We start from the raw sequence: 57,671 nt of genomic DNA on the forward strand, positions 1-57,671 counted from the left end.
TCTCCTGCTTCACTTAAACGACGTTCACTTTGAGTCGCTATTTTACCTTTATAACCTGGTATTCCTACATCATAAAAATTAATAGGTGGATCCCCTTCTACATTAGCAATATCTTTAAGTAAATCTCCTGTTAAAACCTTACCTACTATAACCTCTTCAAGTTCATTTATTTGTTCCTCCAATTTTACTAGGATTGCTCTATTAGAAATATTTTCATTAGAAATAACAACTTCTTTTAATTTATGTTGAATAGATGAAAAGACCAACGAATCGTTTAAGGTAACTTTAATTTTAAACTCACCTTTTTCATTCGTTATGGTAAAAATTTGAGCTGTTTTATTAATGACGTGAATATTCTCAACTCCAGAATTACTTTGAACTTTCCCTAGTATTTCTATAGATTGAGAAATAATTGTTTGAAAAGAAAACAACATAAACACTATTACAATGTCCTTGGCTTTTACCATTTTAGCGTTTTAAAAACAATTCACTTTGCTTTACTAAAAACTCGATAAGATGTATTGTATTATCATTCTTAAAAAGTTTTGGATCAATACCCTTATCTTCTACAAAAGCAATAAAGTCTGCAATATCTTTTAATGGTATATTTAAAGTGTCGCTTAAATATTTATGATCATAAACGTCTAATATTCCTTTTGGCTCTCGTTCTGGTTTTTCTTTTACTTTTGTCTTGTATACGTTTTGTTTGAAAGGTAAATCTTTTTTAAATAATAATTTAAAAATTTTCTCAACGTCTGGAAGGTAATCACGTGCGTCTGGATTTATTATAGCTTTTAAATGATTACTTGCTACCTTATTGTCAAATGCTTTCACATCATTGTATTCAAAAGATCTGTTTATATTTCCCATATTCACACGTATAGGTTCAACGATTTTAACATCGTTTACATCTGCCAACATATTTCCTGTAAGTCCAGATGAAAGTGTAACTGCATCAAGTTGATTAATCCGTTCAACCAATTGTATTTTTAATTGTTTTCTCTTTATAACATCTTCATCAACTGTAATAGAAACTGTTTGAAATTGTAATGCAGAAATTTCAATAACATCAAATAATGCTACCTCAATAATAAATTCCCCCTTTTTATTCGTGATAGTTCCTTTATTTGAAGACGTATTAAAAATAGTAACCACTTCGACATCATTGGTAGCAGAAAGAAGAATACCTTTTATTTGTAATCTATTAATTGATTGACCACTTAAATTAAATGATAAAAAAAGAAGTGCAGATGATATTAATGTTCGCTTCAAGTTGATTAAATTAAAGTATAAAGAACGCTTATCAATTCTTAAATAAATTTAAAAACCGTTCTAAACTTTTGTTAAAACACAACTTAAAACTTATAGGAGTCTATTATTTTTTCTCATGTAAACTTAAAAACTCAAGGCTTTTTTTGTTCAACAATTCAAGAAATTCCATTTCTTTTCCATAGTTAAGCAAGGAAAAATCAAAACCTTTACGCTCAACAAATCTTATAAAGTCCTCAACTCGGTGACTTGGAATATTAAAGTTATCAACTAAAAACTCAGATCCGAAATAGTACTTTATTGATTCTACGGGAACATCGGGAATACCTAATTCCTTTTTATCTGCCACTTCAGACCTAAATAATGGTAACAATAGTTGGTCTACTACATTTACTATATTAAGACCATTTACCATGGCTAGATGCTCTGTCTTTACAATATTTGTGGATTCAGACCTATTATCAGCCCTAAAATCAAAATCATCACTATGCTTAATTCCAAAGTATAAAGCATCTAATTTGGGCTTAAAAACCTCGGTATTATCTATATCTGTATTTAAATTTCCTGATAGCCCCTTTGACGATACAACAATCTCTTCTAGCTTATAAATCTCTTCAATTAAAAAAAGTTTTATCTTTTTAGATTCAATAATTGCCTTATTAACCTTAAAATTAATATTTTGATATTGTAATGCACTTACTTCAATTAAATCATCTAATGCAACACGTAGTTTAAATTCTCCATTTTCATCAGTAATGACTCCCTTATTTGATGATACATTGTAAATAGTAATACCAGAAATATCACTGCTTTCAACTATTATTTTCCCACTAACCTTCACACGGTTAGCGTTTTGAGATATCATATGCATTGTAGAGAGTAATACTAAAAAGAAAATGGCTTTTTTCATGTTATTTTTTTTATTGAAATTAAGGATTTTATTAGACTTTTCAACACTACAACCTATAAAATTTTCTTATAGATCGCATAAATATTAGTTTTATAATATTAGTTTTACTGTGAAAAATATTTATTATGAAAAACATAATTATAGCAAGCACTTCAACAATTCACGGAAGTGATTATTTAGATTACATTTTAGATGATTTAACTATTTTCTTCAATGAGGTTAAAGATATTTTATTTATCCCTTATGCTAGACCTGGAGGTATATCTCACGATGAATATACTAAAATTGTTAATACTGCTTTTTCTAAAATAGACAAAAGAGTAGAAGGTATTCATACTTTCGAGGATCCCATTGATGCTATAAAAAAGGCTAAGGCTATTTTTATTGGAGGTGGTAATACATTTGTTTTAACAAATCAACTTTATAAAAACAATATAATAAATACCTTACAAACAGTTGTAAAAAATGGAACACCCTACTTAGGTACTAGTGCTGGTAGTAATATTTGTGGATTAACTATTAATACAACTAACGACATGCCAATTGTGTACCCGCCAAGTTTTAAAGCTCTAGGTTTTGTTCCTTTTAATATCAACCCACATTATTTAGACCCCGACAAAAACAGTAAGCATATGGGTGAAACCCGAGAAACCAGAGTAAAAGAATTTCATAACTTTAATACACAGCCAGTTATAGGTATAAGGGAAGGTAGCTGGCTACACGTAAAAGACGACTCTATTATCTTGAAAGGGCATTTAACAGCTCGTGTTTTTGAATATAGCAAAGTACCATATGAGGTAGAATCTGGAACAGAGCTAAAGCATTTAAAATAAAAAAGCTTCATATTTCTATGAAGCTTTTAAGAGCGGGAGACCAGGTTCGAACTGGCGACATTCAGCTTGGAAGGCTGACGCTCTACCAACTGAGCTACTCCCGCATTATTGAGCTGCAAATATATACAAACTCTTAAGTCATATGCAAGAAAAAATTATAACTTTTTTAAAAAATGATATCCCAAAATACTAAAGCCCTCATTATAATAAAACTTATGTGAAGCATAATTGCTTACATAGGTATTTAATTCTACAGCTTCATATCCTTTTTCTATAGCATAATTATAAATCCATTCAAAAAATTGTTTTCCTAAACCTTGACCTCTATAAGCTTTATCTATGTATACATGGTCTGGTTCTACGCTCTTTCCAGAATAATGTCGTGTACAAAACCATAAACCTGTAACACCTATTAGCTTATCATCATCGTATATTACTGCACATTCATAATTTTGAGTAATCATCTCAGCAAAACGTTGCTCTAAAATGGCATAAGAAACCTTATTTTCATTTAGTTCTTGTACCAAAGGAATAACAGCATTTATATTTTCTTTTTCTATAATTTTAAATATAAAGGACATCGATTTTTTTTTTTTATAAATGAATGCTTAAAATTAGTTTATATTTTCCATAATCCCTCTAGTGACTTATTATAAAATATAGTGTCTTATAAATAACTAATTTTTTATTTATACTAGTATTAATTTCAAATGAAATCACTTAATGCAGAAAATTTCATATTTTTAATTGCATTAAACTTCAAAAAATGAGAGGAAAAAACCTTAAAGTCCGTTTATTAATAGGTGCTGCTATTGCATTATTTTTTATTTTTAAAAGATGTAGTCAACAAGAAGTGAATCCTTATACAGGGAGAACACAAACCATATCTATGTCTCCGGATAAAGAAATTGCTATTGGATTACAAAGCGCTCCTCAAATGGCACAACAACATGGTGGTCTACATCCAAATAACGAATATCAAGCTTTAGTTGATAATATTGGAAACAAACTAGTAAATAATAGTATTGCTAAAGACACACCTTATCAATACGAGTTTCATTTGCTTGCAGATCCTAACACTATTAATGCTTTTGCGTTACCCGGAGGACAAATTTTTATAACCTATGCTTTATTTTCTAAATTAGACAATAAGGATCAGTTAGCAGGCGTATTAGGTCATGAGATAGGACATGTTCTAGGGCGTCATAGTGCAGAAAGAATAGCCGAAAGCGAATATTGGCAAGGCTTAACAACTGCAGGATCTGTTGGAGCAGATATGGGTGGACTTATTAATGGTATTGGACAAAACACACTACTTACCAATGGTAGAGATGATGAATTAGAAAGTGATGAACTTGGCGTCCTTTTTATGCTTAAAGCTGGTTATAACCCAGAAGAAATGATTGGTGTTATGGAAATTTTAAAAACTGCTGCCGGACCTAATCGGGTTCCTGAATTTCAAAGTACACATCCAGATCCAGATAATAGAATTGAAAAAATTCGAGAAGCTATAGAAAAATACAAAAATCAATAAAATAAAATAGCCTTGAAAATCAAGGCTATTTAAGAGTGACTAACTCAAAATAATTATTTAAGTTTTATAATTATTTTCTCTTTTTTGCTGCTTTAGCTTCCGCTATAGTAGCTTTTATAATTGCTGCTGCATCGGTTGCTCCATGCAATTCAGCATATTGTAATGCGGTCATTTTTTTAGTAGATTTTGCTTTTAAATTGGCTCCTTTTGCTATTAAAAGTTTTAAAATATCCGTTCTGTTAAATTTAGCGGCATACATGACTGGGGTCATTCCATTAGACATTTCATTTATATCTGCACCTCTTTCAATAAGTTTTTGTACAGTTTCTATATCTCCTTTAGCAATTGAAACACAAAATGAGTTCACTTTAAACACATACTCAACATTAGTAGTGTTAACATTTTCGGAAATAGGATTAGCATTAACTGTTACAATAGAAAAACATAATGCAATGGCGGTAATAATGACTGATTTTTTCATGATGAACGATTTAATTTGATTAATGATTGTTTTTTTGATATACTAAAGAGACGATATTATTTCTAATCTGTTACACAAAAAATAATAAATAACACATTTTTAACTTTTTTTTCACAAATAGTTAACTGAATGATTCTTTTTTTAAAAACCTCGAAAAAGCCTTGAAAACTCTAGTATTAAAAAGACTATTTACGTATTCTTTTGTTTAACTTTTTTATCTTTGTTTTTTATCAAAATTTAAAAAAGAATGAACAAAAAAGTTATCTTAATGATACTTGATGGCTGGGGTAATTCTCCAGATCCTAAAGTTTCCGCTATCGATCATGCAAATACATCTTTTATAGACTCTCTTTATAAAAAATACCCGTTTGCTACTTTAAGAACTGATGGATTACATGTTGGATTACCAGAAGGTCAAATGGGAAACAGCGAAGTTGGACACATGAATCTTGGCGCTGGACGTATTGTCTATCAAGACTTGGTGAAAGTCAATTTAGCTGTAAAAGATAAAACATTAAATAACGAAAAAGTATTGGTAGATGCATTCAACTATGCAAAAACTAATGATAAAGATGTTCATTTTTTAGGGTTGTTAAGTGATGGTGGTGTGCATTCACATATCAATCATTTATTTGGATTACTAGATGCTGCTAACGATTTTGGTTTAACCAAAACTTTTGTACATGCATTTACAGATGGCCGTGATGTAGATCCAAAATCTGGCTATGGTTTTCTTTCTGAGTTAGAAAGTCATTTAGAAAAAACAAATGGCAAATTGGCCAGTGTCACTGGTCGTTATTATGCTATGGATAGAGACAAACGTTGGGAACGTGTAAAATTTGCTTATGATGCTTTAGTTAATGGACAAGGTGAGAAATCTACTAATATTACGGAAACCATTCAAAAAAGTTATAAAAATGATATCACCGATGAATTTATTAAACCCATTATTATGGTTGATGAATCTGGGACCCCTCAAGCAAGCATAAAAGAAGGTGATGTTGTTATCTTTTTTAATTTTAGAACAGACCGTGGAAGAGAATTGACAGAAGCGTTATCTCAAAACGATTTCCATGAGCAAAACATGCATAAATTAGATTTGCATTATGTAACACTTACTAATTATGATGAAACTTATAAAAATGTAAATGTTATTTTCAATAAAGATAATTTAACTGAAACACTAGGTGAAGTTTTAGAAAAACACAATAAAAAACAAATACGTATCGCTGAAACAGAAAAATACCCACACGTTACTTTCTTTTTCTCAGGTGGACGCGAGGAGCCTTTTAATGGTGAATCTCGTATTTTAAGAAACTCTCCAAAAGTAGCCACATACGATTTAAAACCAGAAATGAGTGCTTACGAATTACGAGATGCTTTAATTCCTGAGCTTCAAAAAGGAGATGTTGATTTTGTATGTTTAAATTTTGCAAATGGTGATATGGTAGGTCACACAGGCGTTATGGAAGCTGCTATAAAGGCCTGCGAAGCAGTTGATACATGTGTAGAAGATGTTATATCTACTGCTCTAGAAAATGACTATACAACATTACTTATAGCTGATCATGGAAATTGTGAAACCATGATAAATCCTGATGGTACGCCTAATACAGCACACACAACAAACCCGGTTCCTGTTATTTTAATCGATAAGGAATTAAAAACTATTAAAGATGGTATTTTAGGAGATATGGCTCCTACTATTTTAAAGTTAATAGGTATTGAACAACCAGAGTCTATGACACAACATCCTTTAGTTTAAATTAGTGAAAAATAAATTATTGTACTTTTGTTATAAACCCAAGTTTATAACTTAAATGAATTTTAACAATCAACTTATTATAGCAATAGATTTTGATGGTACCATTGTTGAAGATGCGTATCCCAAAATAGGTAAGCCCATATTATTTGCTTTTGAAACTTTAAAAAAGTTACAAGATGATGGGCATAGGCTTATTTTATGGACTTATAGATCTGGAGAAAGGTTAAATGAAGCTGTTAAATTTTGTGAGGATAATGGGATCTCTTTTTATGCTATAAATAATAGTTTTCCTGAAGAAGAATATACCAATGATGTTAGCAGAAAGATTAATGCTGATTTATTTATTGATGATAGAAATATAGGAGGTTTTTTAGGCTGGGGTGAAATATATCAATTACTTACAAATACAAAACCTCCAGAAGTAGAAAAAAAGAAAGGATTGTTTGGTTTTCTAAAATAGTTTTTTCTTAAATTAACTCATAATAAGTCTTATCGATAGACTCTCTATGGTCCGGATGTGCAATCCCCACCAAGGCCTTAACTCTTTCTTGAATGGTCTTACCATATAAGTTAGCGATACCATATTCTGTAACAACATGATGCACATGTGCCCTGGTAGTAACTACGCCTGCTCCCGGTTTTAAAGACGGTACGATTCTACTAACACCTTTTTTTGTAATGGAAGGCAATGCTATGATAGCTTTTCCTCCATCACTTAAGGATGCACCTCTAATATAATCCATTTGACCACCTACTCCCGAATACATTTTAGCTCCAATTGAATCTGCACAAACTTGGCCTGTTAAATCGACCTCAATAGCAGAATTAATAGCGACCATCTTAGGGTTTTGTTTAATAACAGATACATCATTTACATAATCTGAAGCGCGCATTTCAACAAAAGGATTATCATCTACATAATCATACAACCGTTTAGAGCCTATTAAAAATGTAGACAATGTACGTCCTGGATTAACACCTTTAAAGTTTCCATTAATTACATTTTTCAAAATTAGATCAATAACACCATCCGAAAACATTTCAGTATGCAACCCCAAATCTTTATGATTCGTTAAACGTGATAATACAGCATTAGGAATGGCTCCTATCCCCATCTGTAGTGTACTTCTATCTTCTATTAAACTAGCTACATAATCGCCTATTTTATTTTCGATAACTGATGGATTTCCATATAAATGTGTAGGAATAGGTTCATTACATTCAACAAATAAATCTATCTCTGTAATATGAATAATACCATCTCCATGAGTTCTTGGCATTTGCTCATTTACTTGTGCAATGACAGTTTTTGCGTTATCTATGGCAGCCAAACAAGCTTCAACCGAAACACCCAATGAGCAATATCCGTGCTTATCCGGAACAGATACATGAATTAATGCCACATCTAGCGGTATAATATTCCTCTTAAACAATAATGGTAATTCACTTAAAAAAACGGGGGTATAAGATCCGTTTCCAGCAGTTAATGTGTGACGTACATTATTTCCTATAAAAAAAGAATTTACATGAAAACTATCTCTCAGTTCTGGATTGGCATAACCTGTATCTCCTTCTACATGTAAATGACATACTTCAACATTTCTTAATTCCTCATGCCTCTCTGTCATAGCGTTCATTAACAACTGCGGAGCTGCTGCAGCTGCTTGTACATAAACCCTATCATTGCTTTTAATGACTTTAACAGCATCCTCCGCGCTAACAATTTTATACATCTTGTTTAATTTAGTATATAAATTTATTCTTTTTGAACCTCATAAAAAATGTCAAAAGTCATGTTATCGTTAAAATATTAGTACTTAATTTTAAGTATCTTTGCCATTATTTTTTAGACATGATTGTAGTAAAAACAAAAGAAGAAATAGAGTTAATGCGCCAAAGCGCATTAATAGTTTCAAAAACACTTGGCATGCTTGCCAAAGAAGTAAAGGAAGGGGTTTCCACAATGCAACTTGATAAACTTGCTGAAGAATTTATAAGAGATCAAGGCGCTTTACCTGGTTTTTTAGGACTGTATGACTGCCCGTCAACGCTACTTTGTAGTGTAAACGAAGCCGTAGTACATGGCTTACCAACAAACACACCTTTAAAAAATGGAGACATTGTTTCTATTGATTGTGGAGCACTAATGAACGAGTTTTACGGAGATCATGCTTATACTTTTGAAATTGGTGATGTAGATCCTAAAACTAAAAAACTCATACAAGTAACTAAAGAATCTCTATATATTGGTATTAGGGAGTTTAAAGCAAATAATCGCGTTGGTGATGTTGGTTATGCCATACAAAAACATTGCGAAGATCATGGTTATGGCGTTGTTCGCGAATTAGTTGGTCATGGCTTAGGAAAAAAGATGCATGAAGATCCAGAAATGCCAAATTACGGTAAACGTGGTCGTGGTAAGAAATTCATTGAAGGTATGGTAGTTGCCATAGAACCTATGATAAATGGAGGCACTCATAAAGTGAGGCAATTAAAAGACGGTTGGACTATTGTTACTCAAGATGGTAAGCCTAGTGTTCATTTTGAGCATGATGTGGCACTTGTAGATGGAAAACCTGAAATATTATCAACGTTTGCTTACGTACATGAGGCTTTAGGAATTGTGAGCACTGAAGAAGATGAGTTTAGACAAAAGGCTTTAGTCCTTTAATTTTTTTGACACGAATTTCACGAATTTTCACTAATACTTACTCAACATCTTTTTTCTATTTGCCTAATACTATATGTCTGATTTAATTTATAAAGAAAAAGCCTATAAAATCATTGGTATTTGTATGGAAGTACATAATCAATTAGGAAAAGGTTTTAATGAAGTTGTTTATGCAGATGCTTTGGAAATAGAATTAATGGATAATGGAATACCGTATTCCAGAGAAAGGAAATTTGGCATTATTTACAAAGGAAATTTGCTCCCACATAAATATAAAGCTGATTTTATTATAAATGAGAAAATAATATTGGAACTAAAAGCAATTAACTGTTTAACGACTTCTCACATAAAACAGACATTAAACTATCTTGCAGTGTCAAAATTGAAACTTGGTTTATTAATTAACTTTGGAGAAGATAGCTTAAAATACAAACGAATTATATTATAATGATTCGTGAAAATTAGTGAAATTCGTGTCAAACAACTCAGCGAAACAACTTGAAAAAAATTTTTAAATTCATACTAAATTTTATCCCAAGAACTTTACTCATAAGGTTAAGTTACATTATTCGTCCTGTTTTAGGCTTCATTTTAAAAGGTAATACATATACCGACCCTATAGATAATAAGAGCTTTAAAACGTTCTTACCTTATGGTTATGGAAATCAAAGAAACAATGTGCTCTCCCCTTCTACGCTTTCATTAGAACGTCATAGACTGCTATGGTTATATTTAAAAAACGAAACCGATTTCTTTCAACCTGAACCTGTTTTAGGTTCTTCGACAAAAGAATCGAAAAGAATTATTTTAAGAGCTACCGAAACAAGTTCGGCATTAAAGGTATTGCATTTTGCTCCAGAACAAGCATTTTACAAACGCTTTAAAAAGATGAAAAACCTTGATTACATTACAACCGATTTGAATTCCCCTTTAGCTGACGTAAAAGCCGATATTTGTAACCTGCCGTTTGAAGATGATGCGTTCGACATTATTTTTTGCAATCACGTTTTAGAACATATTCCAGACGATACCAAAGCCATGCAAGAATTGTATCGCGTTTTAAAAGTTGGAGGCATGGGGATTTTTCAAATCCCGCAAGATTTAACTAGAGAAAAAACGTTTGAGGATAATACCATAACTGATAAGAAAGAACGCGCCAAAATATTTGGTCAATATGATCATGTTCGTGTTTACGGTCGTGATTTTTTTGATAAGCTTCGTAGTATTGGTTTTAAAGTCGATGAAGTAGATTACACAGCTAACCTTTCAAAAGAAGTTATTGAAAAGTACTGCTTAGCAAAAGGTGAAATTATTCCCGTAGTTTATAAATAAAAATGATTTATTAAATTTATTCTTTTTATGACACAACAAATTATAATTGCTACAGGTGCTTTTTTTGGTATGCTATCTGTGATTTTTGGAGCTTTTGGAGCTCATGCATTAAAGAAAATTTTATCTACCGAACAGCTACATAGTTTTGAAGTTGGTGTAAAATACCAAATGTATCATGCTATTGTTTTATTAGCTATAGGTTTTAATTTCAACAATATAACTCCTACAACCTATTGGTGCTTCACCTTAGGAATTATATTGTTCTCTTTTAGTATTTATGGGTTAGTATTGTCAGATGCTAAAGGGAAAAAGTTTCGGTTTTTAGAACCTATTACTCCAATAGGAGGTTTACTTCTAGTTATTGGCTGGTTACTTTTACTCATTAACGTTTTATAAACACGCTTACTTTATAAGTTACTGTTCTGTAAACCCATTCAAAAACAAAGTTTCCTACTCTTTTTTTATCATTATCAAAATTAACCAATTATAGACCTAAAATTCGTTTTAAAACAAAACTGAAACTAGGCAAAGACACCTAATTCACGTATTTACATTCCAGAATATTTTGTCCAGGTGTAATACCTTCTGTGAATACTTTTTGATAACCACTCCCATTGCATTGTTGTGCAAAAACAGCATAATGATAACTACATCTTCCATCTTTACGTTTCATAACTATAACACCAGAAATACGTCTTCCAAGTTGAGCCCCAGTTAATGAATTTCTATAAATAGACCAATCTGTGTCTGTAAAATAGACTTTAGTTATCGTTTCTTGCCAACCATATTGATTTGCCCAATTTTTTGAAGCCACTAAGGCTTGTGCTTCTAATGAGAGGTTCTGTAAGCCCTTTTTTGGTAAACGTTCATTTTTAATTTTTTCTGTCTGCTTATCGCTATATTTCTTATCGCCATAAACTTTAGCCTTTTTTGTCCAAACCAATAATTTAGTACCTATGTCTTCTTGCTTACTTTTATCTAAATCCAGCTTGCGAATAGTTTGTTGGTCTTTATGAAAATAGTTAAACACATCGTATTCACCCCATGTTTCCTGTCCTAATTCGCCGCTACCTCTAAATTTAGCCCAAATGAATGCTATATTATTTTCAGAAAATATGTATTCCCGTAAGTTACCTCTATCTCCATAAACATCAAATCCTAACAATTTACTGTACTCAGGTAAAAAATAATAGGTTCCAACAGAATACCCAGAAGACACTAACATTTTTATTTGTTTTTCTCCACTTTCAACAAATTCGACTTGAACACTTTTATAATATTCTCCAGCATGTTTTAATTTAGAAACTGCAAAAAACTCACCATTTCCACCTGCAACATTTATATCTTTTGTACCATTTATAATGTCTTCTGAAAATTTAATAGCATAGGCTTCAACTTTATCTTTGGTCATAGCTGTTACTTTATTTTTATCAGTACTAAAAAAATTGTAGTAAGCAAAGGTTCCCCAAACTCCTTCTCCCAAAGCAACCATAGGGCTTTTAGGCATTACCGATATATAACTATTAGCATCATAAGTAATCACATAAATCCCTGATTTTCCATATACAGGTTTACCAACATCATTACTAGCTTTGGCATTATACATATAAGTTGCTGGTATACATTGCTCGCAAGATGCCATTACTAAAATTTTAACACCATTATTTTCTCCTACTTGTAAAAATTGTTTTTTACTGCCATCTCTAGCTGGTACTAATAAATGATATGTTCCATTTATCGCTTTTGTTGGTATTTCTTTTTGTGCATGTATGTTGTTCCTAAAAAACAGTAAGCATAATACTATCAAAATTACTTTCTTCATTTTTTATTTTTATAAAGTAGCCTAAAATTATTTTATTAGAGAACCCTCAATAACTTTAGGCTACTTATATATTTACTGATTAATTAAGGAGTATCATCAACATCTGTAACATAAACAGTTACCTGACGGCTAATAGTAATGGTTCCATCAGAAACTCTTACCGGAAAATTATGGAAGGTATTAGTCTCATAATCTAAACTACTGCCTGCTTTTAAGCTTATTATTCCTAAGGAACTTATTTCAAAATCACGAGATGCAAAAGTATCTCCAAGGGAAAAGATTAAAGTGTCGCGATCTTCATCGCTTGTGGGAATACCTCCTATTGCAAAAGTATCATCTATGTCTTCTGCAACTGTAAATACTGTGGTTCCAATATTTGGAGCATCATTTACATCATTGATATTGATGATGATGTCTGTACTTGTTTGTAAATTGTTATCAGAAGTCACAATTTCTAGCGTATAGCTTGATTTCTGTTCAAAATTTAAGGTGCTATTTACTGCCAAACTAATTTCTCCTGAATTGTTAATTTCAAATGGGAAACTACTTCCTATAATACTAAACACTAAAGAATCTCCATCTGGGTCTGATGCTACTAACGTACCGATTAATACTCCTGAAGCGCTGTTTTCATCTATTGAAAAATTTTGAGGTGCAACCACTGGAGCTTCATTATCATTAATAACATTAATTGTGATAATGCTGTTTGCTTTTAAAGCACCATCAGACACCTCAACAGTTAATGTATGGCTTGTAGATACTTCATAATCTAGGGTTTTACCCAAGATAAGACTTAAATCTCCCGTTGTACTTATTTCAAATAAATTGTCACTATTGGTTGTTATGCTATAATTTAGTGTATCACCATCTGGATCTTGCGCCACAACTTTGCCTAACACATCTGTATCTAATACACCTTCATTAGCATTGAAAGATTGCGTACTCACAGTTGGTGCTACGTTAACTGGTCCATCATCGTTACTACAAGACAGTCCTAATATTGTCATTAATATGATGAAACTTCTTTTAATTGTTTTCATAATAAATAGGTTTTTGGTTTATTTAAGTAATTATTATTTTATGTTTTTAATTAATACAGTTTATGTTATAATTTGAATTAGGCGTTTTTTTCCAGCCACTAAAACCATTTACTGCGCCTTGATCTACTTTTATACAAGTCAAGTTTGCATTACCTTGTAATTGCATTCTCAACATATTACTATTGTTTCCGTTTGCTATATTTATGGTTCCAGTAAGATTATTTGAATGCGCTTTTAAATCTGTTAGTTTTATCAGTTTGCTAATATCTAAGGCTTGCAGATTATTATGTTCTAACAGTAATTGCTCTAATAATATGTTAGTAGAAACATCAATAGTTTGTATTTGATTGACAAACAACCCTAGTCTTTTAAGTTTTGTGTTTTTTTCAAGATTTATTGAAACTATACTATTCTCATTGGCAAAAAAACTTCTTAAATCTGTTAGTTGTTGCATAGCGGTTACCGGCAGGTTGTCTATATTTTTTTTGCCAATATTTACTGCTGAGACTCTGTTATTTTCAACAGTTATTCCATCCCAAGTCGATACATCTATTGTCGAAATATCCCAAGTGAGTGTGTTGTTTGTGTTTGCATTATAAATCTCGATTAAAGCATCCCTATCTTTTTTAAGTTCTGTTCCATTTGACTTGTTTCCGTCATCATCGTTACTACAACTTGTAAATAAAATAAGTGTAAAAATTAAGGTTAAGTGTTTTAAAATTTTCATTGGAGTATATATTAATTGGTTTATTGAATCGTTTTTTCTTGTCCGCAACTTTGATTTGCAGTACTTATTTGTGTGGATTTAGCTGCCGATGAGTTGCCACTAAAACTGTAATATTGATTTTTTTTACAGTTGTATGTACCTTTCCCATTAACAGAAATACGTGATCCGTTACTAGATCCTTCTTCATAAATATAGATGTCTTTTCCTGTTCTATTGGTAATTGTAACTTGACTTTGGGAGGCACTTTGTGCAAAACTTTGATTACGCTCTTTAATACGTCTATACGCATCAGAATTTCTCCAATCTGCCCTTTGTTTATTAATAGCATCGATCGTTAATTTTCGGATACTTTCGGTATTTTCAACAATGGCTGCATTTTTAGGGTTTTTCATCCATTGGGCATACACAGTTTGTTGTTTTTCATAGGCATTGTCTAAATACTTCTTAAGGGTTTCGTGTGGCTGCATCTCTTTCATTTTTTTGGGAGAGCGCATCACTTCTTTCATTTTTTTCAATCCACCCATTTTTTTTGTCTGATGCTCCATGACAGAGACCAGATTATAACTATCCTTACTTTCCCAGTCTTCTATAACGTAAATCCTTCCATCGAGAAAAACAAGACGGTTTCCATCTGTTAATCGGTTAATTCGAGGAGCAAACCCTAATTCGTCTTGCATTTCCTTATTCCCTTCAAAAACCTTTTCAACATAAGTGATAGGGAACGCTTCATTATCTGGTAAAAACATAGTTTCTTTATACTTATCAGGGCGATCTGGATTACCTCCAAAAATCATATAAACTTCCTTATGCGCTCCAGGTTGAATTCTGTAATCTTGAAAATTGGTTAGTTTATATGTCAACTCATCGAGCCCTCCTTCGTATTTACCAGAGCCATCTTGTTGTGTAAGATACCCTATATAATCACCTTTTTTAATCAAACTCAATTGTTCGGTTTGATGTTTAACTTCATTTTGAGCAATTGTCTTTAGCCCTAACAATACAATTAATAGTAATAATTTTGTTTTCATAATATAACGTGGTAATTTTTAGATTGATAAATTTTAAAGTCGGGCTCACAATAATGTACACCCGACTTGCTATTTAATCATTGGGATTTAATTCTTTATAAAGCGCTTTACACCTATTTTCCCTGAATTGGAGTATATTTTTAATAGGTATATGCCTGTAGAGAGCTGGGATACATCTACTTGTTTTTTATAACTCTCTATAATTTTTTGACCTTGTACAGTAAATATGTCTATTCTTTCCAGTCCTTCTTCTAATTGTACTATTAATGTATGTGTAACCGGGTTAGGATATATGGCAATATTTTCTAATGTAGAATCATTTACTCCTAGACTAGAACAATTGGTACTGAAACTTGTTTGAGAATCAATGCTTGACATCCAATTTGTATTGCTATAAGCTACATTATCTACTTGAATACATGTAAGATTAGGGTTATTACCCGCACTAAACCAACCCGATCCCATGTTAGTATTACCACCACTGGAAATATCTAATTGAACTAAATCATTATCATTGGCATTCATTTGATCCAATAAAGGATTTAATGTTAAATTTAGACTTGTTAATGAATTACCATTACAAAACAACTTGGTAATATTAGTAAAAGCCTCAATACCAGTTAAATCTGAAATATTTGTATTTGCAACCGAAATCCATCCTGTATATGCACTTGCCTCACCACACTGTATTTCAGTATCTCCATTGGTGTTTATGGTCATATCTCCTACTAAGTAGCTTTTAAAATTTGCATCTGGAATATTTACTGTACAATTTACAAGCTCCAATTTATGAGTAAAAGCGTCGCGAGAAGTCATAGAAGTTAAGTTTGCAACTCCTGTGTTTGGATCGAAATCTACTGTACCTTCATAATAACCTGTGGTATAAATATTACTATCCTTTACTTCAATAGCTAATGGTACATCATTTAAAACCTCTCCAATCCTTATCGCCCATTCGTAATCTCCTGCTGCATCTAACTTTTGGATAAAAATATCTAAACCTCCAGCTGGAGTCATATTTTCTGTACCTGCACCTGGATCAAAATCGCATGTATCACCAAAACTACCTGCTGTATAAACATTACCCGAATTATCCACAGAAATCCCTCTACCTACATCACTACCAGCTCTACCCATATGTTTTGCCCATACAAAATCTCCAGTAGTGTCCAATTTCACAATAAAAATATCATTTCCTCCTCCAAATGAAGACATATTGAATGTTCCTGTTCCTGGATCAAAATCTGCTGTGGATTTAAAGTAACCTGTGGTATAGACATTCTCTGATCCATCTACATCCATAGCGAAAGAATAGACCTGTCCAGACGAGCTTAAAAAAGCCTTTGCCCAGATAAAATTACCAGAGCTGTCTAATTTTTGAATAAATGCATTTCTACCACCACCAGTACTTAAATTATATACTCCTGTTGTTGGATCTGGATCTGGGTTAAAATCTACTGTTCCATCAAAATAGCCTGTAGTATATACATTACCAGATGTATCTGTTTTTATAGCTGTACCTTCATCATTATTTCCTGCCCCCATATTCACAGCCCAAACAAAATCTCCTGACGCATTTAATTTCTGAATAAAAATGTCTGATGTATTGGGATCTGTTCCATTAGCCGTTAAGTTTGTAGTACTAGTTCCTGGATCAAAATCTACTGTTCCTTTAAAAAATCCTGTGGTATAAACATTTCCTGCGCTATCTGAAGTTATCCCTTTCCCAAAATCTCCAGATGGCCCGCTTATTTGTCTTGCCCAAACAAAATCTCCATCTGTATCTAATTTTAAAATAAATACATTTTGATTTCTTGCGGATGCTGACATATTAAATACACTTGAACCTGGATCAAAATCTACTTGAAAATTGAAGTAACCTGTAACCAATACATTTGCATTATTATCTAACGCTAGAGCTAATGGTTGATCATCACCAGTACCATTTATGTATTTTATCCAAAGTTGAATACCATTAGAATCTTGCTTTCTTATAAAAATGCCTCTATCTGTTCCAGGTCCCGCTTGAGTTGTTCCAACAGTATATACATTATTTAATGCATCTATTTTTATAGACCTTCCTAAGTCTTCATCTAGTGTTGTTGCCCATACATGGTTTTGGGCGTTTGTAGTTCCAAATGTTATTAATACAACTATTAATAAGCCAAGTAATTTTGTTTTCATTATAGGTTAAATTTTTAAGATTATGGTGCAAATCTATATGTAATGAAACCTCTATTCGTGCCATAAATAATACCATTTAAGTCAGAGCAACAACCATTTGAATCAAAAACTGACGATTTGAGTCATTTTTGATTCTTTATATTTTTAAATATTTATTTTTGGCAAAATTTCATGGATATTCTAACCTTACTTTATTCACAAAATCATAGCTATTATTTTTAATTTACATGAAGAGAAATTACTTAGTGTTCGTTTTATTTATTATCTCAATAACAAGTTTAGCACAATCAACAAGCATTTCTGGAATCCTTTTAAACGAAACCAATACACCTATTAATAATGTAACTATTACACTTTTACCTATCGGTAAAACAGTAAGAACAAGCCATAAAGGCACTTTTATTTTTAATAATTTGGAAGAAGGTCATTATACCATTAATATTAATACACCAGATTATATAAGTAAAAACATTGAACTCCTTTTAAAAAACACCAAAAAAAACCTACAAATTAAATTAGAAAAAAAGGTTAACAAATTAAATGAGGTTTTGCTCATAGCCAATTCCAATTTAATAGATTATAAACCTCGTACTATAAGTTTACAGTCTGGTGAATTTTTAAAAGCTTATGATCTTATACAATACGACCAAATTTCTGCCTTTGTTCCCGGAGTACAATCACAAACTATAAGCCCAAACAATCCTAATATTGTTATTCGTGGTATTGGAAACGAAAGCACCGATTCTAGAATCGCTTCACGAGTTTCAATTTTTCAAGATCATGTTCCTATAAGTAGTTTCAGTGGTGCTTCAGTAGCATTATTTGATATTGAAAGTATAGGCGTTTTTAAAGGTCCCCAAGCATCATTATTTAATCGAGCAGTCCAGATAGGAGCAGTTAATATTACTTCGAATAAAGCAAAGAACGAACATTCAGGTACGTTAAAACTAGGCACTGGAAACTACAACTTAGTCACTTTAGATGGCTATGCTAATACCATACTACTTAAAGATAAGATATTTGCTCGTGTATCGGGAATATACAACAAAAGAGACGGGTATGTAGAAAATTTATCTGGTGGACAGCTTAATGGCACAGAAACATTGGCTTTACGAAGTTCGTTTCATTTCCCATTAAAAAAGGACAACTCGCACATAAACATTAGTATAAATTGGCAAAATGATACACCTTCTGGAATTGGGTATAAAAGTGGTGTTTTAGCTCCTAAAGGCGGAGATACACAACCTCATACATTTTCCGATTTGGATCGAGGCACCCACCTAGGTGTAAAAAGAACTATTTTTGGTATAACGGGATTAGCAAATTATGGCCTAAACTCCCATTGGGATGTGGAAATTGACCTCTCTTACCGCAAATTTAATGTTGACGAAGCTTCCGATATTGATGGAACGGTAGCACCAACATTATTTTTTAGAACTGAAGTAGAACAAGAACAAATAAATACAGGAATTAGATTCAATTATGTTAATCAAAAAATAAAGGCCTCGATAGGAGCAAATTATTTTTATGAAAATGGGCAGCAACAACTCACTTTGGAAACCAATGAAAAAAGTGCTGCTATTCTTTTTACAAATCCTAGCCAATTAACCATTAATGGGATTCCAACATTTATTACCCCAGATAACCCCTTGTTTTTTTTATTAGGTCCAGGGTCTTTTAATTTATTGAATGATTTTAATTCTGAAACGAGTTTTAATAGCGCACGTAATAATTCTGGAGACCTTTTTGGTGATTTATTTTATAAACTAGTTCCTAAACTCACATTGAACTTTGGATTACGAGCCATGTGGGAAAATTTTAATTCAGGAGTAGAAATTCAAAATGCTAAAAAAACTGCTATTTTGGGAAGTTTACTTCCCGATAACGCCAGTCCAAATAACTTATTTGTGCCAACTGATGGTTTTTTAAGCGCTTATAAAAATTATATTTCGGCAGTAGGGGAATTAGGTATAACTTATGAATTTAATAATAACACAACTATTTTTGGAACCCTATCACGAGGCCGTAGACCTCATGCTTTATTGATTACAGACAAAGGAATAAATGAGCTATCTGATGAGACCGTACAGTCGTATGAAATTGGAGTTAAAACACTTTGGTTTACCGATAAGCTTCAAGTAGATGCGAGTTTGTACTATTACAAATACAACAATTTTAGAACACCTGTAATACAGTTAAGTGATGATGGAAATTTAAAAACAACTCCCGAAGATAGTGGGCGTGCAACATCTTTAGGTTTTGAAACTTCGGTATCGTATCTGTGGGGTAAAAAATCCCGTATTTTTGCAAATTATGCCTACATAGATGCTTTTATTGACGATAACGATAAAAATGGTAATCCACAGCAATACGCTGGAAATGAGTTTATACTAACTCCCAAACATACATACACTTTAGGAATCAACTTCCAACAAACGCTTATTGATGATGTGGATTATTATATAAGACCAAATTATAGTTATCAATCAAAAGTATTTTTTGAACCTGATAATAAATCTGATATTTCACAAGATAGTTACGGACTATTAAATATAAAGGTAGGTTTTATTTTTTCTAAGAAATATGAGTTAAACTTTTTTGCAACAAACTTATTTAACGAAACATATATTATAGATGGTGGCAATACGGCTTCAGCTTTTCAAATACCTACTTTTGTTGCCGGATTACCTCGTTTCATAGGAACTCAGGTATCAGTAAAATTTTAATCTTTATGAAACCATTATTAATTTGAATTAAATTACCCTAAATAGTGATGCTAATACAATGAAAAAACTAAAAAGCTGGTATTCTTTTTTTACAGACATTGGCCTAACCAATTGTACTAATAAGAATGAACAAAAAAAAATACGCTTACTCAATATTTTTGTAATAATATGGTTTCATATTAGCTCGCTTTTTATAGCACTAGACTTTTGGATAGCCCCAGAAGGTAAAAATGTAGATATTTTAATTCACTGTATTTGTATTACTATACTCTCCTCTATTTTATTTCTAAATAAAAAAGGCTATTCTGCTGTGGGGAAGATTATTTTTATTCTTTTAGCTTACAGTACATTTTACACGCTTTCCTTTGTTGTTACTTTTAGCCAATATACGGTCTGCTATTTTTTACTCTTACCATTAATAGTAATGAGTTTATATAAAAGTAATATACCTTCATACATCATGTTAGCTATATGCATGGTTACTTTTAATTTGAATGATTTGATTAATGGTATTCAAAATGCCACTTCTGCAGTAGATATTCAAATGCTAAAAAGTATGGATATTATGTTTAATGGTAAAATACAGAAAATGAGTGTTTATAGGCTCTTATTAATGTTAAAAGACCCTGTAGTAACTTCTTTGTTTTTTGCGTCATTTTACCTATTCCATTACTTTAAACGTTTGAATGAAAAAAACGAAATGCTTCTTGAAATTGAAAAAGACAAGGTGCTAAATGATAAAATCATACTTGAAAAGCAACAAGAAGAGCTTAAAGAACTTAATGAATTTAAATCTCATTTTTTTGTCAATTTATCCCATGAAATTAGAACTCCATTAACTTTAATTAAAGCCTATGCCTCAAAAATCAATTTTAATCTGCCTAAAAAAGATAATACAGAAAAACTACACATTGTTAATGATCAATTGTTACAAATACAAGCCATAGTGGATAATATTATGGATTTAAGCAAATTGGACGCTAATAAACTAATAATCAATACGAAGCCTGTTTCTCTTCATACTTTTTTAAAAAAACACTACTCAAACTTTAAAGGTGCTTTCGAAAAAAAAGATATTCATTTTACACTAGAATTAAAATGCCCAGATTTGTTTATTGACATTGATTATAAGCTCATGTCTCGGGGCATTAATAATTTACTTAATAATGCCTTAAAATTTACCTCAACAAATGGTAGTGTACAATTATTTGCTAATAACGATATAAATGGCGTTACCATAAGAGTTCAAGACAATGGGATTGGCATTCCCGAAATCCATTTAAACAAAGTGTTTGATCGTTTTTACCAGCACAAAAATCATATCACTAAAAGCCAAGGAACTGGTGTTGGTTTAGCTTTTACAAAAAGTATTATTGAGGAACATGGTTTTAATATTGATGTAACCAGTACTCCAAACATAGCGACTGTTTTTAGTATTACAATTCCTAATGAAGCTACATCTGAGCTCTCAAATAATATTCCTAATAAGAATTATAAATCAATAACACCTCCAATAATAAACAACAAAAAACCTGTAATACTTATTGTAGATGATCATCCACAAATGCGAAAATATATTAAAAGCCTTTTACCCGACTACGAGCTTTTAGAAGCTGAACATGGTAAAGAAGCTATAAAAATTATTGAGGAACATCAAATAGACCTTATATTAACCGATTATATGATGCCCATAATGGATGGTTTGGAGTTGGTTAATCAATTAAAAAAAAGAGCTTCTAAAACTCCTGTTATTGTTATCACAGCACGATCGGACGATCAAGGTAAACTAAACATGTTACGCTTGGGTATTGATGGCTATTTAACTAAGCCTTTTTTAGAAGAAGAGTTGTTGTTTTCTGTAAAAAAATCCTTGAATTCTTACGAAATTATTAAAGAAACAGAGTTGTCACAAACTTATGAAGAAGAAGTCTTTCAGAAAAAATCGAATGTCTTTATAAAACAACTAACCGATATCGTTAATGAAAATTTACACGATAAAACTTTTGGAGTAGATTATTTAGCAGATTTGTTAAATACCTCTAAAAGTTCTTTAAACCGAAAAACAAAACTTGTATTTGGACAATCACCTAATCAAATTATAATGGAAGCCCGCTTACAAAAGGCAAAACAATTACTAGAAGACGATCCATTTATATTAAAAAATCAACTTACTCAAGCCGTAGGAATGTCTAATACTACCTATTTTTATAAGAAGTTTGAAGAACGATTTGGTGTTACTAATAATTAAATATATGAACTCATCTTGACTTTTTGTTTTTAACCGAAAATGAGATGAAATTTGTTCAGATGAGACAATTTTTGAAGTGCATAGCAGCGATACGGACAAGAAAATTAAAGAAATATGGACAAATTTCAATTATTTTTTAGGAAATAGAAAAAGTCAAGATGAGTTCTGTCTTCTAATTCTCTGCAAACCCATTCAAAGCCAACGTTTCCAGTTCTTTTTTATCATTTTCAAAAATCAAAAACACTTTAAGTTCTGGGTGTGATTTTAAAAAAACTTTCACTTTTTCAATCCCCATGGTTTTAAAAGCCGTTGCGTAGGCATCAGCAACCATACAATCCTTAGCAATTACAGAAATGCTTAGCAGATTAGTTTTACTCGGATATCCTGTTTTTGTATCGATAATATGAGCATACCGATTGCCGTCTTTATCTATTTTAAACTTTCTGTACGTTCCCGAAGTTGCCATCGCTTCATTAGTTAAAACAAGCGTTCTGGAAAGCGATTGAGTACCATCAAAGTTAGGATTCTCGACACCAACCGTCCATCCACTGTTTTTTTCAATATTAATCCCTTTAGCATGAAGCTCTCCTCCTATATTTACGATATAATTCTGAGCGCCTTTCTTATCCAAGAATTCTGCAATAATGTCCACGGCATACCCTTTTGCTATGGCATTAAAATCTAAAAAGGTTCCTTTTGGCTTTGTAATAGTATGATCCCTTATGAGAACCTTATTGAAACCAACAGTTAACATCAAACTATCAATTTTTAAACTATCTAAGTTCACTATTTTACCTTCAGGACCAAAATCCCAAGCATTTACAATGGCACCAATGGTAGGATCGAAAGCGCCTTCCGTTTCTTCATAAATTTGTTTTGAAACTTGGTATACTTTTTTAAAATGTGCATCAATTTCAACAACTTCATTTCTATTCAATTTAGAAATATCTGAGTTTGTTTGATACGTAGACATGGACTTATTAACCACATGGAACAAACTATCAAATTGTTTTTCATAATTTACATTAGAACTATATGTTACTTCATAAAATGTTCCAAAAATACTTCCAGAAAGCTTCGTATTTTTTAATTCTTTTTTACAAGAAGTTAATAATAAAAGAATCAATAGTATTGTGATCTGTTTCATTTAGTTAAAATTCGTTTCTAAAACCTGTATACCATTATATTCTAAAAGATATTCTTCATTTAAAAAAATAGGGCCTTTTTTTTCATCCAAATTACCCAATCCAACACCAGCATATAAAACTTTTGCATCTTTTTCACGAGCATGTTTTTTAAAGGATTCCATCCAAACAACATCGTAATTATTAGGATTATCCGGTAATATCACAGCTCTCACAATCACAAAATAATACTGTTTATTTTTATCGATACAAACAAATTGCGGATGCTTTTTTAGTTTACTATTCACGGCTATAAATTCGAAACCACGTTCTTCTAGATCTTCTCCAACATGGTTCATAGCCAAATTATGCAACTCTTGTTCTGTAAGTGGTTTACTCATAAGACAAAATTAATATTTAATATTCAACTAACACCAGATTTAAAAATGTTTAAATTTATAAATTATAAATTAGTATTCTTTATATAATATTCTAGATGAGTAAACACCCTGTCTCTAAAAAAATCGGATTAATACTAGGCCCTATTTTTTTCACTATTTTACAAGCTTTACCTTTTGAGATTGTTTCTGAAAAGGCAGATACAGTAATCGCTACTACTATATGGATGGTATGTTGGTGGATAACCGAAGCCGTTTCTATTTCTGTAACTTCACTTTTACCATTATTATTATTCCCACTATTTAAAGTGATGCCTATGGTAGAGGTAGGTTCTAATTACGGAAGCCCAATAGTCTTCTTGTTTTTTGGTGGTTTTGTGTTAGCCTTAGCTTTAGAGAAAGTAAACCTGCATAAAAGAATCGCTTTAAATATCATAAAAAAGACGGGAACTACACCCAATAAAGTTATTCTTGGTTTTATGATTGCTACTGCTTTTATGAGTATGTGGATAAGTAATACAGCCAGTACTGTAGTTATGTTACCAATAGCTATGTCTGTTATAAAACTATTAATTGATGACTCCGATGGTTTCTCTAAAAATGATCAGAATTTCTCTCTTAGTGTCATGCTAGGGATTGCTTTTTCAGCCAATGCAGGAGGTATCGCAACAGTTATTGGCACACCTCCTAATTCTGTTTTAATAGGCTTATTGGAAAATGAGTATCATATAGAAGTTTCCTTTTTTAAATGGATGCTTATTGGCTTACCTTTTTCAATTATTTTAATTACTATTATTTACTTTATATTGGTTAAATGGATGTTCCCAAATACAGGTCTTGTATTTAACGCTTCAAAAGAAGCTATAAATGTTGAACTGAAAAAACTAGGAAAAACATCACCTAAAGAGAAGCATGTGCTTGTTATTTTTGCAATTGTTGTCTTTCTTTGGATATTTAGAAGCCTTATTAATTCATTAATTCCAGGGCTTGGCATTTCAGATACCATGATTAGTGTTTTTGGAGCTGTAGCTCTTTTTACTATACCTTTTAATTTAAAAACTGGTGACTTTATTTTGGTTTGGAATGATACTCAAAAACTAGCTTGGGGCATTTTAGTCTTATTTGGTGGTGGTTTGGCTTTGGCAAAAGGTATGTCGTCTACTGGTATTGTTGATATGGTGGCTACAGCTATTTCGACCTGTGATATTAGTGTTTTACTCATGGCTTCCTTGTTAATTATACTCATGCTTTTTATGACAGAATTAATGAGTAATGTCGCATTAGTAGCCGTTCTAGCACCTGTAGTAGCAGGTATCGCTATTGGTTTAGAAATTCCATTACTATATTTATTAGTTCCAGTAACCATAGCCAGTAGCTGTGCTTTTATGCTTCCTATGGCTACTCCACCCAATGCGATTGTATTTGCCAGTGGTTTTATAAAAGTTAATCAAATGGCTCGGGTTGGCATAATAATTAATATAATTGCAGTCATGTTACTTATTGTATTATTCAAGCTTATTTTGCCATTAGTCTTTTAATAAAAAAACAATTAAATAGAAACTTTTAACCTATATAACCACAAATCAATCGTACTTTCCTCTCAAAAAATCAAAGCATTAAGTAATCCTAAACATACAGAATAAAAAAATAATAAGATTTTTCTACAAAAAATAAGCATTTTATCGATTATTTGTGCTTTTTATCTGCTTTATTCAAAAATAAATTTATATTTACCCCGTTATTAAAAAAAATGAATTAAGGGACAGTCATTTTGACTTAAATTTATCAACTTAATAACATGCTAACGAACCCAAAATAGAATAAATGTTGAGTTTATTCTTTTAATGAATTTAACCATGTAAAGCTTGAAACCACCAATTTTAAGTTTTACAACAATACTTTTAATTATGAATAAAACAATATTAAAAACCCTAATGCTTTTTTGTTTTATTGTTTCTTGTAAAACAAGTGTAAAAGAAAATGCCAATAATGATGGCTGCGAATTATTTAAAATTGGTAATTATAATTTTTATAATCCAAGAGTTTATGAGCGTCCTGTAATCTTTAAAAAAGGGAGTCATCAATTATTACATTCTGAATACACACCAAAATGGTACCCTGGATATTGTGCCGAAAACTTACCTTCTTACTTTAAAACAAAAGAAGAATTCTTAAAACATGTACATTCTAGTAAATTAGAACGTCTTAGTACTCCTTATTTTGAAAAAGTGTATAATGGAAGTAAAGACAATTTAAAAGGAAAACCAGGATTATACAACGATGACTACCATCTATTGTTTAGAGGTACCGTTGCGGTGAAAAATGTAAAATCAGGAAACGAATATCTTTTAGTAGCTGGAAAAAGTTATATTGATAATGAAGCTGATTACGATAAAAACACCGATTTTTATGAAAGTGATGTAAAAACTATGTTTGCTTTTATTTTAGAAGATGGTGCATATAAATTTGTTGATCCAAACCTTGTATTTGGAACTTTCACAAAAGAACAACATGATAAAGTGTATGACATCTTAAGTGTTAAATCATTAGTATATGCTTCTTGTTTTGAAAATGTAAACACAACAAGAAAGCCTAACTTTGATAGTTCTGCATTACCAGGTTGGGTTTATAACAAATCTGATTTAGAAGATTAATATTTTAATTAAACACTAAATAATAAAAAAAGCTTTACTCTGGTAAAGCTTTTTTTATACCCATAATTCACTGCCCCTAAAGTACAGTTATTTAAATTGAACAAATTTAGAATTCATAAATGTATAGTTTGATACGGGAATGACAGTATCTTTTTTAAGCCTGTACCAAGGTGAGAGCTCAGAATCTTCTAAATTCTTAACCAAATGAACACTTTGAGCTGGAGTATTTCCTTGAAACAATAAATATAGTTTCTCTCCTTTACTATTTATAACTTCATCACAGATCATAACAATATGTCCTGGTGAGCCTCCTTTAATAAGCATATCTCCAATTTTAAGATCTTTTGCATATTCAATTTTTGGCAGTTCATTATACAATGAAAGTGTACCTGAATACATGTAAATCAAATTTAAATATTTATAAAAATTATCTTTAGAATGATTTGCTGAAGCTAATTTGTGAAATGTTACTCGATTGCCATTAATTTTAGGTCTATATCCTTCTGCATATTTTATCCAAGAACAATAATGCCCACTGGTAAAATTAAACCCAATGTCATCTTTTTTATTAGTTACCCATAGATATTCACTTCTCACTCTTATTAAAGCATCCGCACATTGTTGTAATCCGTTTTTAGGCACAGGAATATCTAATATTCCAATGTGACCTTGTTGCCAATAATACTCAGAACCATCATAATTAATAACTTTAGCTCCAAACGATTTTAATTTATAATTACGTAAATAATCTTGAAAAGAACCTTTAGGATATGACACACGTTTATAACCATTAGGAGTATTTACTCTGGATTTAATTGTAAGGCTATCTTTATTTAATAAACCGGGGCTTATTTCCAATTTAGCCACAAAATTTTTAGTACTATTTTCAACAGGCTTTAGCTGAATGATTACAACACTAATCACAGCTAGAATTAAAACAAAAACAAGAAGTCTTTTCATGCTCATTTAACGCTTATCTTTAAGGCTTGGTATCTTACTATTAAAAGTTTATGACTAATTTTAACAGTTTAGTTTTATATTTTTTAGTAATTTAATGTAAAAATCATGCTTATGAAAACTTCAAAACGTTTAGAACAGGCCTTAAAAAAGTTATATACTGCGTTTCATAATAATGAATTAAATCCAGAATGTTGCAAGCAATGTGCCGTTGGAAATATTTTGGACAATACTGATAGCTGGAAATACATTTCGGATACACATGGTTCATTAGAATTGAATTATATCGGCAAAGTACATGAAACACTTGGCAGAAAATTTAATGGCTATAGACCATTGGAATTATTAAAAATTGAAACTATTTTTTTGAAAGCCTGTGGGTATACATTACCTCTCCATTATAAAAATGAAAAACCTAAAAACTCTACTGATAAGGATATTTTATTTAATGGTTTAAATGACGTTGTGACATTTTTATGCCATTTAGATAATATCTCTAATGTTATGGATTATACGAAACTATTTGAATTTGAAAATGAGAAACCGAAATATAAATTGGATTTTTCTAGTTAAATAAAGTTTTGATACAACAAATTATATTGTAAACGAAAAAACCCAACATTGCTGTCGGGTTTTACTTTATTTAAGCTCCGTATTATAAACACGGATTTACAATTCTTAATACATAATAACTTATCTAGCCTCCAAAGTCATCAAACCTGATATGTTCATCTGGAATACCAAAATCTTCTCCCATTTTTTGAACTGCATTGTTCATTAATGGAGGTCCACAGAAATATAATTCTATATCTTCTGGTGATTCGTGTAAACTTAAATAATTATCAATGACACAATTGTGAATAAATCCAACAAAACCATCACCTGGAGCATCAATGTTTTCTTTTACTTTCCAGTTATCTTCTTCCATTGGTTCAGATAAAGCTAAGTAAAATTTAAAATTAGGAAACTCTTTCTCTAACTCATAGAAATGCTCTAAATAGAACAACTCACGTTTAGATCGTCCACCGTACCAATATGTTACTTTTCTTCCAGTTCTTAATGTTTTGAATAAGTGATATAAATGCGAACGCATTGGCGCCATACCAGCACCACCACCAACATAAAGCATTTCACTTTCGGATTCATTAATAAAGAACTCACCGTAAGGTCCTGAAATAGTTACTTTATCACCTGGTTTTTGAGCAAAAATATAAGAAGATGCTACTCCTGGATTAACATCCATCCATCCGTTTTTAGCACGATCCCAAGGCGGTGTAGCAATACGAACATTCAACATAATCTCACGCCCTTCTGCTGGGAAAGAAGCCATAGAATAGGCTCTTTCTACTGTTTCAGAATTCTTCATTACTAGAGGCCAAAGACCAAATTTATCCCATTCAGCTTGAAATTTATCTGGGGTTTCATGCTCTTCTGGATGCGCAGTAATATCAATGTCTGAATATTTAATTTCACACTCAGGTATTTCAATTTGAATATACCCTCCTGCTTTATATCCCATATCTTCAGGAATTTCAACAACAAACTCTTTAATAAAAGATGCTACGTTATAATTACGTACAACTGTTGCTTCCCATTTTTTAATACCAAACACTTCTTCTGGTATGGTAATATTCATGTCTTGCTTTACTTTAACCTGACATGATAACCTAGCACCATCCTTTAACTCTTTACGTGTAAAGTGAGGTGTTTCTGTTGGAAGTGCTTCTCCTCCACCTTCTAATACATGACATTCACATTGAATACATGTACCACCACCACCACATGCAGATGGCAAAAATATTTTTTGAGCACCTAATGTCGATAATAAACTATCTCCAGAAGCTACTTCAATTTCTCTTTCACCGTTGATAGTGATTTTTACTGGACCAGATGGTGACAATTTTTGTTTTACAAATAGTAGTAAAGCTACTAACAACAACGTAATAATTAAAAATGCTGTTACCGTCGCTACTATAGTTCCTAATGTACCTGCTGCTAATATCATATTACTTATTTACTTTTATGTTGTTAGCTATCACTTTATCTTTTTCAGAATCTTCTTTAGACTCTTCAACTTTAACTATTTTATCTTCTTTTGGACTTTCATCGCCTCCAGTTAACATACCTCCAAAACTCATAAAACCAATCGCCATTAAACCTGTGATAATAAATGTAATTCCCAAACCTCTTAATGCTGGTGGTACATTTGAATATCTAATTTTTTCACGAATAGCTGCAATGGCTAAAATCGCTAAAAACCATCCAATACCAGAACCAATACCATAAGTTGTTGCTAATCCTAATGTTGGAATTTCACGAGATTGCATAAATAAAGAACCTCCTAAAATAGCACAGTTTACTGCTATAAGCGGTAAAAAGATTCCTAATGAATTATATAATGATGGTGAAAACTTCTCTACAACAATTTCTACTAATTGCACCATGGTTGCAATCGTTGCAATAAACATGATGAATGATAAGAAACTTAAATCGTAATCTGCATATTCAGCTCCTAACCATGCTAATGCTCCTGGTTGTAAAAGAAATTGATCTAATAACCAGTTTAAAGGCACTGTAATTGCTAATACGAATATTACTGCGGCTCCAAGCCCAACAGCCGTAGAAACCTTTTTAGATACAGCAAGGTAAGAACACATTCCTAAGAATGTGGCAAACACCATGTTGTCTATAAATATTGATTTGAAAAATAATTCTATATGTTCCATACTTTTTCAGTATTCAGTATTCAGTGTGTTCAGTGCTCAGTAACTGCTTACTGGAACTGCCAACTGCATACTAATTTAATCTTCTATTAATGCTTTATTTCTACTACGTTGTACCCAGATAATAATACCAACTACAATTAATGCCATTGGTGCTAATAACATAAATCCGTTATTTTCATAACCAAATGCGTATACACCAGTTTTCTCAATAGGATCTCCTAAAACTTTAATTCCTAATAAAGTTCCAGCTCCTAGTAATTCCCTAAAAAATGCGACTATAATTAAAATAACACCATATCCTAAAGAATTCCCTATTCCATCTAAGAATGAACGCCAAGGGCCATTTCCTAATGCAAATGCTTCAAAGCGTCCCATGATGATACAGTTTGTAATAATCAATCCTACAAAAACAGAAAGTGTTTTACTTAATTCGTATGCAAATGCTTTTAACACTTGATCAACTATAATTACTAAAGCAGCAACTACAATTAGTTGTACAATAATTCTAATTTTTGATGGAATAATATTTCTCATTAAAGAAATAACCACGTTTCCTATTCCTAATACAAACAACACAGAAATAGACATTACGATTGCTGCTTCTAATTCGGCGGTAATTGCTAAAGCTGAACATATTCCTAGTACTTGAATAGTAATAGGGTTATCATCTGCTAATGGATCTTTAATTAATGCTGCGTCTTTTTTTGATAAAAGTCCCATAATTATTTCAATGTTTTAAAATAAGATACATACTGTCTTAACTCAGACTTAATCATTGCCGAAACTCCGTCACCGGTAATAGTTGCGCCTGCTATTGCATCTACCTCGTTATCATTTTTTTCTATATTCTTTGGATCATTGTTTCCTTTAGCAACTGTAATACCTTTAAAACTTCCATTACTCATTAAGCTTTCACCAATGAAATCGTCCATAAAATAACGTTGCTTGATATTAGCACCTAAACCAGCTGTTTCTCCTTTATGATCAAAATAAGCGCCTTGAACAACCATGTTAGCATCCATGGCAACATAAGCCCAAATAGCATCCCAAAGCCCTTTACCTCTAATTGGTGCTATATAAAATGTTTGACCATCTTTAGTACCAACAAATAATGGCAGTCTTCTTTTGTTTCCTGCTTTAGCACTAGTTTGTTCCTTTTTCACATCGATTAAATATGCTTCAGGATCTTCTGTTACATCATCACCTTGTATGACTAATTGCTTAGTAATGTATTTAGAGAACAACTCTGGAGCTTCATCTGTAGAAACGAAAATCGCACTGCTTTCATCGTTTGCATTAACACCCATAGCATACAAAATGTTTTGCTGCTTCTCTAAGCGTTCATTATTATCAATTCTAGGTCTTAAGGCAGAAGCTGTAAATGCTAACAACCCTCCTACTACTATTACCATAGCGATGGCAAAAAGTATTGTATATATATTTGAATCCGTTTTTTTACTCATGACTAAGCTGTTTTTGCTTTTAAACGTTTCATTCTTTGTTTTACATTACCTTGAACCACATAATGGTCAATTGTTGGTGCAAATACGTTCATTAATAGAATCGCTAACATAACACCTTCTGGATATGCAGGGTTGAATACACGGATTAAAATAGAAATAAATCCTACTAAGAAACCGTAAATCCATTTTCCTTTATTCGTTTGGGACGCAGTTACAGGATCTGTAGCCATAAACACCGTACCAAAGGCAAAACCTCCAATTAGTAAATGATGCCACCAAGTCGTGCTCATTAAACCATAGAATTTACTACTTTCTGTAATCCATCCAGAATCAACTACTTGATTAAAGATTAGTCCCATAACTATGGCTCCAAGAGCAGAAGACAACATGATTCTCCAACTTCCTATTTTTGCGAAGACTAAGAATAATCCACCTAACAGGATTAACAAGGTTGATGTTTCACCAATCGAACCTGGAATAAATCCTAAGAACATATCCATGACCTCGTATCCGGCTTCTTTTCCTTGTGCCAAGCTTCCTAATATGGTTTCACCAGAAATGGCATCTAGATTGGCTCCACCTACAATTTCATTTGTTCTTTCCACAGCACCTTCAACCCAAACTTTATCTCCAGACATCCATGTAGGATACGCAAAAAATAAGAATGCACGAATCGTTAATGCTGGGTTAAGAATATTCATTCCTGTTCCTCCAAAAACTTCTTTTCCAATAACAACACCAAATATAACTGCTACGGCTAACATCCAAAGTGGAATATCTACTGGTACAATTAATGGCACTAACATCCCTGTTACTAGGTACCCTTCTTCTACCTCGTGTCCTTTAATGATGGCGAATATAAATTCAATTCCTAAACCAACACCATAAGATACAATTACTAATGGTAGTATTTTCCAGAAACCAATCATAAAGTTAGCCATAGTCCAAAACTCTGAACTAAAGAAACTTCCTGCTGCTGCCTGAGCTTCTCCAACTTGTATATTGTGTTGGTAACCCGCATTAAACATTCCGAAAATTAAACATGGTACCATGGCCATAATTACGGTATTCATGGTACGCTTTAAATCGTCGGCAACTTTTATATGAGTTCCATTATGTGTGGTCTCGTTTGGTAAGTATAAAAACGTGTGGATTGCAGAAAATGCAGGTAACCACTTCTTATCTTTATTCTTTTCCTTAAAATTATGTAAACTTTCTTTTAAACCCATTATCCTATTTCTTTAAGCATTAAGTCTAAACCTTCTCTTATAATTTTTTGATGTGGTTGTTTAGACACACAAACAAATTCTGTTAATGCAAAATCTTCAGGAGCTACTTCATACATTCCTAAAGCTTCCATTTCATCTAAATCTTTATACAAACAAGCTTTTAAAACTTGCATTGGATAGATATCTAAAGGAAATACTTCTTCGTAGGTTCCTGTTGTTACAAAAGCACGATGTTCACCATTTGTATTGGTATTTAAATCATACGCTTTCTTAGGAGTTAACCAAGAAAAAGTAAACGCTCTAGAAGTAGATATTTTATTAAAAATAGGCTTGTTCCATCCAAAAAACTCGTAATCATCACCTTCAGGAATTATAGATATTACATTGCTATAGTAATCTAAATGACCATCTGGCTTAATTTGTTTTCCGCTTAAAACATTACCAGAAATAATACGATCGTGAGAATCTTTAGCAATGCCTTTATCGTAAACAATAGTAGCGACTTCGCTTCCTATTTTGGTAACAAAATATCTTGGCTTTTCTACTGAAGAACCAACTAATGCGACAATACGCTCTGCGTTAAACTTCCCTGTTAATAATAGCTCTCCTATAATAACAAGATCTTGAGGATTAACAGTCCAAACAACCTCTCCTTTATTTACCGGATCTATTTTGTTTATTTGTGTTCCGACATTCCCTGAAGGATGTGGTCCAGAAACATTATGCAATGTAACACCTGTTAAGCCAGCTAATGGAGACGTTCCATTTTTACCTACAGACACATGTACTTTGCCTTCGGTAAGTTTTCCTAAGGCTGTAATTGCTTCTTGTAATTCTGCTTCTTTTCCTTGTAACGTAAAATCTAAATCTGCTGCTAATGGTGCACTAGCATATCCTGATATGAAAATAGCCTTTGGAGCTTTATCTGGATTTGCAATAACATCGTATGGGCGTTGTTTTACGAACGGCCAACAACCAGATGCTAATAAATGCGATTTGATAGCTTCAGAATCTGCAGCATTTACATCAAACTTACCATAATCTTGGTAGGTTTGTTCTTTATCTGCTTGGATTTTAATTGCTAAAATTTTACGTTTTTCACCACGAGAAATTTCTAAAACTTCACCAGAAACTGGAGAAGTAAACTTGATAGTTTCGTTAGACTTATCGAAAAAAACAGGTTCACCTGCTTTTACTTTAGTTCCAACTTTAGAAATTAATTTAGGTATAACGCCGTGGAAGTCCTCAGGTCTTAAAGTATAAAAGTTGCTGACTATTGCCTTTTCAGAGGTTTTTTCAGCTTCACCCTTAAGTTTAATGTCTAGACCTTTTTTAATGCGAATGTCGTTTGACATATTTTTTTTATTGTAATTAGTTGTCTAAAAATCGGTGCAAAAATACAAATTTTAAATACAGTTTTCATAATAAATTGAATAGAATTTTACCCTATTTGGAATAAGTTTTACTTTCTGCATTAAATTTGTTTATATTTACAAAAATTGTCCTACAATGCCGCTAAAATTTATTGCTTTATTATCCATTCTTCTTGTGTCTAATATTGCTTTTAGTCAAGTTGAAGAAGTTGCACCTCCAGATTATATTAAAACAATTAATTTTAAAGGCAATACCCCTGAAACACAATTACCTATTTTAAGGCTTGGGGAATATGTTGTTTTAGAATTTGATGCTTTAAACGGTGATGAAGATGATTATTACTATACAGTTGAACATTTTAATTTTGACTGGACACCGTCTGTTTTGGTAAAATCGGAATACATGGACGGCTTTGACAATCAACGTATTAGAAATTACGAAAATTCATTCAACTCTTATCAAATTTATTCGCATTACACCCTAACTATTCCTAATGCACAAACTAGGCGTTTAAAAGTTTCGGGAAATTACATGCTTTCTATTTTCAATAGCGATGATGAGCTCGTTTTCTCAAGAAAATTTATGATTTACGAAAATAAAGCTACCGTTGGTGTTAGTGTTAAACGATCTCGCGACGTTCAATTTGTTGAAGAAAAACAACGTATAGAAATTGTTATTGATTCTAATAACATGCCATTTAACAACCCCATTCAAAACGTAAGAGTTGTCATTGTTCAAAATAATAATCTAAACACTGCTATTTCAAATATAAAACCACAATATACTGTTGGTAATCAGTTAATTTACAAATATGATGCAGAAACTAGTTTTTGGAGTGGCAACGAGTATTTGTTTTTTGAAAACAAAGATGTTCGTGCAGCAAATACTGGCGTACAAAGTATCGATCTAAAAGATTTATATCACAATTACTTATATACAAACTTCGAGAGAGCAACCAGACCATACACCTATAATCCAGATATTAATGGTAATTATGTCATTCTAAATATTGACGCAGAAAATCCAAGTATCGAAGCAGATTATGTTTGGATGCATTTTTCACTACTTCCTATTGAGTCTTTAAAAAACAAAGACATTCATATATATGGTAATTTTAACAATTACGTTATCGACGACAGTACTAAAATGATTTTTAACGAATCTCACAACGTTTATACAAATGCTATGTTGCTAAAACAAGGCTTTTATAACTATAAGTATGTTGTAGTAAATAAAGATAAAAGTATTGATGAAGGTGCTATTGGCGGAAACTTTTACCAAACAGAAAATGATTATAAAGTTATTGTGTACTATAGAGATTTAGGAGCTCGGTACGATAAAATTATTGGGCTAGGGGCAGGTAATTCAATCAACATTTCAAACTAATAATCGTGCTTTTCAACTAGTTTTTTAACCAAAGACATTAAAAACTACCACTAACCACTTAATATTTACTATTTTAGCGCCCAACAAAAAGTTTGTATACTAGTAGCTAACATGGTTCAACAAATAACAAGAGGCATAAAAATATCGGTAGTGACCACTTTCGAAGGTTCATTTTATAAAAATTATAAAATACAGTATGCCTTTGGATATACCGTGACTATTGAAAACCAAAGTAAAGACTCTGTTCAACTTAATGCACGTCATTGGGAAATTTTAGACGCCTTAAATAATGTTGAAGTCGTTTCTGGTGAAGGTGTTATTGGGAAAAAACCGGTATTAAAACCAGGGGAATCTCATACATATACTTCCGGATGCTTATTAACGTCTCCGTTTGGAGCCATGCAAGGACATTACAGTATGGTAAACTTTACAACTACAAAAAAGTTTCAGGTAACAATCCCTACTTTTAAATTAAGTGCGCCTTTTGCGATAAATTAAATAGATCAATCTAATTTTTCATGTTTTAATAATACACACTGGCATTATGAAGGCGGTACACTGTAACAACCTGTTTTTATTACGTGTTTAAAACTTAAGCTGGAGTAAAGTGGCAAACAGATTATTACGAACTCAAAATACAAATTGAGGTAAACGACAAACAGATTCTCACGTCGTGATTAGGCACTCCTCAGAATGACGTAGAAGTTAAACTTTTCGTTTAAATTTGAAAACACGCCCTCTTTGGTCTACGTGAAAAAACTTACAATTAGAGTAATGCACAAACTCAAATTCTAAATTATAATTAAACGAATCGTCTTCAACAACAAAAACTGCATCAACATCAATATTTCCATAAGGAGAAACTCTCCTAAATCTGTATTCTAATTCTTTTTCAGTTTGATCTAATTCAAACCAAGCACCAGCAGCAATACCAGACAACCATTGCGCTTTTTCATGCAATCCCTTAACAGGTCTAGGTTCTAATGTCCCTACAAAATGAGGTGTATGGTCTTTTAATTTATCTAAAAAACAACGCAAATTTTCACTCGTTTGAGACCCTTTAAATTGTGCAATTTTTCCTGCTTCAGATACTTCAAAAACATAATTTTCAGTATCAGCTAAAAGCACATTTCCAACGGTACTGGGCGTAAACCATTTAGAGTTTTCTAGTTTCTTTTTAATATCTAGATTGGTCACCGAAGCTATTAAACTATCTGTAACAAAACGAGCACAATTGCACGCATTTTTTTTAAAAGCTGCATAATAGATAAACTCACGTTTTTGCATTTTGGTAATATGTGTTCTCGCTTTTTCGTAATCAACCAAATTACAGACAGAAGCCACAAGTTTACCATCGCCATGTGTTAATTTAGGATGCGTTCCTAAAAATTCTAGAATGTCATTTAAGTTTGTAATACTACCGTTTTCAATAGTTGCTTTTATAGGAAAATCCAATTCATGGTCTGTATCTCTTCCTCTTACTCGTCCATTGGGCTCTGATGTAATATAGCGTCCAAAATCATGATATTCTAAAACACCTGTTTTTTTATCAATTAATACTAAAGCCGCATGTCCAGCTCTTAAATAATTCTTTTTACCAACACCAAGAAATCTTAAATAAGGAGAAAACCATTCTTCAGAAACCATAACAATAGTATCTGGATATGCTAATGTTAAAATAATACCTGTATTACCCATTTACAACTTCTGGAAGATTCAATATTTTAGTTGTAATTGCTTTATCACGAAGGTTTTCATATTGCATCGTTACTGTATCTTCTTCTTTTACCACCTGTGTAATACTGGTAGTTTTAACAAAACCTCGATTCATTATAACTCCAAAATCTTCGTTATCCATACCTGCGGTTCTATGAAATTTTGATAAGGAAACGGCATCTAGCACATGATCCTTTTTAAAAGATTCAAACCAACTTAATCGCTCTCGCTTCATAGCTTCATTATACAATGTGGAGGAAGACCAAATTTTTGGCTCATTTGGCAATTGTTTAAAATGCTTGTTTACACCATCCCAAACCAATTCATAGAATTTCAAACTAGTATTCCAATCTATAATTACAATAGTAAATGGTTCTATATCTTGAAAATTATAAATTTCAACTGCATCCTCTATATTATTAGCAATCATTAAGTCTTTGGCTAACACGCCCCGACTCTTCCTGTAGCTTGATTTTCGTTCGTGTATTTTAAATGCACCATTTAATACACAAACTACTCTATTTTTTTCGCTTAAGCCAATCCAGGTACCACCAGCAAGCCTATCTTTAGGATATAATGTTTTAACACCGTTAGTGATATAAAAATCTGGTTCGATAGATATTCTGTTTGGAGCTTCGTCTCTATTAGAAGTTAAAACAAACCCATTATTAGCCTTTGGAATAATTGTTACTGTGCACATAAAATTTGTAGTCTGAATACGGTTAGGCAACTTACAAAAAATAAATAAATTTTAACGCACTTTTAGGAACTGCATTACATAAATTATCATTTAATAATTCGTAAATTTGCACCTCATTTAATGAAAATTCAATAACGAAAAATTAAAAATCATGGGAAAAGGCTTTTTTAACGTTCCAATTGCCGTAAACGAACCTGTAAAATCTTATGCTCCGGGGTCTCCTGAAAGAGTAGCTGTTTTAGGTACTTATAAAGACATGTTTAATAGCAAAATAGACGTTCCATTATATATAAATGGAAAAGACATAGAAACTGGTAATACCAGAACTATGTCTCCTCCGCACGATCATAAGCATATTGTAGGAACCTATCATCTAGCTGAAAAATCGCATATTGATGACGCTATTTCTACAGCATTAGAGGCAAGAAAAAGCTGGTCTCTTATGCCATGGGAACAACGTGCTGGTATTTTCTTAAAAGCTGCCGAATTAATTGCCGGACCTTATAGAGCAAAGATAAACGCTGCAACCATGATTGCGCAATCTAAAACGATTCATCAAGCTGAAATTGATGCTGCCTGTGAGTTTATAGATTTCTTACGTTTTAATGTACAGTTTATGACTGACATTTATATGGAACAACCAGAAAGCACAAGTGATGCCTGGAATAGAGTTGAGTACAGACCTCTTGAAGGGTTTACTTATGCAGTCACGCCTTTTAACTTTACTGCTATTGCTGGAAATTTACCTGCTTGTATGGCGTTAATGGGTAACGTTGTTGTTTGGAAGCCTAGTGATAGTCAAGTATACTCTGCTAAAGTGATTATGGATGTTTTTGAAGAAGCTGGTGTACCTCCAGGCGTTATCAATGTTGTTTTTGGTGATCCTGTCATGATAACCAATACCGTTATGGCTAGTCCGGATTTTTCTGGGTTACACTTTACGGGATCTACCTTTATCTTTAAAGAACTTTGGAAACAAATAGGAAATAATATCCACAACTATAAAACATATCCAAGAATTGTTGGGGAAACAGGTGGTAAAGATTTTATCGTTGCTCATAAATCAGCTAATGCAAAACAAGTAGCTACTGCTATTGTACGCGGTGCTTTTGAGTTTCAAGGACAAAAATGTAGTGCTGCTTCAAGAGTCTACATCCCACAAAGCTTATGGAATGATGTAAAAAACATGGTGATAGAAGATGTAAAATCTTTTAAAATGGGATCTCCTGAAGATATGAGTAACTTTATAACTGCTGTGATCCATGAAGGTTCTTTTGATAAACTAGCAAAATTTATTGATCAAGCGAAAACTGATAGCGATGCCGAAATTATCGTTGGTGGAAATTATGATAAAAGCAAAGGTTATTTTATAGAACCTACAGTTATAGTAACTACAGATCCTAAATACACTACCATGTGTACAGAGTTATTTGGTCCTGTAATTACTATTTATGTATACGAAGATGACGCTTACGCAGAGACTTTAAAACTAGTAGATGAAACCAGTGAGTATGCTTTAACTGGTGCTATATTATCTAAAGATAGATATGCAGTGACTCAAGCTACCGAAGCGTTGCAAAATGCAGCTGGAAACTTCTATATTAATGATAAACCAACTGGAGCTGTTGTTGGTCAACAACCTTTTGGTGGTGCCAGAGCTTCTGGAACGAATGATAAAGCAGGAAGTGCGCAAAACTTATTACGTTGGGTATCTCCTAGAATGATAAAAGAAACGTTTGTGACGCCTACGGATTATAGATACCCGTTTTTAGGGGAGTAAAATTCCTGCGGAGGCAGGAATCTCATAATCGGAAACTTATATAAAAAAGAGGCTATCTAAAAGTTAAGATGGCTTCTTTTTTGCTATGTAAGTTTTTGTAATTTAGACTATTGGTTTTGTCAGAAAAATTATCGTACTTCGTTTAACAATAGATATTAAACAACCTGTACTGAACTTTTTTCAGTATTAAAACGATTTTATATCATGTCGTTGGGTGTGATTACTAATCAGAACGCAAATGTTGAAACTAAATAAAAACCTTAACAAAGGAAAGACTCAACTTATTGGTGGGCTTAAACTACCGTACTCTCTTGATGGCTCTTTACATAGCCGTCCGAAATGGGTGGACGAAAACGACACGGAAAAAGTTGAAAATTTAATCGGATACTTATTTGTAAATTATTTGCGAGAAGTAAAAAAAAGAAAAGTCCTTTACTATTCACTAAATCCAAAAGACGACCATAAAAACCCTGACTTACTAGTCCATTTAGATGGAAAAGTTTTTGGAGTACAAGTTGCCCAATTTGTTTTGCGTGAATACTTATGGAGGTTTGACCAAGCAAAACGAATTTGCGAAAAATTATCTAAACTTATTAGCGATATTTATAAACCGCCTATTAAAGTAAATATTCAAATTTGTACACCTTGGAACAGTGATGAAATACCAAAAACAAAAAAACCTAAAAAAAAATACGGTAAACTATCAAAAGTGATTGCAGATAAAATTTCGGAAAATATTGGAGAATTGACTTCAAAAAATGAGTACCTTAATTTTAATCTTAATAATACAGATTTAAAAAATATTGCAGAAGGTTATAATCTATATCCAGTTCCAAATGGGAAAAAATCAAATTTCTTTGGAGACAACAATATTTATATCGATTACGGATTCGATAATGTTTTGATATTTGATGAGGATATAAAAGAAACTGCAGATAAAGTTTATAATGACAAAAACAATGGGAATTCTGAAATCCTTATAATCTGGGGAGATGAAAGGCAATTTATGAACACTGAAAACCATATAATTAAAGCTTTATACAAAAGATTTCAGAGTACAACCTTTGAATCAGTTTATTTTATGTCATTTGCAAATTTATCGGAAATTCAAGATAGAGTTATAAGCGTGAATAGAATTAATTAATTCATAAGAAGTTCAGAAACAGAAATTTCCAAACCGTCAGCAATTTTCATCAAAGTAAGTAACCGAGGGTTCGTTTTGCCATTCTCAATCATATATAATTGAGTTCTTCCAATCTCACAATCAAAAGCAAATGACTTTTGGTCAATGCCCTTTTCTTCTCTCAATTGTTTGATTTTAGCACCTAATTTTTGAAAATATTTCTTTTCTTTCGTGTTCACTATACCGAATATCTAAAAATTATTTATATATTGTGTTCGGAATAACGAACACAATATATAGTGAGTCGATTTAGAAAATTAAAAGTTTATAAGAAATTTAGAATCCGAACTTGGGATTATACCACTATTCCTGAAATCCGGCTTGAGGGAAGATGGCTAAATAAACTTGGATTTGAAATTGGAAAAGAAATTGAAGTTAAGCAACAAAAGAATAAACTGACCATTACGCTGATTGACAAAAAAGAAAAATAACTATACCCAAAGATGTGTAAAAAAATACTATTTTTATTTTTTAATCGAAAGGTAATTACATATTTACTTTCTGCCTTTGCCTATTATATTTATTGAAACACTTCAACTTAAATTATTCTCACTAAGCTTAAGTCAAAGATTCCTGCCTTCGCAGGAATTTTGTTAAATTTGAAAATAATGCCCCCTTTTTCTAATTTAACAAAGATAATACTAGCAATATAAATGCAAGAAACATTTAGATGGTTTGGAGCAAACGATCCTGTAACATTATCAGACATTAAACAAACAGGTGCTACAGGCATTGTAACAGCCTTACACAATATAGTAAATGGTGAAGTTTGGGAAATAGATGCCATACAAAAAGTTAAAAACAGCATTGAAGCTGCTGGCTTAAAATGGTCTTTTATTGAGAGCATTCCCATTCATGAAAACATCAAATTACGTACTGATGATTACCAATATCGCATTGAAAATTACAAACATAGTTTGAAAAACATTGCCCAATGCGGCATTAAAAATGTCTGCTACAATTTTATGCCTGTATTAGATTGGACACGCACAGACCTATTCTGGAAATTAGATGACGGCAAAACAGCTTTACGATTTGACAAAATAGACATGGCTATTTTCGAAAAGTATTTTATACAGCGAGAAGCTATTGAAAGCGCCTATACAGAAGATATATTAGAAAGAGCTGCTATGCGGTTTTCAAAAATGTCTATTGAAGACAAGAAACAATTAGAAGATACTATTTTAAAAGGTTTGCCTGGGACTGTAGACGACCTAACGATTCCAGTTTTTAAAGAAATGATTGCCCAATATAAAGATATAACGCATGCAGATTTAAAATCGAATCTTTCTTATTTTTTAAATGAAATCATTCCTGTTGCTGAAGAACTAGGTATTAAAATGGCAATACATCCAGACGACCCTCCTTTCGATATTATGGGACTTCCAAGAATTATAAAATCTGAAAAAGATTTAGAAGATTTAGTGAGTTTTATAGACAGCCCTTCAAACGGCATCACTTTTTGCACAGGATCATTAGGTGCAAACCCTGACAATGACCTTCCTAAAATGATTGAAAAATTTAAAAATAGAATTCATTTCCTTCATCTACGCAACGTAAAACGTGAAGATGATGGCAGTTTTTTTGAAGACAATCATTTAGATGGTTCTTCTGATATGTATAAAATTGTAAATACTATTTTAAAAATCGAAAAGGAACTTAATAGGTCTTTGCCTATGCGACCAGATCATGGGCACCAAATGCTTGATGATTTAAAGACCAATACTAGTTATCCAGGTTATTCTGCTATTGGAAGATTAAAAGGTTTAGCAGAATTAAGGGGTTTGGCGCTTGGGATTTCTAAAAGTAATGCTATGCTAAATAAATAGATTCAAAAAAACCATGCTAAATTTGAAAATAATGTCCCCTTTTCTAATTTAGCAAACGTCTTAACTATATAACAATTAAAATATTATAATTATGAAAGAATTTATGATGATTTTCCTAGGAGCCGATTACACTGATCTTGGTTTATCTCCAGAAGAACTTCAAAACAGAATGGGCAAATGGTTTTCGTGGAATGATAAAATGGAAAAAGCCGGTGTCTTACGTGGGGGAAATGCTTTAACACCTACTATTCGTCGTGTTGTCGGTGCTAACAGAACAGTAACAGATCTCACTTCGGCTGAAGTTAAAGAAATTGTTGGTGGTTATTATATTGTTGAAACTGCCGATTTTGATGCCGTTCAAAAAATTGCTGAAGATTATCCTGATTATGATCTTGGCGGTACTGTTGAGATTCGTGAAATCATGGTATTTGATCGTTAATGGAAAAAAAACTTATAGACCATTTATTCCGCTACCATAGCGGAAAAATGGTCTCTGTTTTAACTCGTATTTTTGGACTTTCAAATCTTGAAATCATTGAAGATGCGGTTCAAGACACGTTTATAAAAGCAAGCGTTTCCTGGCGTACTAAACAACCTGACAACCCTGAAGCCTGGTTAACACAAGCGGCTAAAAATAGGATTTTAGACATCTTCAGAAAGCTAAACACCGAAAAAAAACATCTTCCTAATAGTATTCACGGCACTAATGCTATAGCTATAAACGAGCTTTTCTTAGACACCGAAATTGAAGACTCTCAACTTCGTATGATCTTTACAGCTTGTCACCCAAAATTAGATCCCAGAGACCGTATTTCTTTTGCACTAAAAACAGTTTCTGGATTCAGTATTAAAGAAATAGCTTCAGCCTTATTAACTAAAGAAGATAGTGTTAAAAAAAGACTTACTCGTGCTCGTAAATCTATACAGCACTCTCAACTAAAATTTAAAATCCCACAAGGAACATCACTACCTCAACGATTAGAAAGTGTTATGGAAGTGTTATATCTCATTTTCAATGAGGGATTTCATTCTAATAGAAAAGATACGCTTATACGAAAAGAATTGTGTGGAGAAGCCATGCGTTTGTGTAAAATGCTTCTTAAAAACAAGCATACACGAAGTCCTGATGTTTACGCCTTGTTTGCACTCATGTGTTTTCATTCTGCCCGTATTGAAACCAAAACCAATGCTGATGATGAACTTCTTGATTTAAAAACCCAGGACAGAAGCAAGTGGCATGTCCCTTTAATAACATTAGGAAATACCATGATGAATAAAGCTGTTGATACGTCAACATTTTCTTGTTATCATTATGAAGCTGCTATTGCTGCTGAGCATTTACGCGCCCCTCGTTTTGAAGATACTAATTGGGACAAAATACTTCATTGGTATGCATGTCTTCATGCCATTCAACCTATGCCTATCCATTTACTAACAATGGCTGTTGTTTGTCTGCAAAACAAAGACACCGTAACGTCTAAAAAATATCTTGATCAAATTAAGCCAGAAGATTTTGTGCAAAGGGCATACTTATATCATGGCACTTTATCGGATTACTATTACGCTACAAACAATCTTGAAAAAGCCATTAAACATATTGATGATGCTATAAATATAGTCACTAATAAATCTGAAAAAAGTTATTTACAAAAGAAGAAGTCGGATTTATTATTTTCTAAAAATTAATAATCAAATACTTAAAAGATTTTAAAGAACAAACCATGTTATTACGAACGCTATCGGAAACAAAATATATTTTGTTTGAACACATCAAGTGGGGCTTTCGAGGAGCCTGTCGGCCAATGTCATTAAGTTAAAGGAATTTATTTTATTTTGTCACGTTGAGCGCAGTCGAAACGCTATTGAAAGCAAGTAGTTTAAATGTCTTCGACTGTGCTCCTGACCGACACTACCGTCTTAACTTAATAACATTAGCCTGTCGGCAGGTAGGGAATCTCATCATGATGAGATGTCTCGTAACTCATGCTTCGCTACGTCGACATGACAAATAACTGTATTTCATTGGGTTATACAAGGTGTTTTTTAATAAAGTTTACGTCGAACCCCAAGCTATTTTAGTACAACCTTTTTATTGATAGTACCATTTTCTGTACTCAACTTAACAATATATGCTCCTTGATTTGCAATGACAGGCATGGATAGATATTCTTTATTTGTATTCAACTTTAAAGTTTTTATATTCTGACCAAGTATATTATATAATGATACACTTAAAACATCTACTTTATTCTTATTAACTACTTTAATTTCGGAAGTTTTCGAATCGTGATAAATAATCAATTCATGCTGGGCTTCGATATCATCTGTAGCCAACAACTGATTTGAACTATTTTCTTGAAAGACTAATTGGAACCTATCTTTATATTCACCTGCTTCTAAATAAATTTCAAATGCTGTATTATTAATGTTATACACCTCTCCGGTGAGCTTATCTTTTATACAAAGAGAAATCTCCGAGTCTAAATTTTCAACAGTATCTACTTTAATATGAGCCAAACCTGGTTCTTTAACAATTAAACCTAACTGAAATTCCTTTGTTGCATCAAAACTATCAACTCCTTGTATTACAAACTTATTGTTATCAAAATTCCAATACATATCTTCTTCATTAACATCAACCATAAAGGCATCATATCCATAATCAAACCCATCAGATGCATTAATATTGGCACCCAAAACTATTTGCCTGTGATACCCCGAAGGTGAATCATACATTAATCGGATGGTTGGTGCTGTATTTTTATTTACAGAACTAGCTTCTTTGGTTTTTGAGGCCTTTAAAAATACCGAAGTACTACTCAATGCTTCCGTAACAAACACTCGCTGGCTATTCTTAAATATAATATCCCCACCATCTACTGTAGCTATTGGTGCAGCTGGATCATTATCATTATCAAATCCATCAATTTTTGTTGACACAAAGAACCCTTGATTTACGGGAATATACTGTCCTGGAACTTTAGTACCCGTAGACAAGTTATTATTAATTCGTGCATCATTAGAAATAGCCGCAGCTCCTCCTGTTAAATTTCGTGTGGCATAACCACCAACATAAGCTCCCAATGTATGCGAGTTTTCTTCTCCAAAGTGATCCCAGAAATACAAAGCACCATTAATAACAGTTCCTGAAGCATTATTACCACCGTCTGCAACACTTAAGTTATCCAAAATAAATTCGGTGGCATCTATAGCCGATGGATATGGATTCCCTATTAAACGTTCTACATCGTCTGTTCCTGATATCTTATTTAATTCTAAAGTAATATCTCCATTATTAGGCAAACCTTCAAATACATAATTTTGTTGTAATGAAAGTGATACTGCTCCCGATGTTCCTTTCATTGTAAATCCTTCTCCTGATAGCAAGGATGATGTTTCGTCTATCTTTTCCCAAGCATTGTAATCGTTCTCTGGTCCATAAAATTTATATAACCAGTAGTTACTAATAGTTCTTGCTGTACCTGGTGGTGGAATAGTACCGCTTCCATTTGGGGACGAACTATATAAAAGATCTTGATAAATTCCAGAATTAGTTCCATCATTTAAAACACCTGATATAGTATAATTATTATTCGTGCTAGATACTCCTGTACCCCTTGTTGCTGTATTACCTGCAATAGGTCCTACTGAAGATGACCAATAATTATAATTAAACCCATTGGCTGTTCCTTGTTGGTCGCGTTCTATATAACCGCCACTATCTGCATCAATAATACTGCCTTCTGTTTGTACTAATTGAGATTCTCCTACTAAATCGATAACACCATCTAATTCTAAATAGTGAGAAATGGTTAAACCTTGTCCTGAATTTGTTTCATTTTGGGCTTCTCCAGGATCTGCTATGGTTATAGTTCCTGCGGTTTGTATTAAACCTAAAAGAGAAATATCTCTATCTCCTGAAGTAATATCATGAGATGTTTCAACAACATTCCAATCTATAACTGTAGTTCCATCTAAACTTAAAGAATTTGGAATGACCTGATCTGCATTATTACTCCACGTTCCTGGTGTATCCCATGCGCCATTTGCTGCAGAAATATATGGTAATGGTGCACTTTGCGCACCCACAATAGATTTACTTTTATTTAAATATTTTAAACGTAAAAAGAAACGATCGTCTGTTAATCCTTCTATCGTTGAGCCATAAAATGAATTAAAGTCATAATATACTCTTAAATGATCCCATGATATGGATACCACCTCATTACTAGTTGCTGCATGAGGTACTATTTTGCCACTGGTATAATCCGTACCACTAATATCAAATCGTTCTAATTCCTGATTCATCAAGTAACGTACTTGATCTTGAGACAGTGCTAAATCCCACACATACACCTCATCAATATCTCCTAAAAACGGATTGATTACATTGTCTTTATCAATATAAACGGCTCCAATAGCGTAATTATTGAAATTTGGAGATGGGTGTACAACATCTTGTACCGATTTATCTAAAACACCATCTATATACATTAAAACAGTTCCACTATCATATATAAAAGCGGTATGGTGCCATTTCCCATCATCAACATCCATATTAGACGTAAACTTAGGCGTTACAGCATCATCTATAAAAACTTCTATATTACCAGAAGTATTAAGCCTTATTTGCAACTTCTCCCCTTTTGCCATAACGGTTCTGTTACTAGCATTTGCGGCACATTTAATCCAAGCCGAAATTGAGAAAGAATCCACACTTAAATTAAGGCTAAACTCACCAACTAAATAATCCCCCGAAGCAATATTCACCGAGTGATTTTCCACTAAATTAGAAACCTTTCCAAAGGTAAAATACTTGGTTCCATCAAAATCGTACCATGTTTCAAGGTTAGAACCACCATCCGATCTTAAAGGAATAACATCAATAATATCTGTGTCTGTAAAATTCGGATTATCGGCAACAATTAAAGCATATTCTTCCGTTGTTGTTTTTGAAAAACCACTAAACGCTGCTGTTGGAATAGAAATATACACCGTTTCTACATCGCCATTTACATCTTCATTCGTTTCTACAATTTTCCATTTTCTATCTATACGTGTTAAAGACGTCGTAATTCCAGTTGCAATGGTTACAGTATTTGTACTAGATCCAGAAAAAGGATCATTATTATTTCCCCATACCAGAAAATCACCATCTTTTTTAAATTCATTGTTATTAGCACTATTAGTAGAAAAAAGCCCTCCTAAACCAATACATACATCGTTTAATGAATTCAGTGTTTTTGATTGTTTTTGATTTAAATCAGATATAGAATCACGACCAATACCAGCTACATCATAATTATAACCGGCATTAGCTACCATATCCCATACTTTAGTATCAAATGAATTGATGTAATCTTTCTGAACTTCGGTTGCAGTACCTAAAGTAATGCCATACTTTATTGCTAAATACGATTCTATTTTTTGTCTATCGGTATCATTTACACGTTCTGCAAACGTAAAAATCTCCGCAATCCTACCATTTAAACTTCCCTGTACATCAAAATTTCTACCAATCCAATATTCCGTACCCAATATAGGAGGCCCTGGTGCTCCTACATTTGCAAAAGCGATATCATCTACAGAAGAAGTCGTCAATAAATTGGAATTATATAAAATATCCTGTCCTGTTGCAGCTAAATTATTTCTAACATTAATGATACCCGCTCCAGAATATGATGTACTAATTTCTGCTTCACCATTATAACTGCCTCCTCCAGGAATATCTTGATTATATGATAAGGTTTCGTTAGTAAATTCAGTGGAATAATCACCAAATCCAATTCCTGTCATATCTCCCGCACTTCCTGACGATATCCCTGCGAAAATGGTATGTCTTGTTGATGCACTTGTCATAGTGGCATCAGGGATCATAACCACAAAAATATCTTGGCTATAAAAACCATTCGTCGTATTGTATAAATATTGTTCAATAGTGGTTCCGTTATTTTCAAACTGAATAACGGGGTTAAAATTTATATTATCTGCTCCCGTATCTAAATAAGTAGGTTGATTTACTAATACTGGTTGAATAGCATCTTTACCGTTGGTTCCTAAATCTTTCCATTCTGAAACTTTAGAACTTGATTCAACGATACCTCTCGTAGATTTTAACCACAATCTGAAATCGGCTGTAATGCCTCCTGGACCAGGGATATTTTCATTAAACATTTCTGAATCGACAGCAAAAGTAAATGTTGTATTATCACTATTAGCGATACTAATCGTTGCACTTTGAACACCAGTCCCTCCAACTGGAGCCGTAAAGGTGACATCAAAAACAATACCTCCGTAAGGTCCTATATCGTAAGGTATTGGAAATGGTGAAGAGGTCACAAAATCTACATTAGTACTAGAGAGTGAGCTTATATTTAAATCACAACTACCTATATTGGAAATAGCATATCTTCTAGTAATAGCTGCCCCTTCATCTACCACTCCAAAATAAGTACCATTGGCATCAGAGGTTGTAGTATCACCATGATAAATATCGGCATACGGCGTCCCTCCCAAAACAAATATTTCTGGAGCAGAATTTACCTGTAATGTAAATGTAAAATCAGATTGGTCTTTAATTTCAATGGTAACTAGTGTACTCGTTGTTGTACAATTAGGGCTTATATTCTCTATTTCAAAATCTAGTTCCTTTTTAGAACCAGGACAACCTGCTGGTTTAATATTCTTTTTAGGATCACCTGGATCTATGCTAAAATCTGTGGTATTTGATACATCTACACCTTTTATTTTCAGATTACTACAATTTCCTCCTTCTATATTAGTGATTCTAAAATTTAAACTATTTCCTGCATTGATGGTTACCGTTCCTCCATCTGATACTGTAGAACCACCAATAATTTCAACATGTATAACCTGAGCATAACTAATACCACTTAGCAAGCAAAATAACATCACAAGTTTAAGCTTTATCGTAACCAAGTTACAGGGTTGAATATTTTTCATTTCTTAAAATTTAAGATTTGGATTTTATCGATGAAATGACATATTTATACGACAAATGTAAGATTTTGTTATCAAAAAACAAATAAAATCTTACATATTATGATTTTTGTCATTTTTTTTTGTAGTGAAAAATTGTAATCATTTACAAAAACATGCTCTTTTCTTTTAAAATTATATTACATTTATTCTTAAAAAGCGGCATATTATTTGTTGATTAAATTGAATATGAAAAAATATATTATTTTAACATTAAGTCTAATTCCGTTACTCACATATTCTCAAGCCAATAAGTTTTATAGAAAGGCTATAAGAGAAACCGATTTAAACGAAAAAATAAACCTCTTTACCAAAGTTTTAGAATTAGATTCCAAAAACTTAGATGCCTACTTTTATCGAGGCATTGCAAAAAATGATTTAGGAGATTATCATGGTGCCATTGTAGATTATTCAAAGATCATTGTATTAAAACCAGATGCAGACACTTACTATAATAGAGGAAATTCCAGATATAGCTTAAAAGATTTTGTTGGTGCAAAAAATGATTACAGTAAATCCTTTGAATTAGATTCGACCTTTATTGATGCCCTGTACAGTCTTGGCTGTGTAAAATACGACTTAGAAGATTATAAAGGTGCTATAGACGATTTTAGCAAGGTTATAAAAGTGGTACCAGACCAACCTAAAACATATACACTAAGAGCTGCTGCACATAAGGCTATTAAGGAATATAAAAACGCACTAAAAGATTATTCTTTGGCTATTCTAGCCGAACCTAGTGCTCATAATTTCTACAATAGAGGAGTATTCTATATGGAGATTAATTATTACCAAAAAGCTAATGCTGACTTTACTACGTCATTAAGATTTAATAAAAATAACGCTTTTGCTTACTTTTATAGAGGAGCATCACATTTATTATTAGGCAAGCACAATAGTGCTATATCCGATTTTTCCATGGCTTTAAAGTTTGACGCCACAGATTTTGATGCCATCCTTGGTCTATCATTAGCCTATTACAAAATAGGTGATACCCCTAATGCTGAATCGAATTTAAAAAAAGTGAAATCTATATTGTCTCCAGATAATGGTGTTATGACTATCGATTCGTTTGCAAATACGTATTGGTTTCAGAATCAATACTTCTATTTCAATAACAATATGACCTCTTTATTAAAATTATAATAGCTTAACCTCTGTATTTTAATGGTAAGTGTACTACTTTCTTAGTTTCAAAAAAATCTTCAGTATAAAAATCACTTATATTGTATATGGTTGCTGTTTTATAATCTTGAAGTTCTTCACTTAAATCTCCGCCTTTTAAGTATAAAATACCATTTTTTAGCTCGTGATTTTGTTGTTTAGTAATTTTCCCTTTAACCCAATGTACAAAAGTTGGCATAGCTGCCACGGCACGACTAACAATAAAATCGTAAGTATCTTTAATATCCTCTACGCGACTATGTGTTGTTTTTATATTAGTTATTCCTAAACCTTCAACAACTTCATTAACTACTTTTAATTTTTTGGCAATACTATCAACTAAATGAAAAGAACATTCTGGAAATAAAATAGCCAAAGGAACACCTGGAAATCCACCACCAGTACCAACATCCATAATTTTACTACCTGGTTTAAATGTCAGAACTTTTGCTATAGCTAAAGCGTGTAATACATGACGTAAATAAAGCTCATCAATGTCTTTACGAGATACTACATTAATTTTTAAGTTCCAATCCTGATATAGTGTTTCTAACTTTTTAAACTGGGAAATCTGGTCATTTGTTAGATCAGAAAAATATTTTAAAATTAGCTCCATGGATGTTAAATTTTCAACAAAAATATACTTTTTATATGCATATTTTTACAAAAAAACGTTATTACTTAAGTTGGTTTATACTTATCTTTGTGCAGTATATAACAATTGGAATTTATTCCTACCTTATATTTTAAATTGATAGCATGAGTAAACAAGCTTTAACCTTTTCAAGAAATGATTCTGCAAAGTTTTTTAAAACACTTAACAAACGTGTCAACGATTACTTTAAAGACAACAATATAAAACGTACAGGAAACTGGAAATTATATATCAAAGCAATAGTCATGTTTTCATTACTCATTGTGCCAGTAGTATTGATTTTCACAATTGATTTACCAGCTTGGGTACAAGTTATCTTTATGATGATTGTAGGTGTTGGTATGGCAGGTGTTGGCATGAATGTTATGCATGATGCCAATCACGGTTCATTTTCAAGTAAGAAATGGGTTAATAAGTTAATGGGGAGCAGTATTTACATTTTAGCTGGAAATGACTATAACTGGAAAGTACAGCATAACGTTTTACATCATACTTACACAAACATTCAAGGGCATGATGAAGACATTGATGCTGGGAGAATTATACGTTTTTCAAAGCATACAAAATGGCTTAAAATTCATAAATATCAAAAATATTATGCCTTCTTTTTATATGGTTTATTAACTGTAAACTGGGCGATTACAACAGATTTTAAGCAAACATTTGTGTATTTAAAAAGAAAATTATCTTATGGTAAATTTCCCAACCCAGCAACGCAATGGACTAAATTAATAATTGGTAAAATTATATATTATGCTATTTGGGTTGTTTTACCATTGGCTTTAGGCTTTGCTTGGTGGCAAGTTTTAATTGGATTTTTTATTATGCATTATACCGCTGGAATCATTCTAAGTGTTATTTTTCAATTAGCACATGTTATGCCTAATACAGACATGCCTTTACCAGACGAAAATGGTACTATGAAAAATACCTGGGCCATTCATCAATTATTTACGACATCAAATTTCTCACCCAAAAGTTGGATCGTAGAATTTTATACTGGTGGATTAAACAGGCAAGTTGAGCATCACTTATTTGCACAAATTAGTCATATTCATTACAACAGAATAGCGAAGATTGTTAAAGAAACAGCTAATGAATTCAGTTTACCTTACAACGAATATGATACCATTTGGAAAGCTATTTCCGAACACTACAATCAACTAAAAATACTAGGTAAAAAACCTAGTTTAGCCTAAAACTCACATTTTACTACTATACAACGCACATAAAAATGAATTTATTATCAGATAGAATTTTAAACATGTCTACGTCTGCTACTCTAGCTATGGCAGCAAAGGCAAGAGAACTTAGAGGTGAAGGAAAAGATATTATTGGTTTAAGCCTTGGGGAACCAGACTTTAATACACCTGATTTTATTAAAGACGCTGCTATTCAAGCTATAAACGACAATTATAATTCTTACTCTCCTGTTGATGGATATGTAGAATTAAAAGAAGCTATTATCACAAAATTTAAACGTGATAACAACTTAACGTATACCTTACCTCAAATAGTCGTTTCAACAGGTGCAAAACAATGTTTAGCAAATATAGCTGCTGTAATGCTAAACAAAGGTGATGAAGTTCTTTTACCTTGTCCTTATTGGGTAAGTTATTCTGATATTGTTAAGTTGAATGATGGCGTTCCTGTAGAGGTTAAAACGTCTATCGAGACCGATTTTAAAATGACACCTGAGCAACTAGAAGCTGCAATTACACCAAACACCAAAATGATGTGGTTTAGCTCTCCTTGTAACCCAAGTGGATCTGTGTATAGCAAAGAAGAATTAAGAGCTCTAGCTGATGTACTGGCTAAATATCCAAACATATATGTTGTTTCTGATGAAATATATGAGCATATTAACTATGGTGAAGGACATGCAAGTATGGCTGAATTTGATGACATGTACGATCGTACAATCACTGTTAACGGTGTCTCTAAAGCCTTTGCAATGACGGGATGGCGTATTGGGTTTATTGGTGCTCCAGAAAAAATAGCACGTGCTTGCAATAAAATGCAAGGTCAAATTACTAGTGGTGCTAACTGTATTGCTCAACAAGCTGTAATTACTGCTCTTAATGCTTCTCCAAGTAAAGTAAAGTATATGATTGATGAATTTAAAGTTCGTCGTGATTTAGTACTTGGTCTTTTAGGAGATATTGAAGGCTTTAACTCAAATACTCCAGAGGGTGCTTTTTATGTATTTCCTGATGTTTCTTATTACTTTGGTAAAACCTTGCGAGGAAAAACAATAAATAATGCCACTGATTTTTCTTTGTATTTATTAGAAGAAGCTCTGGTTGCTACAGTAACTGGCGATGCCTTTGGTAATCCGAATTGTATTCGTATTTCTTATGCTGCATCTCAAGAACAAATTATTGAAGCTATTAAACGAATAAAAGACGTTGTAAGCTAAAAAAGAAAACAAGTTTATATATCAAAAAGCCACCGATTAAATCGGTGGCTTTTTTAATGCTTTAAATAAAAAAATATTAGGACAAAAGTGAGAAACAGCATCAAAAATAGTATGATTTGTTTTATCCTGTTTATTCTGTTTTCTTTGAGAATATTTTTCTTAATTTCTTTTAATTGTTCTGGGGTAGCTTCTGGGAATTCCGCTAATTTAACATTAGAATAACTCCCTGTTAAAGCTCCTTTTTCTCTTCTTTTCAACAAAAGACTTCTATTATTCTTTAAAGAATTATTAGCAGCCATCATTGATCCTTCTCCTCCCATAATTTCTAAGTATTTAAGATGTTTTTGTATTAAGACTTGCTTAACACATTTAAAATGTTTGCAATAAATTGACTGTTCAATAAAAAAGTCTATCGAATTTCAATTCAAAAAAATATAAAAGATTATTTTGAGGTTAGCTCAAAAGATCATCAGTTAACAATCGTAAAAAAACCACTTTATATATATGTAGCCTTTTTCACGAAAATGTTACACTTTTTAAAAATAGAATCTACTTAGGAAAAGATTGTAATGATAATACCAGTAAAAACAGACACTTTTAGAAGCGTTTCTGTGGCTGAAGTGAATCTATATTTGCTATATTTTAAACGTTGCTTAATCCCAAAAAGAGATTGTGACGTTATATGACCTAAATTCTTTCTCGCTAATTTCTTATAATTAGAATTTAATATGCCTTCTGGCTTGGTGTGTGCAATAAAATTTTTAGGTTCAGGTAATGGTTCTAAATCTTGCTCTGTTAATAATAATTCCATAATACTGTTATTCAATTGGTTATATAAAGACGACGTTTGAAACAAAAAATTGTTACATCATAGCTTATTTACAAGCTATTAAAAATCAATTATAAACACCTGTTAAAACTCGCGAATTACAATTTTAAACAACCTACCTAGAGAATGAAAAATACTACAGAAAAAAGCCACTAAAAAACATTAGTGGCTTTCATAACAACCTTTTGCTTAAATAATGGTAATCAATATAATAGCCCTTATTGCCACTTAATAAGCAAAGTACAAATGAATGTTTTTTATTTATGTATTCATTGCGGTTTTTCCACAAATTTTTATTACATTAATAATACTAGAGAAAACAATCTATATTTTTGACTATTGAACTAAACTCAAATACCCTCTAACATGAATACGATAAGCATTAACCTACTTATTATAGAAGACTCTGCTATTATAGCAAATGCTTATAAAAACATACTAAATGAAATAGAAAATGTTACTTTCAATGTAATATTTGCTAAAAATTGCGATGAAGCGATACATAAGATTCAACGAGTTAAAACGCAAATAGTACTTCTAGATCTTCAACTTCCAATTTCGAAGAACGAACGCTTTATTTGCGGGGAAGACTTAGGACTTTTAATAAGAAAAGAATCTCCAGACACAAAAATATTAGTTTTAACATCTATTACTGATCAAGCAAGAATTCAGAATATTATTAATGAAATTCATCCTGAAGGTTTTATGATTAAATCTGATATTGACGGTATCGATTTAAAAAATGCTATTACACATACTTTAAAAGGAAAAGTATATTACAGTAAAACTATTGAAGGTTATACACGTAAAACATATGCAAACAGAATAACTATTGACGATTTTGATAGACAAATATTGTATCATTTATCAATGGGAGAAAAAACTAAAGATTTATCAAACTTCATCCCATTATCTACCAGAGCTATCGAGGTTAGAAAAACCAAACTAAAAACCTTATTAGATACTAAAAACAAAGAAAACTTCAACTTGGTAAAAGAAGCCAAAAAATTAGGTTTTATTTAATTGACAGTATCTTATTCTTATCTGTTACGCCAAAAGAAGGGTGTAAATAAAATAAGTACCGTAAAGAGCTCTAAACGACCAATAAGCATTAAAAAAGATGCCCACCATTGCGCCAAAGGTGGTAATGCTGAATAATTATTTACGGGTCCAAAATCGCCAAGTGCAGGTCCTACATTGCCCAAACTAGAGGCTGCCAAACCTATTGACGATTTAAAATCTATTTCAAACATTGAGAATACCAAAGCCCCTATAATAAACGATAGCATATAAAGAATAAAAAATGCCAAAATGTTAAATACAATATCTCCAGAAATAGCCCTTTTATTATAACGTACAGGCAAAATCGCATTTGGATGTAATGTCCGTTTAAATTCTAAAAAACCATTTTTTATCAATATTAAATGACGAACTACCTTTACTCCTCCAGATGTACTTCCTGCAGATCCTCCTAAAAACATAAGACCAAAAAACAAAACGACTAGGAGCGGTGTCCACATGGTATAATCTGCAGTTACAAAACCTGTAGTTGTAATAATAGCCAACACTTGAAACAAGGAATGCCTAAAGGCACTTTCTGCCTCTCCCCAAACCATAGGATGTGCAATAGACGATGCAGATATGTCTGCTCTAAAATAAATAATAACGGCTGCTATTATTGTAAAAACAGCTATGAACTTGAAATACAATTTAAATTCTTCATCATGAATTATTTTCTGAACTTTTCCCTTAAAAGCGAAGTAACTTAAAACGAAATTTGTACCAGCCAAAAACATAAATAATATTATAATGTACTGAATAATTGGTTCTCCGTTCCAATAGGACACACTAGCATTTTTAGTTGAAAAACCTCCTGTAGACAAGGTACATAACGAATGATTAATAGCGTCAAAAAAAGACATACCTGCTACACTTAACAATAATGTTTCTGCTGCTGTATAGCCAAAATAAATAAGCCATAAACGCTTGGCTGTATCTGTAATTCTAGGATGTAATTTATCAGCACTAGGCCCTGGTGCTTCTGCCGCAAAAAGCTGCATACCTCCAATTCCTAATAAAGGTAATATAGCAATCGCTAAAACGATAATGCCCATACCTCCTATCCAATGTGTTAAACTACGCCAAAACAAAACCCCTTTAGGAACGGCTTCTATATCATTTAAAATAGACGCTCCTGTTGTGGTAAAACCAGACATAGTCTCAAAAAAAGCGTTGGTAAAACTTGGTATACTTCCAGTTAACACATATGGCAAAGTACCAGAAAGCGCCATAATGATCCAACCAAAAGAAACGACAATATACCCTTCTCGTTTATTCATTTCTTTTTCATGACGTCTTGTAAACACCATTGCTAAAAGACCAACTATTAATGTTAATATACCCGATAAGGATAATTGAAATGTTACGCCGTCTTCATAAAGAAAACTAACAAGAGTAGATACTAGCATAAAACCACCATTAAATAGCAGTAATAATCCTAAAAAATGAAAAATTAT

General features: G+C 32.2%; 53 protein-coding genes and 1 tRNA gene (2 of these 54 running past the window's edge). 25 read left to right on the plus strand and 29 right to left on the minus strand.

The window, feature by feature from the left end; genetic code table 11:
- The 3 genes from Q4Q39_RS16810 to Q4Q39_RS16820 all read right to left on the minus strand — a co-directional run.
- Positions 1–467, minus strand: the 5' portion of a protein-coding gene (locus Q4Q39_RS16810; protein WP_303283715.1) for a carboxypeptidase-like regulatory domain-containing protein. It extends 334 nt beyond the left edge of the window; only the first 467 of its 801 coding nucleotides appear in the window; it begins with the start codon at positions 465–467; the stop codon falls past the left edge of the window.
- A 1-nt stretch (position 468) separates the two neighbouring features.
- A complete protein-coding gene (locus Q4Q39_RS16815) occupies positions 469–1,272 on the minus strand; it encodes a BamP family beta-assembly machinery protein (RefSeq protein WP_303283716.1) in 804 nt (267 codons plus the stop codon).
- Between the two features lie 103 nt (positions 1,273–1,375).
- A complete protein-coding gene (locus tag Q4Q39_RS16820; RefSeq protein ID WP_303283717.1) occupies positions 1,376–2,179 on the minus strand; it encodes a carboxypeptidase-like regulatory domain-containing protein in 804 nt (267 codons plus the stop codon).
- Between the two features lie 125 nt (positions 2,180–2,304).
- Here Q4Q39_RS16820 and pepE point away from each other — a divergent pair, with 125 nt between their 5' ends.
- On the plus strand, positions 2,305–3,012 hold the full coding sequence (gene pepE / locus Q4Q39_RS16825; protein WP_303283718.1) for a dipeptidase PepE: 708 nt from the start codon (positions 2,305–2,307) through the stop codon (positions 3,010–3,012).
- 31 nt (positions 3,013–3,043) lie between these two features.
- Here pepE and Q4Q39_RS16830 read toward each other — a convergent pair.
- Both Q4Q39_RS16830 and Q4Q39_RS16835 read right to left on the minus strand, forming a co-directional pair.
- Positions 3,044–3,116 (minus strand) — tRNA-Gly (locus tag Q4Q39_RS16830).
- Positions 3,117–3,167: 51 nt separating this feature from the next.
- Positions 3,168–3,593 carry a GNAT family N-acetyltransferase gene (locus Q4Q39_RS16835; RefSeq protein ID WP_303283719.1) on the minus strand — a complete coding sequence of 142 codons (426 nt, stop codon included), beginning with the start codon at positions 3,591–3,593 and terminating at the stop codon, positions 3,168–3,170.
- 185 nt (positions 3,594–3,778) lie between these two features.
- Between Q4Q39_RS16835 and Q4Q39_RS16840 the strand changes: the two genes are divergently transcribed.
- Positions 3,779–4,546 carry a M48 family metalloprotease gene (locus Q4Q39_RS16840; RefSeq protein WP_303283720.1) on the plus strand — a complete coding sequence of 256 codons (768 nt, stop codon included), beginning with the start codon at positions 3,779–3,781 and terminating at the stop codon, positions 4,544–4,546.
- A gap of 70 nt (positions 4,547–4,616) precedes the next feature.
- Here Q4Q39_RS16840 and Q4Q39_RS16845 read toward each other — a convergent pair whose 3' ends face one another.
- Positions 4,617–5,027, minus strand: coding sequence for an ankyrin repeat domain-containing protein (locus Q4Q39_RS16845; protein WP_303283721.1), 411 nt, complete (start codon positions 5,025–5,027; stop codon positions 4,617–4,619).
- 247 nt (positions 5,028–5,274) lie between these two features.
- On the opposite strand from Q4Q39_RS16845, the gene gpmI reads away from it, so the two are divergent.
- Entirely contained in the window at positions 5,275–6,792 is a 1,518-nt protein-coding gene (gene gpmI, locus Q4Q39_RS16850) for a 2,3-bisphosphoglycerate-independent phosphoglycerate mutase (protein ID WP_303283722.1), read from the plus strand.
- Between the two features lie 55 nt (positions 6,793–6,847).
- The gene (locus tag Q4Q39_RS16855) at positions 6,848–7,252 is read left to right on the plus strand and encodes a BT0820 family HAD-type phosphatase (RefSeq protein WP_303283723.1); all 405 of its coding nucleotides are present in this window, start codon (positions 6,848–6,850) and stop codon (positions 7,250–7,252) included.
- A gap of 7 nt (positions 7,253–7,259) precedes the next feature.
- On the opposite strand, the gene Q4Q39_RS16860 is transcribed toward Q4Q39_RS16855, so the two are convergent.
- Positions 7,260–8,525: an acetyl-CoA hydrolase/transferase family protein gene (locus tag Q4Q39_RS16860; protein WP_303283724.1), complete on the minus strand. Its 1,266-nt coding sequence runs from the start codon at positions 8,523–8,525 to the stop codon at positions 7,260–7,262.
- A gap of 119 nt (positions 8,526–8,644) precedes the next feature.
- Between Q4Q39_RS16860 and map the strand changes: the two genes are divergently transcribed.
- The 4 genes from map (at position 8,645) to Q4Q39_RS16880 (ending at position 11,191) form a co-directional block, all read left to right on the plus strand.
- Positions 8,645–9,463, plus strand: a complete 819-nt coding sequence (map, locus tag Q4Q39_RS16865; RefSeq protein ID WP_303283725.1) for a type I methionyl aminopeptidase — start codon at positions 8,645–8,647, stop codon at positions 9,461–9,463.
- Positions 9,464–9,536: 73 nt separating this feature from the next.
- The gene (locus tag Q4Q39_RS16870) at positions 9,537–9,911 is read left to right on the plus strand and encodes a GxxExxY protein (RefSeq protein WP_303283726.1); all 375 of its coding nucleotides are present in this window, start codon (positions 9,537–9,539) and stop codon (positions 9,909–9,911) included.
- Between the two features lie 50 nt (positions 9,912–9,961).
- Entirely contained in the window at positions 9,962–10,795 is an 834-nt protein-coding gene (locus tag Q4Q39_RS16875; RefSeq protein WP_303283727.1) for a class I SAM-dependent methyltransferase, read from the plus strand.
- 27 nt (positions 10,796–10,822) lie between these two features.
- Positions 10,823–11,191, plus strand: coding sequence for a DUF423 domain-containing protein (locus tag Q4Q39_RS16880; protein WP_303283728.1), 369 nt, complete (start codon positions 10,823–10,825; stop codon positions 11,189–11,191).
- A 139-nt stretch (positions 11,192–11,330) separates the two neighbouring features.
- Here the strand turns inward: Q4Q39_RS16880 and Q4Q39_RS16885 are convergent, their stop codons facing one another.
- From Q4Q39_RS16885 to Q4Q39_RS16905, 5 genes are all read right to left on the minus strand, one after another.
- Positions 11,331–12,617 (minus strand): hypothetical protein, encoded by a 1,287-nt coding sequence (locus Q4Q39_RS16885; protein ID WP_303283729.1) that lies wholly within the window; start codon positions 12,615–12,617, stop codon positions 11,331–11,333.
- Positions 12,618–12,700: 83 nt separating this feature from the next.
- A complete protein-coding gene (locus Q4Q39_RS16890; protein WP_303283730.1) occupies positions 12,701–13,657 on the minus strand; it encodes a cadherin repeat domain-containing protein in 957 nt (318 codons plus the stop codon).
- A gap of 46 nt (positions 13,658–13,703) precedes the next feature.
- Positions 13,704–14,384: a hypothetical protein gene (locus Q4Q39_RS16895; protein WP_303283731.1), complete on the minus strand. Its 681-nt coding sequence runs from the start codon at positions 14,382–14,384 to the stop codon at positions 13,704–13,706.
- A 20-nt stretch (positions 14,385–14,404) separates the two neighbouring features.
- Entirely contained in the window at positions 14,405–15,412 is a 1,008-nt protein-coding gene (locus tag Q4Q39_RS16900; RefSeq protein ID WP_303283733.1) for a hypothetical protein, read from the minus strand.
- A gap of 87 nt (positions 15,413–15,499) precedes the next feature.
- The gene (locus tag Q4Q39_RS16905) at positions 15,500–17,596 is read right to left on the minus strand and encodes an SBBP repeat-containing protein (protein WP_303283734.1); all 2,097 of its coding nucleotides are present in this window, start codon (positions 17,594–17,596) and stop codon (positions 15,500–15,502) included.
- 227 nt (positions 17,597–17,823) lie between these two features.
- Between Q4Q39_RS16905 and Q4Q39_RS16910 the strand changes: the two genes are divergently transcribed.
- Together Q4Q39_RS16910 and Q4Q39_RS16915 are read left to right on the plus strand one after the other, a co-directional pair.
- Positions 17,824–20,322 carry a TonB-dependent receptor gene (locus tag Q4Q39_RS16910; RefSeq protein WP_303283735.1) on the plus strand — a complete coding sequence of 833 codons (2,499 nt, stop codon included), beginning with the start codon at positions 17,824–17,826 and terminating at the stop codon, positions 20,320–20,322.
- 58 nt (positions 20,323–20,380) lie between these two features.
- A complete protein-coding gene (locus Q4Q39_RS16915; protein ID WP_303283736.1) occupies positions 20,381–22,570 on the plus strand; it encodes a response regulator in 2,190 nt (729 codons plus the stop codon).
- A 172-nt stretch (positions 22,571–22,742) separates the two neighbouring features.
- Here Q4Q39_RS16915 and Q4Q39_RS16920 read toward each other — a convergent pair whose 3' ends face one another.
- Both Q4Q39_RS16920 and Q4Q39_RS16925 read right to left on the minus strand, forming a co-directional pair.
- A complete protein-coding gene (locus Q4Q39_RS16920) occupies positions 22,743–23,717 on the minus strand; it encodes an FAD:protein FMN transferase (protein ID WP_303283737.1) in 975 nt (324 codons plus the stop codon).
- A complete protein-coding gene (locus Q4Q39_RS16925; RefSeq protein ID WP_303283738.1) occupies positions 23,718–24,095 on the minus strand; it encodes a DUF8840 domain-containing protein in 378 nt (125 codons plus the stop codon).
- A 95-nt stretch (positions 24,096–24,190) separates the two neighbouring features.
- Between Q4Q39_RS16925 and Q4Q39_RS16930 the strand changes: the two genes are divergently transcribed.
- Positions 24,191–25,630 (plus strand): SLC13 family permease, encoded by a 1,440-nt coding sequence (locus Q4Q39_RS16930; protein WP_303283739.1) that lies wholly within the window; start codon positions 24,191–24,193, stop codon positions 25,628–25,630.
- A 369-nt stretch (positions 25,631–25,999) separates the two neighbouring features.
- Positions 26,000–26,746, plus strand: a complete 747-nt coding sequence (locus tag Q4Q39_RS16935) for a hypothetical protein (protein WP_303283740.1) — start codon at positions 26,000–26,002, stop codon at positions 26,744–26,746.
- 87 nt (positions 26,747–26,833) lie between these two features.
- Here Q4Q39_RS16935 and Q4Q39_RS16940 read toward each other — a convergent pair whose 3' ends face one another.
- The gene (locus tag Q4Q39_RS16940) at positions 26,834–27,706 is read right to left on the minus strand and encodes a DUF4846 domain-containing protein (protein ID WP_303283741.1); all 873 of its coding nucleotides are present in this window, start codon (positions 27,704–27,706) and stop codon (positions 26,834–26,836) included.
- A gap of 111 nt (positions 27,707–27,817) precedes the next feature.
- On the opposite strand from Q4Q39_RS16940, the gene Q4Q39_RS16945 reads away from it, so the two are divergent.
- Positions 27,818–28,276 (plus strand): Na(+)-translocating NADH-quinone reductase subunit F, encoded by a 459-nt coding sequence (locus Q4Q39_RS16945; RefSeq protein ID WP_303283742.1) that lies wholly within the window; start codon positions 27,818–27,820, stop codon positions 28,274–28,276.
- Between the two features lie 124 nt (positions 28,277–28,400).
- Here Q4Q39_RS16945 and nqrF read toward each other — a convergent pair whose 3' ends face one another.
- From nqrF to Q4Q39_RS16975, 6 genes are all read right to left on the minus strand, one after another.
- Entirely contained in the window at positions 28,401–29,708 is a 1,308-nt protein-coding gene (nqrF, locus tag Q4Q39_RS16950; RefSeq protein ID WP_303283743.1) for an NADH:ubiquinone reductase (Na(+)-transporting) subunit F, read from the minus strand.
- Position 29,709: 1 nt separating this feature from the next.
- Positions 29,710–30,429, minus strand: a complete 720-nt coding sequence (nqrE, locus tag Q4Q39_RS16955) for an NADH:ubiquinone reductase (Na(+)-transporting) subunit E (protein WP_303283744.1) — start codon at positions 30,427–30,429, stop codon at positions 29,710–29,712.
- 75 nt (positions 30,430–30,504) lie between these two features.
- The gene (locus Q4Q39_RS16960; protein ID WP_303283745.1) at positions 30,505–31,149 is read right to left on the minus strand and encodes an NADH:ubiquinone reductase (Na(+)-transporting) subunit D; all 645 of its coding nucleotides are present in this window, start codon (positions 31,147–31,149) and stop codon (positions 30,505–30,507) included.
- A 2-nt stretch (positions 31,150–31,151) separates the two neighbouring features.
- Positions 31,152–31,892, minus strand: coding sequence for a Na(+)-translocating NADH-quinone reductase subunit C (locus tag Q4Q39_RS16965; protein ID WP_303283746.1), 741 nt, complete (start codon positions 31,890–31,892; stop codon positions 31,152–31,154).
- 2 nt (positions 31,893–31,894) lie between these two features.
- Positions 31,895–33,121 (minus strand): NADH:ubiquinone reductase (Na(+)-transporting) subunit B, encoded by a 1,227-nt coding sequence (locus Q4Q39_RS16970; RefSeq protein WP_303283747.1) that lies wholly within the window; start codon positions 33,119–33,121, stop codon positions 31,895–31,897.
- Positions 33,121–34,476 (minus strand): Na(+)-translocating NADH-quinone reductase subunit A, encoded by a 1,356-nt coding sequence (locus Q4Q39_RS16975; RefSeq protein ID WP_303283748.1) that lies wholly within the window; start codon positions 34,474–34,476, stop codon positions 33,121–33,123. Before Q4Q39_RS16975 ends, Q4Q39_RS16970 begins: the two co-directional genes overlap by 1 nt.
- Positions 34,477–34,630: 154 nt before the next feature.
- Here Q4Q39_RS16975 and Q4Q39_RS16980 point away from each other — a divergent pair, with 154 nt between their 5' ends.
- Positions 34,631–35,881: a type IX secretion system plug protein gene (locus Q4Q39_RS16980; RefSeq protein WP_303283750.1), complete on the plus strand. Its 1,251-nt coding sequence runs from the start codon at positions 34,631–34,633 to the stop codon at positions 35,879–35,881.
- Positions 35,882–35,992: 111 nt separating this feature from the next.
- A complete protein-coding gene (gene apaG, locus Q4Q39_RS16985; protein WP_303283751.1) occupies positions 35,993–36,379 on the plus strand; it encodes a Co2+/Mg2+ efflux facilitator ApaG/CorD in 387 nt (128 codons plus the stop codon).
- 207 nt (positions 36,380–36,586) lie between these two features.
- Here apaG and Q4Q39_RS16990 read toward each other — a convergent pair whose 3' ends face one another.
- Both Q4Q39_RS16990 and Q4Q39_RS16995 read right to left on the minus strand, forming a co-directional pair.
- Entirely contained in the window at positions 36,587–37,579 is a 993-nt protein-coding gene (locus Q4Q39_RS16990; RefSeq protein WP_303283752.1) for a DUF6695 family protein, read from the minus strand.
- Positions 37,572–38,297, minus strand: a complete 726-nt coding sequence (locus Q4Q39_RS16995; protein WP_303283753.1) for an NRDE family protein — start codon at positions 38,295–38,297, stop codon at positions 37,572–37,574. The genes Q4Q39_RS16990 and Q4Q39_RS16995 overlap by 8 nt, the downstream gene beginning before the upstream one ends.
- Before the next feature lie 151 nt (positions 38,298–38,448).
- Here Q4Q39_RS16995 and pruA point away from each other — a divergent pair, with 151 nt between their 5' ends.
- Both pruA and Q4Q39_RS17005 read left to right on the plus strand, forming a co-directional pair.
- The gene (pruA, locus tag Q4Q39_RS17000) at positions 38,449–40,077 is read left to right on the plus strand and encodes an L-glutamate gamma-semialdehyde dehydrogenase (RefSeq protein WP_303283754.1); all 1,629 of its coding nucleotides are present in this window, start codon (positions 38,449–38,451) and stop codon (positions 40,075–40,077) included.
- A 238-nt stretch (positions 40,078–40,315) separates the two neighbouring features.
- On the plus strand, positions 40,316–41,221 hold the full coding sequence (locus Q4Q39_RS17005; RefSeq protein WP_303283755.1) for a hypothetical protein: 906 nt from the start codon (positions 40,316–40,318) through the stop codon (positions 41,219–41,221).
- Here Q4Q39_RS17005 and Q4Q39_RS17010 read toward each other — a convergent pair.
- On the minus strand, positions 41,218–41,439 hold the full coding sequence (locus Q4Q39_RS17010; RefSeq protein ID WP_303283756.1) for a helix-turn-helix domain-containing protein: 222 nt from the start codon (positions 41,437–41,439) through the stop codon (positions 41,218–41,220). The two genes, Q4Q39_RS17005 and Q4Q39_RS17010, sit on opposite strands and share 4 nt — an antisense overlap.
- A gap of 60 nt (positions 41,440–41,499) precedes the next feature.
- Here Q4Q39_RS17010 and Q4Q39_RS17015 point away from each other — a divergent pair, with 60 nt between their 5' ends.
- The 4 genes from Q4Q39_RS17015 to Q4Q39_RS17030 all read left to right on the plus strand — a co-directional run bounded on the left by Q4Q39_RS17015 (position 41,500) and on the right by Q4Q39_RS17030 (position 44,775).
- Positions 41,500–41,691 carry a SymE family type I addiction module toxin gene (locus Q4Q39_RS17015; RefSeq protein WP_303283757.1) on the plus strand — a complete coding sequence of 64 codons (192 nt, stop codon included), beginning with the start codon at positions 41,500–41,502 and terminating at the stop codon, positions 41,689–41,691.
- Positions 41,692–41,913: 222 nt separating this feature from the next.
- Positions 41,914–43,089 carry a mannonate dehydratase gene (gene uxuA / locus Q4Q39_RS17020; protein ID WP_303283758.1) on the plus strand — a complete coding sequence of 392 codons (1,176 nt, stop codon included), beginning with the start codon at positions 41,914–41,916 and terminating at the stop codon, positions 43,087–43,089.
- 103 nt (positions 43,090–43,192) lie between these two features.
- Entirely contained in the window at positions 43,193–43,528 is a 336-nt protein-coding gene (locus Q4Q39_RS17025) for a YciI family protein (RefSeq protein WP_303283759.1), read from the plus strand.
- A complete protein-coding gene (locus Q4Q39_RS17030; RefSeq protein WP_303283760.1) occupies positions 43,528–44,775 on the plus strand; it encodes an RNA polymerase sigma factor in 1,248 nt (415 codons plus the stop codon). Before Q4Q39_RS17025 ends, Q4Q39_RS17030 begins: the two co-directional genes overlap by 1 nt.
- Positions 44,776–45,159: 384 nt before the next feature.
- Here Q4Q39_RS17030 and Q4Q39_RS17035 read toward each other — a convergent pair whose 3' ends face one another.
- Positions 45,160–50,052 carry a DUF8202 domain-containing protein gene (locus tag Q4Q39_RS17035; protein ID WP_303283761.1) on the minus strand — a complete coding sequence of 1,631 codons (4,893 nt, stop codon included), beginning with the start codon at positions 50,050–50,052 and terminating at the stop codon, positions 45,160–45,162.
- A 225-nt stretch (positions 50,053–50,277) separates the two neighbouring features.
- On the opposite strand from Q4Q39_RS17035, the gene Q4Q39_RS17040 reads away from it, so the two are divergent.
- Entirely contained in the window at positions 50,278–51,234 is a 957-nt protein-coding gene (locus Q4Q39_RS17040) for a tetratricopeptide repeat protein (RefSeq protein ID WP_303283762.1), read from the plus strand.
- A 4-nt stretch (positions 51,235–51,238) separates the two neighbouring features.
- Here the strand turns inward: Q4Q39_RS17040 and rsmG are convergent, their stop codons facing one another.
- Positions 51,239–51,868 carry a 16S rRNA (guanine(527)-N(7))-methyltransferase RsmG gene (rsmG, locus tag Q4Q39_RS17045; RefSeq protein ID WP_303283763.1) on the minus strand — a complete coding sequence of 210 codons (630 nt, stop codon included), beginning with the start codon at positions 51,866–51,868 and terminating at the stop codon, positions 51,239–51,241.
- Between the two features lie 143 nt (positions 51,869–52,011).
- On the opposite strand from rsmG, the gene Q4Q39_RS17050 reads away from it, so the two are divergent.
- Entirely contained in the window at positions 52,012–53,106 is a 1,095-nt protein-coding gene (locus Q4Q39_RS17050; RefSeq protein WP_303283764.1) for a fatty acid desaturase family protein, read from the plus strand.
- 35 nt (positions 53,107–53,141) lie between these two features.
- A complete protein-coding gene (locus tag Q4Q39_RS17055) occupies positions 53,142–54,326 on the plus strand; it encodes a pyridoxal phosphate-dependent aminotransferase (protein WP_303283765.1) in 1,185 nt (394 codons plus the stop codon).
- 53 nt (positions 54,327–54,379) lie between these two features.
- Here Q4Q39_RS17055 and Q4Q39_RS17060 read toward each other — a convergent pair whose 3' ends face one another.
- On the minus strand, positions 54,380–54,646 hold the full coding sequence (locus Q4Q39_RS17060; RefSeq protein ID WP_303283766.1) for a hypothetical protein: 267 nt from the start codon (positions 54,644–54,646) through the stop codon (positions 54,380–54,382).
- Between the two features lie 233 nt (positions 54,647–54,879).
- Positions 54,880–55,137, minus strand: coding sequence for a hypothetical protein (locus Q4Q39_RS17065; protein WP_303283767.1), 258 nt, complete (start codon positions 55,135–55,137; stop codon positions 54,880–54,882).
- Between the two features lie 384 nt (positions 55,138–55,521).
- Here Q4Q39_RS17065 and Q4Q39_RS17070 point away from each other — a divergent pair, with 384 nt between their 5' ends.
- A complete protein-coding gene (locus Q4Q39_RS17070; protein WP_303283768.1) occupies positions 55,522–56,178 on the plus strand; it encodes a response regulator in 657 nt (218 codons plus the stop codon).
- Positions 56,179–56,195: 17 nt separating this feature from the next.
- Here the strand turns inward: Q4Q39_RS17070 and Q4Q39_RS17075 are convergent, their stop codons facing one another.
- A protein-coding gene (locus tag Q4Q39_RS17075) for a TrkH family potassium uptake protein (RefSeq protein ID WP_303283769.1) crosses the window boundary here: on the minus strand, positions 56,196–57,671 show its 3' portion. It continues 18 nt past the right edge of the window; 1,476 of the gene's 1,494 nt are visible here — the last part of the coding sequence; its start codon lies beyond the right edge, outside the window — the gene reads right to left on this strand; its stop codon occupies positions 56,196–56,198.

The sequence above is a fragment of the Flavivirga amylovorans genome, from assembly GCF_030540875.1.
Lineage (GTDB): Bacteria > Bacteroidota > Bacteroidia > Flavobacteriales > Flavobacteriaceae > Flavivirga > Flavivirga amylovorans.

Excerpts from the sequence above, each read along its gene's own strand:
- Q4Q39_RS16820 (WP_303283717.1), bottom strand. The coding sequence starts at position 2,179 with ATGAAAAAAGCCATTTTCTTTTTAGTATTACTCTCTACAATGCATATG.
- pepE (WP_303283718.1), top strand. The coding sequence starts at position 2,305 with ATGAAAAACATAATTATAGCAAGCACTTCAACAATTCACGGAAGTGAT.
- Q4Q39_RS16835 (WP_303283719.1), bottom strand. The coding sequence starts at position 3,593 with ATGTCCTTTATATTTAAAATTATAGAAAAAGAAAATATAAATGCTGTT.
- Q4Q39_RS16840 (WP_303283720.1), top strand. The coding sequence starts at position 3,779 with ATGAGAGGAAAAAACCTTAAAGTCCGTTTATTAATAGGTGCTGCTATT.
- Q4Q39_RS16845 (WP_303283721.1), bottom strand. The coding sequence starts at position 5,027 with ATGAAAAAATCAGTCATTATTACCGCCATTGCATTATGTTTTTCTATT.
- gpmI (WP_303283722.1), top strand. The coding sequence starts at position 5,275 with ATGAACAAAAAAGTTATCTTAATGATACTTGATGGCTGGGGTAATTCT.
- Q4Q39_RS16855 (WP_303283723.1), top strand. The coding sequence starts at position 6,848 with ATGAATTTTAACAATCAACTTATTATAGCAATAGATTTTGATGGTACC.
- Q4Q39_RS16860 (WP_303283724.1), bottom strand. The coding sequence starts at position 8,525 with ATGTATAAAATTGTTAGCGCGGAGGATGCTGTTAAAGTCATTAAAAGC.
- map (WP_303283725.1), top strand. The coding sequence starts at position 8,645 with ATGATTGTAGTAAAAACAAAAGAAGAAATAGAGTTAATGCGCCAAAGC.
- Q4Q39_RS16870 (WP_303283726.1), top strand. The coding sequence starts at position 9,537 with ATGTCTGATTTAATTTATAAAGAAAAAGCCTATAAAATCATTGGTATT.
- Q4Q39_RS16880 (WP_303283728.1), top strand. The coding sequence starts at position 10,823 with ATGACACAACAAATTATAATTGCTACAGGTGCTTTTTTTGGTATGCTA.
- Q4Q39_RS16885 (WP_303283729.1), bottom strand. The coding sequence starts at position 12,617 with ATGAAGAAAGTAATTTTGATAGTATTATGCTTACTGTTTTTTAGGAAC.
- Q4Q39_RS16890 (WP_303283730.1), bottom strand. The coding sequence starts at position 13,657 with ATGAAAACAATTAAAAGAAGTTTCATCATATTAATGACAATATTAGGA.
- Q4Q39_RS16895 (WP_303283731.1), bottom strand. The coding sequence starts at position 14,384 with ATGAAAATTTTAAAACACTTAACCTTAATTTTTACACTTATTTTATTT.
- Q4Q39_RS16900 (WP_303283733.1), bottom strand. The coding sequence starts at position 15,412 with ATGAAAACAAAATTATTACTATTAATTGTATTGTTAGGGCTAAAGACA.
- Q4Q39_RS16905 (WP_303283734.1), bottom strand. The coding sequence starts at position 17,596 with ATGAAAACAAAATTACTTGGCTTATTAATAGTTGTATTAATAACATTT.
- Q4Q39_RS16910 (WP_303283735.1), top strand. The coding sequence starts at position 17,824 with ATGAAGAGAAATTACTTAGTGTTCGTTTTATTTATTATCTCAATAACA.
- Q4Q39_RS16915 (WP_303283736.1), top strand. The coding sequence starts at position 20,381 with ATGAAAAAACTAAAAAGCTGGTATTCTTTTTTTACAGACATTGGCCTA.
- Q4Q39_RS16920 (WP_303283737.1), bottom strand. The coding sequence starts at position 23,717 with ATGAAACAGATCACAATACTATTGATTCTTTTATTATTAACTTCTTGT.
- Q4Q39_RS16925 (WP_303283738.1), bottom strand. The coding sequence starts at position 24,095 with ATGAGTAAACCACTTACAGAACAAGAGTTGCATAATTTGGCTATGAAC.
- Q4Q39_RS16930 (WP_303283739.1), top strand. The coding sequence starts at position 24,191 with ATGAGTAAACACCCTGTCTCTAAAAAAATCGGATTAATACTAGGCCCT.
- Q4Q39_RS16935 (WP_303283740.1), top strand. The coding sequence starts at position 26,000 with ATGAATAAAACAATATTAAAAACCCTAATGCTTTTTTGTTTTATTGTT.
- Q4Q39_RS16940 (WP_303283741.1), bottom strand. The coding sequence starts at position 27,706 with ATGAAAAGACTTCTTGTTTTTGTTTTAATTCTAGCTGTGATTAGTGTT.
- Q4Q39_RS16945 (WP_303283742.1), top strand. The coding sequence starts at position 27,818 with ATGAAAACTTCAAAACGTTTAGAACAGGCCTTAAAAAAGTTATATACT.
- nqrF (WP_303283743.1), bottom strand. The coding sequence starts at position 29,708 with ATGATATTAGCAGCAGGTACATTAGGAACTATAGTAGCGACGGTAACA.
- nqrE (WP_303283744.1), bottom strand. The coding sequence starts at position 30,429 with ATGGAACATATAGAATTATTTTTCAAATCAATATTTATAGACAACATG.
- Q4Q39_RS16960 (WP_303283745.1), bottom strand. The coding sequence starts at position 31,149 with ATGGGACTTTTATCAAAAAAAGACGCAGCATTAATTAAAGATCCATTA.
- Q4Q39_RS16965 (WP_303283746.1), bottom strand. The coding sequence starts at position 31,892 with ATGAGTAAAAAAACGGATTCAAATATATATACAATACTTTTTGCCATC.
- Q4Q39_RS16970 (WP_303283747.1), bottom strand. The coding sequence starts at position 33,121 with ATGGGTTTAAAAGAAAGTTTACATAATTTTAAGGAAAAGAATAAAGAT.
- Q4Q39_RS16975 (WP_303283748.1), bottom strand. The coding sequence starts at position 34,476 with ATGTCAAACGACATTCGCATTAAAAAAGGTCTAGACATTAAACTTAAG.
- Q4Q39_RS16980 (WP_303283750.1), top strand. The coding sequence starts at position 34,631 with ATGCCGCTAAAATTTATTGCTTTATTATCCATTCTTCTTGTGTCTAAT.
- apaG (WP_303283751.1), top strand. The coding sequence starts at position 35,993 with ATGGTTCAACAAATAACAAGAGGCATAAAAATATCGGTAGTGACCACT.
- Q4Q39_RS16990 (WP_303283752.1), bottom strand. The coding sequence starts at position 37,579 with ATGGGTAATACAGGTATTATTTTAACATTAGCATATCCAGATACTATT.
- Q4Q39_RS16995 (WP_303283753.1), bottom strand. The coding sequence starts at position 38,297 with ATGTGCACAGTAACAATTATTCCAAAGGCTAATAATGGGTTTGTTTTA.
- pruA (WP_303283754.1), top strand. The coding sequence starts at position 38,449 with ATGGGAAAAGGCTTTTTTAACGTTCCAATTGCCGTAAACGAACCTGTA.
- Q4Q39_RS17005 (WP_303283755.1), top strand. The coding sequence starts at position 40,316 with ATGTTGAAACTAAATAAAAACCTTAACAAAGGAAAGACTCAACTTATT.
- uxuA (WP_303283758.1), top strand. The coding sequence starts at position 41,914 with ATGCAAGAAACATTTAGATGGTTTGGAGCAAACGATCCTGTAACATTA.
- Q4Q39_RS17025 (WP_303283759.1), top strand. The coding sequence starts at position 43,193 with ATGATGATTTTCCTAGGAGCCGATTACACTGATCTTGGTTTATCTCCA.
- Q4Q39_RS17030 (WP_303283760.1), top strand. The coding sequence starts at position 43,528 with ATGGAAAAAAAACTTATAGACCATTTATTCCGCTACCATAGCGGAAAA.
- Q4Q39_RS17035 (WP_303283761.1), bottom strand. The coding sequence starts at position 50,052 with ATGAAAAATATTCAACCCTGTAACTTGGTTACGATAAAGCTTAAACTT.
- Q4Q39_RS17040 (WP_303283762.1), top strand. The coding sequence starts at position 50,278 with ATGAAAAAATATATTATTTTAACATTAAGTCTAATTCCGTTACTCACA.
- rsmG (WP_303283763.1), bottom strand. The coding sequence starts at position 51,868 with ATGGAGCTAATTTTAAAATATTTTTCTGATCTAACAAATGACCAGATT.
- Q4Q39_RS17050 (WP_303283764.1), top strand. The coding sequence starts at position 52,012 with ATGAGTAAACAAGCTTTAACCTTTTCAAGAAATGATTCTGCAAAGTTT.
- Q4Q39_RS17055 (WP_303283765.1), top strand. The coding sequence starts at position 53,142 with ATGAATTTATTATCAGATAGAATTTTAAACATGTCTACGTCTGCTACT.
- Q4Q39_RS17060 (WP_303283766.1), bottom strand. The coding sequence starts at position 54,646 with ATGGGAGGAGAAGGATCAATGATGGCTGCTAATAATTCTTTAAAGAAT.
- Q4Q39_RS17065 (WP_303283767.1), bottom strand. The coding sequence starts at position 55,137 with ATGGAATTATTATTAACAGAGCAAGATTTAGAACCATTACCTGAACCT.
- Q4Q39_RS17070 (WP_303283768.1), top strand. The coding sequence starts at position 55,522 with ATGAATACGATAAGCATTAACCTACTTATTATAGAAGACTCTGCTATT.